This is a genomic window from Streptomyces sp. Root431, assembly GCF_001426585.1.
Classification (GTDB): Bacteria; Actinomycetota; Actinomycetes; order Streptomycetales; family Streptomycetaceae; genus Streptomyces; species Streptomyces stackebrandtii.
In genome coordinates this window covers 401,382-457,450 of record NZ_LMEI01000008.1, presented here as the reverse complement: position 1 = coordinate 457,450, position 56,069 = coordinate 401,382, and the positions used below count along the sequence as shown (strand labels likewise).

General features: G+C 73.9%; 50 protein-coding genes (2 of these 50 cut by a window edge). 27 read left to right on the top strand and 23 right to left on the bottom strand.

The window, feature by feature from the left end; genetic code table 11:
* Window positions 1–328: the start of a ZIP family metal transporter gene (locus ASC82_RS13150; protein WP_056646155.1), read on the bottom strand. The gene continues 401 nt to the left of window position 1, outside the view; only the first 328 of its 729 coding nucleotides appear in the window; the start codon lies at window positions 326–328; the stop codon falls past the left edge of the window.
* A 24-nt stretch (window positions 329–352) separates the two neighbouring features.
* On the opposite strand from ASC82_RS13150, the gene cobC reads away from it, so the two are divergent.
* Window positions 353–1,933: an Rv2231c family pyridoxal phosphate-dependent protein CobC gene (gene cobC, locus ASC82_RS13140; RefSeq protein ID WP_079039241.1), complete on the top strand. Its 1,581-nt coding sequence runs from the start codon at window positions 353–355 to the stop codon at window positions 1,931–1,933.
* A gap of 116 nt (window positions 1,934–2,049) precedes the next feature.
* Here cobC and ASC82_RS13135 read toward each other — a convergent pair whose 3' ends face one another.
* Together ASC82_RS13135 and ASC82_RS13130 are read right to left on the bottom strand one after the other, a co-directional pair.
* Complete coding sequence (locus ASC82_RS13135) at window positions 2,050–3,072, bottom strand: SCO1860 family LAETG-anchored protein (RefSeq protein ID WP_056646146.1); 1,023 nt, start codon at window positions 3,070–3,072, stop codon at window positions 2,050–2,052.
* A gap of 321 nt (window positions 3,073–3,393) precedes the next feature.
* A complete protein-coding gene (locus tag ASC82_RS13130; RefSeq protein WP_056646143.1) occupies window positions 3,394–4,113 on the bottom strand; it encodes a siderophore-interacting protein in 720 nt (239 codons plus the stop codon).
* A gap of 91 nt (window positions 4,114–4,204) precedes the next feature.
* Here ASC82_RS13130 and ASC82_RS13125 point away from each other — a divergent pair, with 91 nt between their 5' ends.
* Entirely contained in the window at window positions 4,205–6,295 is a 2,091-nt protein-coding gene (locus ASC82_RS13125) for a penicillin acylase family protein (RefSeq protein WP_056646140.1), read from the top strand.
* Window positions 6,292–6,858 (top strand): GNAT family N-acetyltransferase, encoded by a 567-nt coding sequence (locus ASC82_RS13120; RefSeq protein ID WP_056646137.1) that lies wholly within the window; start codon window positions 6,292–6,294, stop codon window positions 6,856–6,858. The genes ASC82_RS13125 and ASC82_RS13120 overlap by 4 nt, the downstream gene beginning before the upstream one ends.
* Window positions 6,859–6,918: 60 nt before the next feature.
* Here ASC82_RS13120 and ASC82_RS13115 read toward each other — a convergent pair whose 3' ends face one another.
* On the bottom strand, window positions 6,919–8,004 hold the full coding sequence (locus ASC82_RS13115) for an amidohydrolase family protein (protein WP_056646133.1): 1,086 nt from the start codon (window positions 8,002–8,004) through the stop codon (window positions 6,919–6,921).
* Between the two features lie 53 nt (window positions 8,005–8,057).
* Window positions 8,058–9,596, bottom strand: a complete 1,539-nt coding sequence (locus tag ASC82_RS13110; RefSeq protein ID WP_056646130.1) for an FG-GAP repeat protein — start codon at window positions 9,594–9,596, stop codon at window positions 8,058–8,060.
* 227 nt (window positions 9,597–9,823) lie between these two features.
* On the opposite strand from ASC82_RS13110, the gene ASC82_RS13105 reads away from it, so the two are divergent.
* A complete protein-coding gene (locus ASC82_RS13105; protein ID WP_056646431.1) occupies window positions 9,824–10,924 on the top strand; it encodes an aminotransferase class V-fold PLP-dependent enzyme in 1,101 nt (366 codons plus the stop codon).
* 74 nt (window positions 10,925–10,998) lie between these two features.
* On the opposite strand, the gene ASC82_RS13100 is transcribed toward ASC82_RS13105, so the two are convergent.
* Complete coding sequence (locus ASC82_RS13100; RefSeq protein ID WP_056646127.1) at window positions 10,999–12,066, bottom strand: alkene reductase; 1,068 nt, start codon at window positions 12,064–12,066, stop codon at window positions 10,999–11,001.
* Window positions 12,067–12,180: 114 nt separating this feature from the next.
* Between ASC82_RS13100 and ASC82_RS13095 the strand changes: the two genes are divergently transcribed.
* On the top strand, window positions 12,181–12,690 hold the full coding sequence (locus ASC82_RS13095) for a MarR family winged helix-turn-helix transcriptional regulator (RefSeq protein WP_056646125.1): 510 nt from the start codon (window positions 12,181–12,183) through the stop codon (window positions 12,688–12,690).
* Between the two features lie 25 nt (window positions 12,691–12,715).
* Here the strand turns inward: ASC82_RS13095 and ASC82_RS13090 are convergent, their stop codons facing one another.
* The 4 genes from ASC82_RS13090 to ASC82_RS13075 form a co-directional block, all read right to left on the bottom strand.
* A complete protein-coding gene (locus ASC82_RS13090; protein WP_024761140.1) occupies window positions 12,716–13,774 on the bottom strand; it encodes an aminotransferase class V-fold PLP-dependent enzyme in 1,059 nt (352 codons plus the stop codon).
* Window positions 13,775–13,895: 121 nt separating this feature from the next.
* Window positions 13,896–14,606, bottom strand: a complete 711-nt coding sequence (locus tag ASC82_RS13085; RefSeq protein ID WP_056646122.1) for a DsbA family oxidoreductase — start codon at window positions 14,604–14,606, stop codon at window positions 13,896–13,898.
* A 65-nt stretch (window positions 14,607–14,671) separates the two neighbouring features.
* Window positions 14,672–15,166 (bottom strand): GNAT family N-acetyltransferase, encoded by a 495-nt coding sequence (locus tag ASC82_RS13080; RefSeq protein WP_056646119.1) that lies wholly within the window; start codon window positions 15,164–15,166, stop codon window positions 14,672–14,674.
* A gap of 6 nt (window positions 15,167–15,172) precedes the next feature.
* Complete coding sequence (locus tag ASC82_RS13075) at window positions 15,173–16,132, bottom strand: helix-turn-helix domain-containing protein (protein WP_056646428.1); 960 nt, start codon at window positions 16,130–16,132, stop codon at window positions 15,173–15,175.
* A 193-nt stretch (window positions 16,133–16,325) separates the two neighbouring features.
* On the opposite strand from ASC82_RS13075, the gene ASC82_RS13070 reads away from it, so the two are divergent.
* Together ASC82_RS13070 and ASC82_RS13065 are read left to right on the top strand one after the other, a co-directional pair.
* On the top strand, window positions 16,326–17,720 hold the full coding sequence (locus tag ASC82_RS13070; protein WP_056646117.1) for an MFS transporter: 1,395 nt from the start codon (window positions 16,326–16,328) through the stop codon (window positions 17,718–17,720).
* Window positions 17,721–17,868: 148 nt separating this feature from the next.
* Window positions 17,869–18,522, top strand: a complete 654-nt coding sequence (locus tag ASC82_RS13065) for a hypothetical protein (protein WP_056646114.1) — start codon at window positions 17,869–17,871, stop codon at window positions 18,520–18,522.
* A 63-nt stretch (window positions 18,523–18,585) separates the two neighbouring features.
* On the opposite strand, the gene ASC82_RS13060 is transcribed toward ASC82_RS13065, so the two are convergent.
* Window positions 18,586–20,079: an aldehyde dehydrogenase (NADP(+)) gene (locus ASC82_RS13060; RefSeq protein WP_199862528.1), complete on the bottom strand. Its 1,494-nt coding sequence runs from the start codon at window positions 20,077–20,079 to the stop codon at window positions 18,586–18,588.
* Between the two features lie 204 nt (window positions 20,080–20,283).
* On the opposite strand from ASC82_RS13060, the gene ASC82_RS13055 reads away from it, so the two are divergent.
* A complete protein-coding gene (locus ASC82_RS13055) occupies window positions 20,284–21,054 on the top strand; it encodes an IclR family transcriptional regulator (RefSeq protein ID WP_024761148.1) in 771 nt (256 codons plus the stop codon).
* Between the two features lie 9 nt (window positions 21,055–21,063).
* Here ASC82_RS13055 and ASC82_RS13050 read toward each other — a convergent pair whose 3' ends face one another.
* Entirely contained in the window at window positions 21,064–21,561 is a 498-nt protein-coding gene (locus ASC82_RS13050) for a cupin domain-containing protein (protein ID WP_056646424.1), read from the bottom strand.
* A gap of 187 nt (window positions 21,562–21,748) precedes the next feature.
* Between ASC82_RS13050 and ASC82_RS13045 the strand changes: the two genes are divergently transcribed.
* The 10 genes from ASC82_RS13045 to ASC82_RS13000 all read left to right on the top strand — a co-directional run bounded on the left by ASC82_RS13045 (window position 21,749) and on the right by ASC82_RS13000 (window position 35,196).
* Complete coding sequence (locus ASC82_RS13045; protein WP_079039227.1) at window positions 21,749–22,744, top strand: hypothetical protein; 996 nt, start codon at window positions 21,749–21,751, stop codon at window positions 22,742–22,744.
* Entirely contained in the window at window positions 22,741–23,982 is a 1,242-nt protein-coding gene (locus ASC82_RS13040; protein WP_056646108.1) for a histidine kinase, read from the top strand. The genes ASC82_RS13045 and ASC82_RS13040 overlap by 4 nt, the downstream gene beginning before the upstream one ends.
* A complete protein-coding gene (locus ASC82_RS13035) occupies window positions 23,979–24,644 on the top strand; it encodes a response regulator transcription factor (RefSeq protein ID WP_277914784.1) in 666 nt (221 codons plus the stop codon). The genes ASC82_RS13040 and ASC82_RS13035 overlap by 4 nt, the downstream gene beginning before the upstream one ends.
* Window positions 24,645–24,761: 117 nt before the next feature.
* Window positions 24,762–26,210, top strand: a complete 1,449-nt coding sequence (locus ASC82_RS13030) for a penicillin-binding transpeptidase domain-containing protein (protein WP_056646105.1) — start codon at window positions 24,762–24,764, stop codon at window positions 26,208–26,210.
* Window positions 26,211–26,420: 210 nt separating this feature from the next.
* Window positions 26,421–26,846 carry a hypothetical protein gene (locus tag ASC82_RS13025; RefSeq protein ID WP_056646415.1) on the top strand — a complete coding sequence of 142 codons (426 nt, stop codon included), beginning with the start codon at window positions 26,421–26,423 and terminating at the stop codon, window positions 26,844–26,846.
* Window positions 26,847–26,934: 88 nt separating this feature from the next.
* Window positions 26,935–28,143, top strand: coding sequence for an MFS transporter (locus tag ASC82_RS13020; protein ID WP_056646102.1), 1,209 nt, complete (start codon window positions 26,935–26,937; stop codon window positions 28,141–28,143).
* Between the two features lie 120 nt (window positions 28,144–28,263).
* Complete coding sequence (locus ASC82_RS13015) at window positions 28,264–30,330, top strand: SpoIIE family protein phosphatase (protein ID WP_056646099.1); 2,067 nt, start codon at window positions 28,264–28,266, stop codon at window positions 30,328–30,330.
* Entirely contained in the window at window positions 30,327–33,113 is a 2,787-nt protein-coding gene (locus tag ASC82_RS13010; protein WP_056646096.1) for a SpoIIE family protein phosphatase/ATP-binding protein, read from the top strand. The genes ASC82_RS13015 and ASC82_RS13010 overlap by 4 nt, the downstream gene beginning before the upstream one ends.
* 114 nt (window positions 33,114–33,227) lie before the next feature.
* A complete protein-coding gene (locus ASC82_RS13005) occupies window positions 33,228–34,436 on the top strand; it encodes an amidohydrolase (protein WP_056646092.1) in 1,209 nt (402 codons plus the stop codon).
* Between the two features lie 67 nt (window positions 34,437–34,503).
* Complete coding sequence (locus ASC82_RS13000; protein ID WP_056646088.1) at window positions 34,504–35,196, top strand: GntR family transcriptional regulator; 693 nt, start codon at window positions 34,504–34,506, stop codon at window positions 35,194–35,196.
* A gap of 165 nt (window positions 35,197–35,361) precedes the next feature.
* Here the strand turns inward: ASC82_RS13000 and ASC82_RS12995 are convergent, their stop codons facing one another.
* Entirely contained in the window at window positions 35,362–36,495 is a 1,134-nt protein-coding gene (locus ASC82_RS12995) for a hypothetical protein (RefSeq protein WP_056646413.1), read from the bottom strand.
* Window positions 36,496–36,512: 17 nt separating this feature from the next.
* Entirely contained in the window at window positions 36,513–37,445 is a 933-nt protein-coding gene (locus tag ASC82_RS12990) for a 5-dehydro-4-deoxyglucarate dehydratase (RefSeq protein ID WP_056646084.1), read from the bottom strand.
* A 228-nt stretch (window positions 37,446–37,673) separates the two neighbouring features.
* On the opposite strand from ASC82_RS12990, the gene ASC82_RS12985 reads away from it, so the two are divergent.
* Together ASC82_RS12985 and ASC82_RS12980 are read left to right on the top strand one after the other, a co-directional pair.
* Window positions 37,674–38,483 (top strand): NAD(P)-dependent oxidoreductase, encoded by an 810-nt coding sequence (locus ASC82_RS12985; protein WP_056646080.1) that lies wholly within the window; start codon window positions 37,674–37,676, stop codon window positions 38,481–38,483.
* Between the two features lie 62 nt (window positions 38,484–38,545).
* Window positions 38,546–39,307, top strand: coding sequence for an SDR family oxidoreductase (locus tag ASC82_RS12980; protein WP_056646076.1), 762 nt, complete (start codon window positions 38,546–38,548; stop codon window positions 39,305–39,307).
* 171 nt (window positions 39,308–39,478) lie between these two features.
* Here the strand turns inward: ASC82_RS12980 and ASC82_RS12975 are convergent, their stop codons facing one another.
* The gene (locus ASC82_RS12975; RefSeq protein ID WP_056646074.1) at window positions 39,479–40,456 is read right to left on the bottom strand and encodes an AraC family transcriptional regulator; all 978 of its coding nucleotides are present in this window, start codon (window positions 40,454–40,456) and stop codon (window positions 39,479–39,481) included.
* Window positions 40,457–40,523: 67 nt separating this feature from the next.
* Here ASC82_RS12975 and ASC82_RS12970 point away from each other — a divergent pair, with 67 nt between their 5' ends.
* On the top strand, window positions 40,524–40,763 hold the full coding sequence (locus ASC82_RS12970; RefSeq protein ID WP_056646410.1) for a hypothetical protein: 240 nt from the start codon (window positions 40,524–40,526) through the stop codon (window positions 40,761–40,763).
* A 36-nt stretch (window positions 40,764–40,799) separates the two neighbouring features.
* Window positions 40,800–42,056: a TerD family protein gene (locus tag ASC82_RS12965; protein ID WP_199862522.1), complete on the top strand. Its 1,257-nt coding sequence runs from the start codon at window positions 40,800–40,802 to the stop codon at window positions 42,054–42,056.
* Between the two features lie 60 nt (window positions 42,057–42,116).
* On the opposite strand, the gene ASC82_RS12960 is transcribed toward ASC82_RS12965, so the two are convergent.
* From ASC82_RS12960 to ASC82_RS12945, 4 genes are all read right to left on the bottom strand, one after another.
* Window positions 42,117–43,136: a 1-aminocyclopropane-1-carboxylate deaminase gene (locus tag ASC82_RS12960; RefSeq protein ID WP_056646068.1), complete on the bottom strand. Its 1,020-nt coding sequence runs from the start codon at window positions 43,134–43,136 to the stop codon at window positions 42,117–42,119.
* Window positions 43,137–43,295: 159 nt separating this feature from the next.
* Window positions 43,296–43,991 (bottom strand): GntR family transcriptional regulator, encoded by a 696-nt coding sequence (locus tag ASC82_RS12955; RefSeq protein ID WP_056646065.1) that lies wholly within the window; start codon window positions 43,989–43,991, stop codon window positions 43,296–43,298.
* 119 nt (window positions 43,992–44,110) lie between these two features.
* Window positions 44,111–45,562 carry an alkaline phosphatase PhoX gene (locus ASC82_RS12950; RefSeq protein WP_056646062.1) on the bottom strand — a complete coding sequence of 484 codons (1,452 nt, stop codon included), beginning with the start codon at window positions 45,560–45,562 and terminating at the stop codon, window positions 44,111–44,113.
* 301 nt (window positions 45,563–45,863) lie between these two features.
* Window positions 45,864–47,384 (bottom strand): hypothetical protein, encoded by a 1,521-nt coding sequence (locus ASC82_RS12945; protein WP_056646059.1) that lies wholly within the window; start codon window positions 47,382–47,384, stop codon window positions 45,864–45,866.
* 228 nt (window positions 47,385–47,612) lie between these two features.
* On the opposite strand from ASC82_RS12945, the gene ASC82_RS12940 reads away from it, so the two are divergent.
* Window positions 47,613–49,451, top strand: a complete 1,839-nt coding sequence (locus ASC82_RS12940) for an endonuclease/exonuclease/phosphatase family protein (protein ID WP_056646056.1) — start codon at window positions 47,613–47,615, stop codon at window positions 49,449–49,451.
* 23 nt (window positions 49,452–49,474) lie between these two features.
* Here ASC82_RS12940 and ASC82_RS12935 read toward each other — a convergent pair whose 3' ends face one another.
* Window positions 49,475–50,188, bottom strand: a complete 714-nt coding sequence (locus ASC82_RS12935) for an antibiotic biosynthesis monooxygenase (RefSeq protein WP_056646053.1) — start codon at window positions 50,186–50,188, stop codon at window positions 49,475–49,477.
* Between the two features lie 110 nt (window positions 50,189–50,298).
* On the opposite strand from ASC82_RS12935, the gene ASC82_RS12930 reads away from it, so the two are divergent.
* Entirely contained in the window at window positions 50,299–50,757 is a 459-nt protein-coding gene (locus ASC82_RS12930; protein ID WP_199862521.1) for a GNAT family N-acetyltransferase, read from the top strand.
* Window positions 50,758–50,813: 56 nt separating this feature from the next.
* Here ASC82_RS12930 and ASC82_RS12925 read toward each other — a convergent pair whose 3' ends face one another.
* A complete protein-coding gene (locus tag ASC82_RS12925; RefSeq protein ID WP_056646048.1) occupies window positions 50,814–51,566 on the bottom strand; it encodes an SDR family NAD(P)-dependent oxidoreductase in 753 nt (250 codons plus the stop codon).
* A gap of 135 nt (window positions 51,567–51,701) precedes the next feature.
* On the opposite strand from ASC82_RS12925, the gene ASC82_RS12920 reads away from it, so the two are divergent.
* Window positions 51,702–52,586: a 4-hydroxy-tetrahydrodipicolinate synthase gene (locus ASC82_RS12920; RefSeq protein WP_056646042.1), complete on the top strand. Its 885-nt coding sequence runs from the start codon at window positions 51,702–51,704 to the stop codon at window positions 52,584–52,586.
* Here ASC82_RS12920 and ASC82_RS12915 read toward each other — a convergent pair.
* On the bottom strand, window positions 52,565–52,783 hold the full coding sequence (locus tag ASC82_RS12915) for a hypothetical protein (protein WP_055644201.1): 219 nt from the start codon (window positions 52,781–52,783) through the stop codon (window positions 52,565–52,567). The two genes, ASC82_RS12920 and ASC82_RS12915, sit on opposite strands and share 22 nt — an antisense overlap.
* Before the next feature lie 98 nt (window positions 52,784–52,881).
* Window positions 52,882–53,865, bottom strand: coding sequence for a 2,3,4,5-tetrahydropyridine-2,6-dicarboxylate N-succinyltransferase (gene dapD / locus ASC82_RS12910; protein WP_056646041.1), 984 nt, complete (start codon window positions 53,863–53,865; stop codon window positions 52,882–52,884).
* Between the two features lie 139 nt (window positions 53,866–54,004).
* Here dapD and ASC82_RS12905 point away from each other — a divergent pair, with 139 nt between their 5' ends.
* Both ASC82_RS12905 and ASC82_RS12900 read left to right on the top strand, forming a co-directional pair.
* Window positions 54,005–54,562, top strand: coding sequence for a TetR/AcrR family transcriptional regulator (locus ASC82_RS12905; RefSeq protein WP_056646038.1), 558 nt, complete (start codon window positions 54,005–54,007; stop codon window positions 54,560–54,562).
* Window positions 54,563–54,654: 92 nt separating this feature from the next.
* Window positions 54,655–56,069 carry the 5' portion of an alpha/beta fold hydrolase gene (locus ASC82_RS12900; protein WP_056646035.1) on the top strand. It continues 265 nt past the right edge of the window, so the window shows 1,415 of its 1,680 coding nt (coding positions 1–1,415); it begins with the start codon at window positions 54,655–54,657; its stop codon lies beyond the right edge, outside the window.

Below are 56,069 nucleotides of genomic sequence, written 5' to 3'. Positions count from 1 at the left end.
GGACCATCGCGGCGGCCGCGGTGAGGCCGACCTGCGGGACCCTCTCGTCGGCCCCGACCCCGTGTGCCGCCTGGCGGACGGCGAGGAGCCGCTCCACCACGTGGGCGAAGAGGAAGCCGCCGACGAAGAGCAGCAGGGCCTCGGGAACACCGAAGACCTTCTCCCCCGCGGCCTCCATGGCCTCCGGCAGGAGGTCGAGTCCGACGACGCCGAGCATGAGTCCGCCGGCGAGTCCGAGGACGAGGTGGCGGCGGTCGGTGACGCGCCCGGCGACCCAGCCGCCGAAGAGCGTCATGAGGAACGCGCCGAGCGCGACGACTACAGCCATGGGCCTTTGCTATCGGATGCGGCGGTGTGCGCGCACCTCGGTGTCGGGGCCCGGCCGGGCGTTCCGGTGGACGACGTGCTGGCGCTGGTCGACGCGGTGCTGCGGGAGGCGGGGCTGACGCGGGCGGCCGTGCGGTCGCTCGCGACGCTGGACGCGCGGGCCGCCGAGCCGGGCGTCGCGGGCGCGGCGGCGGAGTTGGGGGTTCCGATGCGGGGGTTCACGGCCGGGGAGCTGGCCACCGTCTCCGTACCGCATCCGTCGGCGGTGCCGCTGGCCGCGACGGGGACGTCGTCGGTGGCGGAGGCGGCGGCGCTGCTCTCGGCGGGGGTGGGGGCGTCGGCCACGGCCGGGCCCTCGCAAGCTCTGTTACTCGTGCCGAAGCGGAAATCCCGGCGCGTAACGTGCGCGATTGCCACGTGCGTCCCGGTTTGTCCGCACGAACATGCCCCAGGCGTACGGTTGTTGCCCCTGGCTCACGGGTACATCGCTGGCGAGCCTGGCTCACCCCCCACCATCCCCACCCCCCACACGACGGCGGCCATGGACACGCACACACACGCGCATACCGACGCCCACGACCTGCGCCACCACGGTGACGCCGAGGTCCGGGACGAGAAGTTGATCGATCTCGCGGTCAACGTCCGGACGAACACACCACCGGACTGGCTGCGGAAGAGAATCGCCGATTCGCTGACCGGCCTCGCGGCCTATCCCGACGGCCGTGCCGCACGGGCCGCGGTCGCCGTGCGGCACGATCTGCCTACGGGCCGGGTGCTGCTCACGGCCGGCGCGGCGGAGGCGTTCGTGCTGCTCGCGCGGGCGCTGCCGGTGCGCCGGCCCGTGGTGGTGCACCCGCAGTTCACCGAGCCCGAGGCGGCGCTGCGCGACGCCGGGCACGAGGTGGGCCGGGTGCTGTTGCGCGCGGAGGACGGCTTCCGGCTGGATCCGGCGGCGGTGCCCGAGGACGCGGACCTGGTGGTGATCGGGAACCCCACGAACCCGACCTCCGTCCTGCACCCCGCCGAGTCGATCGCCGCCCTGGCCCGGCCCGGCCGGACGCTGGTCGTCGACGAGGCGTTCATGGACGCCGTGCCGGGCGAGCGGGAGTCGCTGGCCGGGCGGACCGACGTGCCCGGGCTCGTGGTGCTGCGCAGCCTCACCAAGACCTGGGGGCTCGCGGGTCTGCGGATCGGGTACGTGCTCGCCGAGCCGGAGACGATCGCGCTGCTCGAAGGGGCGCAGCCGCTGTGGCCGGTGTCGACGCCGGCCCTGGTGGCGGCGGAGGCCTGCATGTCGCCGGCGGCGCTCGCGGAGGCCGAGCACGCGGCGCACCAGATCGCGGTGGAGCGGGCGCATCTGCTCGCCGGTCTCGCGGAGTTCGACGAGGTGCGGACGGTCGCCGGGGCGGAGGGCCCGTTCGTCCTGCTGCGGATCGACGGGGCGGACGCGATACGGGACCGGCTGCGGCTGCTCGGTTTCGCGGCCCGCCGGGGAGACACGTTCCCGGGGCTCGACCGGAACTGGCTGCGGCTCGCGGTCCGTGACCGGGCGACGACGAACCGTTTCCTCCAGGCCTTGGACCAGGCGCTCCTGCTGGGCGGCTGACGGGCGCGTACGGCAGCGGGAAGGGTGCGGGGAGGGCGACGTCGTCACCGTCGCCCTCCCCGCACCCCGCTTCCCCCTACGTCTCCGGCACCCCCCGGCGCTTCCCCCTCGGGCCGTCAGTCGCGCGAGCGGGCACGCGAGCGGGTGACCGCCAGCGCGCCGCCGCCGGCCACGAGCAGGGCGAGCGCGCCCGCCGCGATGTACGTGGTGGAGGAGCTGCCGCCGGTCTCGGCGAGGTTCTCGGTCGGGGTGGTGCCGCCGTTGTTGGTCTTCACGCCGCCGTCGGTGCCGGGCTCGACGGTGGGCCGCTGCGTGGGCTGCTCGGAGGGCCGCTCGCTGGGCTCCTGGGTGGGCTGCTCCGTGGGCTGCTCCGTGGGCTGCTCCGTGGGCTCCTTGGTGGGCTCCTGCGTCGGGGCCGGGCCCTCGGGCGTCTCGCAGGTCGCTTCGGCGAGCGTCACGGTGCCTTCGACCTTGGCCACGCCCAGCTCCAGCGGGTTGACCTTCACCTTGAGTTCGAGGGCCGTCGCCGCGGCGGTGCGGGAGGTCGTGGAGGTGCGGGAGAGGTCCAGGGTGACCTGGCCGACGCCCGGCACGGTCACCTGGGTCCGGCCGCCCGTGGAGAGGGTGGTCTTCTTGCCGAAGACGGTCACGTGCCCGAGGACGTTGGACTCGGCGACCGGCTTCTCGCCCACCTCGCACAGCGCCTTGGAGGTGACCTTCTCGACCTCGATGAGGGAGAGCAGCGGAATGCCGGGGACGTGGACCCGCGCCTTGACCAGGTTCACGTACCCCTCGGCCTTCTCCTCGTCCACGGTGGCCTTGGAGGTGGCGACGTCGGCGGCGAGGATGTCGATCGGCTTGCCGCCCTCGGCCCCCTGCACCTTGACCGTGAGCGCGGTCTCGCTCTCGGTCTCGGGCGCCTTGACCTCGTTGAGGGAGGCACGCACCGGCACCTTCACGGTCTCGCCGAGGAGGGAGACGTCGAGGCCGGCCCGCAGGACGACGGCGGTGGCACGCCCTTCGGCGCCCGTGGCGTGCGCCGCCGGGGCCGCGAGGAGCACGGGACCGACGGCCAGGGCGGCGACGGTCGCGGCAGCGGCGGTGCGGCGTACGGGTGCGCGGAAGGTGTTGCTGTTCAAGATGGTGGAACCCCCACAAGAGACATGGCGTCGCCGGCCGCTCACCACGGGGACGGTGGGTCGGCGCGGCCTCGGCGACTTGAGACACCGGAATCTTTACGCACGGAGAGTGAACCGACAGTCGCCTGGCGTGAGTTCACTCCAATGGGGGGTTTCCGTGTTCATTTTCGATTTTTCTCGACACAACCGTTCCCGCACGCCCCGCGTCTTTCGTACGAGCGGACGCGTGCGGGCGTATCCAGGGGCGCGCGGGAGAAGGTGAAAACGACCCGCCACCGCCCGGGGTAACGGATCGTCAACGTGGCACCTCGGAGCGGGCGGTCAGCTCGCCCGCCAGTACCCGAGCGCATGGACGCGCTCCTTGGGGAGGGCGAGCTCCTTGCGGGCGTACGCGGCGAGGGTGCGGGTCGTGGCCGTGTCGCAGGCGATCCAGACGTACGAGGACGCGTCCGCGAGCTCGGGAAGCTCGGCCTTCACGCAGGCGACCAGGTCGGCGCCGCCGCCCTGGCGCGGGATCCGGCGCAGCTCGTGGTGGTCGGGGTCGAGCCGGACCGGCAGCTCGTCGTCGGAGGCGTGCTGCGTCTCGAACCAGACGGTGGCGGGGACCCCGGGGAGCGCGTCGAGCAGGGAGTTGACGGCCGGCAGGGAGGCGGGGTCGCCGACCACGAGCAGCCGCGCGGGAAGCGGGTCGGGCGCCTCGAAGCCGGTGCCCTGGAGCGTGGCCTCGACGGTGTCGCCGGGGGCGCAGGAGCGGGCCCAGCGGCTGGCGATGCCGTCATGGAGGGCGAATTCGAGACTGAAGGTGCCCGCGGTCGGGTCGGGGTCGACCAGGGTGTACGCGCGCTGGTGCGGCTTGCCCGCGTCGTCGAACCAGAGGCGCACCCACATCGTCGGGTGGATCCCGGCCGCGGCGAGCAGGCCGCCGTCCGTGAAGTGCACCCTGCGGTAGTCCTCGGTGACCTGCTCAACCCCCGTCACCGTGAACGTGAAGTCCTTGCCGCGGAACAGCTTGAGGACCGCCCCCTGCCAACCATGACCCACCGTGATCTCCTCCCCTGGACTCCTGTAGATTTACTTAGGTCAGCCTAACCTAAGGTTCTGTGCAAGAGACGGACGGGAGCGGGGTTCTTTCGTGAGCATCGAGGTCTACCGGGACGCCTGGGGCGTCCCCCATCTGCGCGCCACGGACCCGGAGGAACTCGCCTTCGCCCAGGGGCGGGTCACCGCCCGCGACCGCGCCTGGCAGCTGGAGGTCGAGCGCCACCGGGCCCAGGGCACCACGGCAGCCTTCCTCGGCGCCGCCGAACTCGGCTGGGACGCCTTCGCCCGGCGCGCCCGGCTCGCCGACACCGCCCGCCGCTGCCTCGAACGGCTCGACGCCACCGACGCGCCGACGGCCGCCTGGGTCCGGGCGTACGTGGACGGGGTCAACGACGGCCTGGCGGAAGGGGCCCGGCGCGCACCCGAGTTCGCGGAGACCGGCCTCGCGCCCGGGCGGTGGGAGCCGTGGACCCCGCTCGCCGTCTGGCTCTCCACCCACATCCTCTTCGCCGGCTTCCCCACCAAGCTGTGGCGGGAGCAGGTCGCCACGCGGCTCGGCGAGGAGTGGACGGAGCTCTTCGCGACGGACGGCCCCGGCACCGCGGGATCCAACGGCTGGGTGGTGTCCGGCGAGCGGACCGCGAGCGGCGCGGCCCTGGTGGCCGGCGACCCCCACCGGTTCATCGAGGCTCCGGGCGTCTACCAGCAGATCCGGCTCGCCTGCCCCGCGTACGACGTGGTGGGACTCGCCGTCCCCGGCGTCCCCGGGCTCGCCCACTTCGGCCACACCGGCTCGGTGGCCTGGGCCATCACCAACGCCATGGCCGACTACCAGGACCTGTACCGGGAGCGGCTCCGCCGGCTCCCCAGCGGCGGCGTCGAGGCCCTCGGCCCCGACGGGTGGCGCCCGGCGGCGGCGCACACGGAGACGATCGAGCTCGCGGACGGCGAGCCCGTCGTGATCGAGGTGATCGAGACGGACCGGGGCCCCGTGATCATCGGGGCGGACGGCGAGACCGGTTCCTCCGCCTGGGAGTCGGTGAGCCTGCGCTACCCGCCCCGGGTCACCGGCGAGCTCGGCTTCGGGACCCTGCCCGGGCTGCTGCGCGCCCGGACCGTCGCCGACGTCGACGCGGCCCTCGACGGCTGGGTCGAGCCCGTGAACGTCGTCCAGGCCGCCGACACCCGCGGCGGGCTGCTGCACCGGGTCGCCGGCCACGTACCCGTACGGGATCGGGCCAACTCGCTGCGTCTCGTGCCCGCCTGGGAGCCGGCGCACGACTGGGAGCCCGCGCCCGCGCCGCTGCCCCGCGCCGAGGTCCGCGGCCACGCCGTCATGGCCAACGCCCGGGGGCTCGCCGCGCCCCTCGGCGTCGAGTTCGCCCCGCCGCACCGGGCCGCCCGCATCGACGAGCTGCTCGGCGCCTCGGCGGAGTGGACCCCGGAGACGACGACCACCGTCCACACCGACACCGACAACCCCTCGGCCGCCCGCCTCCTCGCGGCCGTCCGGCAGGCGGCCGAGGGCCTCTCCCCGGCCGCGTCCGCCGTGCGCGAGCGGCTCCTCGGCTGGGACCGGCGGATGGCGGCGGAGAGCACCGACGCGGGCCTGTACGCGGCCGTGCGCGGGGCCGTGGTGCGGCGGCTCGCCGCGCACGAGGCCTTCGCGGCCCTGCGCGAACCCGCCCCGTACCCCGAGCTGTTCCGCCCCTGGCTGGCCCTCGGGCCCCGGGTCGCCTACGCCCTGGAGACCCTCCTCACCGCCGGTCCCGTGCCGGCCGGGGACGTCGACCGGATCGTGCGCGAGGCCCTGGAGGAGGTCGGCGCCGGTGAGCCGCCCGCCGCCTGGGGCGTGACCCACCGCCTCGCGCCCTGGCAGGCGCTCCCCGACGCCGACGACGCGCAGTGGCCGGGGCTCGCCGGCGACCACGACTGCGTCCTGTCCACGTCCAGCGTGCCCGGCTGGACCGACCGCAGCGCCCGCGCCTCCGCCGCCCGCTACGTCTGGGACCTCGCCGACCGCGAACGGAGCCGCTGGATCGTGCCGTTCGGGGCGTCCGGAGTGCCCGGCGACCCGCACCACCGCGACCAGCTCCCCCTGTGGCTGCGGGGCGAGCTCGCCCCCGTCACCACCGACTGGAACCGACTCACCGCAGAAGCAGAACACGAGGAAACCCGATGACCACCGCCACCACCGTGTACGAGCAGCCCGTCGAGGGCTTCGGCACCGTCCGTGTCGCCCCCGTCGACCCCGACCGGGACGCCCCCCTCATCCACGCCTGGGTGAACGAGGAGCGCGCCCGCTTCTGGGGCATGGGCGGGACCACCGTCGAGCAGGTGCGGGAGATCTACGCGCACCTCGACTCGCTGACCACGCACCACGGTTACCTGGTCAGCCGGGACGGGGAGCCGGTCGCGCTCTTCCAGACGTACGACCCCGAGGCCGACCGGATCAGCGAGTGCTACGAGGTCCTGCCGGGCGACATCGGCGTGCACCTGATGCTCGCGCCGAGCGCCTCCCCCGAGCCCGGCTTCTCCGGCCGGCTGCTCGGCGCCCTCGTCGACTTCTCGCTGCGCGACCGCACCCGGGTGGTCGTCGAGCCGGACGCCGCCAACGAGAAGGCGATCGCCCGGATGGTCCGCGTCGGCTTCGAGCTCGGCCCGGAGGTCGTGCTGCCCGAGGTGGACCTGCCGGAGGTCTTCATCCCGGAGAAGAAGGCGCGGCTCGCGTTCCTGACCCGCTGACCGGGCCGCCGGCCGGACCGGTGACCGGACCGGTGACCGGCCGGGTGGTCAGCCGGGCGGTCAGCCCACCACCCGGCCGTTGACGACGACCCGGCGCGGCGCCGCGAGGACGCGGACGTCCGCGCGCGGGTCCTCGCCGTAGACGACGAGGTCGGCCGGGGCGCCCTCCTCCAGGGAGGGGCGGCCGAGCCAGGCCCTGGCGCCCCAGGCGGTGGCCGAGAGCGCGTCGATCGGCGGGATGCCGGCCCGGGTCAGCTCCTCGACCTCCTCGGCGACGAGACCGTGGGCGAGGGAGCCGCCCGCGTCGGTACCGACGAAGACGGGGACGCCCGCGTCGAAGGCGGCGCGGACGGTGTCGTACCGCCGCTCGTACAGCCGGCGCATGTGGGCCGACCAGCGCGGGAACTTCTCCTGGCCGCCGTCCGCGAGGTGCGGGAAGGTCGCGATGTTCACCAGGGTCGGGACGATGGCGACGCCCCGCTCCGCGAAGAGCGGGATCGTGTCCTCGGTGAGGCCGGTGGCGTGCTCGATGCAGTCGATGCCCGCCTCGACGAGGTCCCGCAGCGAGTCCTCGGCGAAGCAGTGCGCGGTGACGCGGGCGCCGAGCCGGTGCGCCTCGGCGATGGCCGCCTCGACCTCGGTCCGCGGCCAGCAGGCCGTGAGGTCGCCCGCGTCGCGGTCGATCCAGTCGCCGACGAGCTTGACCCAGCCGTCGCCGCGCCGGGCCTCCCGGCCGACGTACGCGACGAGGTCGGCGGGCTCGATCTCGTGGGCGTAGTTGCGGATGTAGCGGCGGGTGCGGGCGATGTGCCGGCCGGCGCGGATGATCTTCGGGAGGTCCTCGCGCTCGTCGATCCAGCGGGTGTCGGAGGGCGAACCGGCGTCCCGGATCAGCAGGGTGCCCGCGTCCCGGTCGGTGAGGGCCTGCTTCTCGCTGGTGGCCTCGTCGACCGGGCCGTGCCGGTCGAGCCCGACGTGGCAGTGGGCGTCGACCAGGCCGGGCAGCGCCCAGCCCTCGACGGTGACCGCCTCGGCGGCGGGCCGGTCGTAGGTGATCCGCCCGTCGACGCACCAGAGTTCGTCCCGTACGTCCTCGGGGCCGACGAGCACCCGCCCCTTCACATGCAGCACCGCGTGATCGCTCATGTGTGCACTGTACGAGGGCGGGTGCCCGGGCCGGGACCCCTGATCGGGGGGGGTCACTCGTCGATCGCGCTCCCGTAGCGGGCGTCCGCGTAGGGCCCTCCGAAGGAGGCGACGCCGAAGCTCCACGAGCCGGTCGCGGTGAGTCCTCCCGTACGCGCGGGGAAGACCCAGACGTGTCCGTCCGCGGTGTTCTCGCCGGGGGCCGCCGCGAGCAGCGAGAAGCGGCCGTCGGCGTCGGGGTCGACGAGCCGGACCTGGCCGCCGAAGCGGTCGCCCCGCTCGACGCCGCCCGGCACGGAGGGCGAGTCCTGCGTGCAGGAGGCGGCGCCCGCACCGGTCAGTCCGCGGGCGGTGCCGCGCAGGACGGTGACCATGCCCGCGTCGGCGACGGTGCCGATGTCCTCGCCGGGGGCGCCGATCGCGAGGTCGGCGTAGCCGTCGCGGTTGGTGTCGCCGAGGGAGAGGTCGGCGCCCCAGCCGTCGCCGCGCTCGGAGACGCCCGGCACCCCGGCGGAGTTCTGGGTCCACCACTGCGGCGGGGTGCCGACGCCGGTGGCTCCGGCGAGCCCGCTCCGGCCGCCCCGGTAGACGCCGACGAGGCCGCCGGTCATGGACTCGCCGCCGTCGTCGGGGCTGTGCGGCTCGCCGGTGACGAGGTCGTCGTAGCCGTCGCCGTCGATGTCGCCGGAGGCGGTGACCGGGCCGCCGCGCAGGTCGCGCAGGTGGGTGAGGTAGTCGCTGTGTCCTGCGAGGTACCAGGACCAGCCGTGGCCGGGTTCGGCGCCCGTGGTGACTCCGCCGATCACCAGGTCCGCGTAGCCGTTCTTGTCGTAGTCGCCGGTGGTGACGGACTTCGCGACGAGGTCCCGGAGCGGCGCGGCGGCGCGCCCGCCGCTGCCCGCGAGGGCGGCACGGTTCAGCGGCTCGGCGCTGTGCGCGCGGGGACCGGTGGCGGTGCGCCGCTCGCCCGGCCGGGCCGCCGCGCCGAAGAGATGGCGCTCCGCGGCCCGGCGGTCGAGCACGATGAGCTGGTCCCCGGACGTCTCGGCGGTGAACCGCGCGGCGCCGAGGGCGGAGCCGAAGCGGTTGCCCGCCACCGGGCCGAGCAGGCTGTCGACCCAGCGGCTGTCGGTGCCGACGAGCCCGTGCGGGGAGCCCCAGAGGACGATCACTCCGCCGGCGTCCGCGCGGGTGCCGATGTCCTCGCCGGGGGCGCCGATGACGGCGTCGTCGTAGCCGTCGCCGTCGAGGTCGCCGGTGGCGACGGCGGCGCCGAAGGAGTCGCCCGCCTCGGCGCCGCCGGGCACCCCGCGGGTGTCCTGGCTGACGATCGTGGCGGCGCGGGTGCCGATGCCGTTCGGCGAGCCGTACTGGACGGTGACGAGTCCGGCGCCCCGCTTGCCGCCGACGGTGGCGCCGGGGGCTCCGACGAGGACGTCGTCGAAGCCGTCGCCGTCGAAGTCGTGGTTGCGGTCGTCGGCGCGGGTGCCGCCGGACACGCCGGCCCAGGCGGCGGGAGCGGTCGCGATGCCCGCGCCGGCGAGGAGGAGGAGCGTCGCCGCGGCGAGGGCGGCGGATCGGTGCTTGCGCATGGAGCGTCTCCTGGAATGGGAGGGTTCCGGGCGGCTGCGGGGGTGTGCCGGACGGGGCCCGTGCCCGGTCCGTCGTCCTGTTGGACACCTGATATCCCTTGACGGTTGCATGGGAACGAAGATCCCTTTTGTACAGGTGGGCCAAGGAGTCGCGGGGCCGTCCGTCGGTACCCTGATCGGGAGTTCCGCCCGCACCGCACCGAGTCGAAGAAGGCACCGCCGTGACCGTGACACATCCGCTCCTGGACCTGGCCCCGCTGACCGCCGCGCATTTCGCGTCGATCGAGCGGCGGGTGGCCGCGCTGCTCTCCACCGAGCAGGACGTGGTGATCACCCAGGGCGAGGCGCTGCTCCCCCTGGAGGGGTGCATCCGCAGCGGGGCGCGGGCCGGTTCGACCGCGCTGAACGTCGTCACCGGTCCGTACGGGCAGACCTTCGGCAACTGGCTGCGGGACTGCGGGGCGACCGTGGTCGACCTGGAGGTGCCCTTCCACACGGCGGTGACGGCCGCGCAGGTGGAGCAGGCGCTCGCCGAGCACCCGGAGATCGACTTCGTGTCGCTCGTCCACGCGGAGGCGGCGACCGGGAACACCAACCCGGTCGCGGAGATCGGCGAGGTCGTCCGGGCGCACGGCGCGCTGTTCTACCTGGACGCGGTGGCGTCGATCGGCGCGGAGCCGGTGCTGCCGGACGCGTGGGGCGTGGACATGTGCATCATCGGCGCGCAGAAGGCGATGGGCGGTCCCGCGGGCGTGTCGGCGGTCTCGGTGAGCGCGCGGGCCTGGGAGCGGTTCGCCGCGAACCCGGCGGCGCCGCGCCGCTCGTACCTCTCGCTCCTGGACTGGAAGGAGCGGTGGATCGACGGCGGCCGGAAGGCGCTGCTGCACGCTCCGGCGCAGCTGGAGATGCTGGCCCTGGAGGCCTGTGTGGAGCGGATCGAGGCGGAGGGTCTGGACGCGCTGATGGCCCGGCACGCCTCGGCCGCGGCGGCGACCCGGGCGGGCGCGCTCGCCCTGGGCGGCGGGCTCGAGCCGTATGTGTACGAGGCGAAGGACGCGGCCCCGGTCGCGACGACGCTGCGCGTGCCGGAGGGCGTGGACGCCTCGGAGCTGGTGGCGAAGGCGCTGGCCGCCGACCCGTCGCTGCCGCTGATCGCGGGCGGCGGTGCGCTGGCCCAGGAGATGATCCGGGTCAACCACTACGGGGTGGACGCGACGCCGGGCGCCGTGCAGTCCTCGCTGGCGGCGCTGGGCGCGGCGCTCGGCGACACGGGCCGCGCGGTGGATCTGGAGGGCGCGCGGCGCGCGGTCACGGAGGCCTGGAAGTAGGACGTACGAGGGAGGGGCGGGGTCCGGTGCCGGACCCCGCCCCTTTCGCGTACCCCTGACAGCGCATGCGGTGCTTACAGCGCGGGGTAGTCGGTGTAGCCGCGGTGGTCGCCGCCGAAGTAGGTGGCGGTGTCCGGGGTGTTGTACGGGCCGCCGGCCTTGAGGCGCGCGGGCAGGTCGGGGTTGGCGAGGAACAGCGCCCCGTACGCGACGAGGTCGGCGGTGCCGTCCTCGATGAGGGCCAGGGCGTCGGGCCCGGTCGGTCCCTCGGTGGACGGGTTCAGGATGAAGGTGCCGGAGAAGGCCTTGCGCAGGGCGAGGGTCAGCTCGCGGACCTCGGGCACGGGCTCCGTGACGTGCAGGTAGGCGATGCCGATCGGGTCGATCGCCTCGACGAGGGCGGGGTAGATCTCGGCGGTGTCGGTCTCGGCGATGTCGTTGTAGGTGTTGGCCGGGGAGAGGCGCAGGCCGGTGCGCTCGGGCCCGATCTCGGCGGCGACGGCCTTGACGACCTCGACGGCGAAGCGGATGCGGTCCTCGACCGGGCCGCCCCACTCGTCGGTGCGCAGGTTGGAGTTGGTGGAGAGGAACTGCTGGATCAGGTAGCCGTTGGCGCCGTGGATCTCGACGCCGTCGAAGCCGGCCTCGACCGCGTTGCGGGCGGCGGTGGCGAAGCCGGCGATCGTCTCGCGTACCTCGTCGGCGGTGAGTTCGCGCGGGGCGACGAAGTCGATGAGCCCGGAGCCGGCGAAGAGCTGTCCGGCGGGGGCGACCGCGGAGGGGCCGACGGGGTGGCGGCCGTCGCCGAGGACCTCGGGGTGGCTGATCCGGCCGGCGTGCATCAGCTGGACGAAGATCCGGCCGCCGCGCTCGTGGACGCCGTCGGTGACCTCGCGCCAGGCGGCGATCTGCTCGTCACTGTGCAGGCCGGGGGTGTTGGGGTAGCCCTGGCCGATGGCGGTGGGCTGGGCGCCCTCGGTGATGATGAGGCCGGCGGAGGCGCGCTGGGCGTAGTACTCGGCGACGAGCGCGGTGGGGGTGCGGGTGTCGCCCGCGGCCCGGCTGCGGGTCATGGGGGCCATGGCGATGCGGTTGGCGAGACGGGTGCCGGCGAGGTCGACGGGGTCGAAGGCAGTGGTCATGGCGGTTCCCTCACATCATTATGTGGTCGGCCAACTAATTGGGCCGTTGTCACTGTAACCCATTCATTGGCCGACCAAGGTAATCTTGTGGGAAAGCCGTCCCGAGGAGCCTCCATGCAAGGAACCGACCCCGTCTGTACCGAGTCGGTGCCGTCCGCCGCCCGCGGTGGGCCCGTCAGCATCGCCCTGGCGCGGGTGGCCCGGATGCACCGGATCGCCGCAGGACGGCGGCTCAAGGACCTCGGCCTCTACCCGGGCCAGGAGATGATGATGATGCGGCTCTGGGACTGCGGACCGGTCCGCCAGTCCGAGCTGATCCAGTCCCTCGGCCTCGACGCCTCGACGGTGACCAAGATGCTCCAGCGCCTGGAGCAGTGCGGCCACGTCCGCCGCCGCCCGGACCCCGCCGACCGGCGCGCGGTCCTGGTCGAGCCGACGGAGGACGGGCGGGCCCTGCGCGCCGGCGTCGAGGGCGTCTGGTCGGACCTGGAGAACCTCTCCCTGAACGGGCTCGGCCCGGACGACCGGGCCGAGCTGGCCCGGCTGCTCGGTCTCGTGTCGGAGAACCTGCGCGAGGAGGCGGGCGAGGAGGGCGCCTGCCCGCCGCTGCCGGGCGGCTGCTGACACCCCCCTGGGGGACGGGTCCGGCTCAGCCCGCGAGGACGTCCAGGACGCGGTCGACGTCCGCCGCCGTGTTGTAGAGGTGGAACGACGCCCGCAGGTTGCCCGCGCGGGAGGAGAGCAGCACGTCGGCTTCGCGGAGCGCGTCCGCCCGGTCGCCGAGGCCGGGGACGGCGACGACCGTCGAGTCGTCCATGACCGGCGCGTGGCCGAGCTCGACGAGTCCGGCACGGAAGCGGGCCGCGAGCCCCTTGTTGTGCGCCTCGATGCGGTCGATGCCGATCTCTTCGAGCAGCGCGAGCGAGCGGGCCGCCCCGTGGTACGAGAAGAAGGCCACGGGCTCGTCGAAGCGGCGTGCGGAGCGGGCCAGTTCGCGGACCGGGCCGTAGCTGTTCACCCAGAGCTCCTCGCCCGTGACCCAGTTGGCGTGGATCGCGAGCAGCGAGTCCTGCGCCTCCTCGGTGACAGTGAGGAAGGACGCCCCGCGCGGGCAGAGCAGGTACTTGTAGGCGCCGGTGACCGTGTAGTCCCACTCCCCCGCGTGCAGCGGCAGCCAGCCGGCCGACTGCGTGGCGTCCAGGAGCGTGCGGGCGCCGTGGGCCGCCGCCGCGGCCCGTACCGCCGCGAAGTCGGCCGTGCGGCCGTCCGCCGACTGGACGGCCGAGAAGGCGACGAGCGCGGTCTCGGGGCGCACGGACTCGGCGAGCTGCTCCAGGGGCACGAAGCGGGTCTTGAGGTCGCCGCGGATCGTGAACGGGGTGATGACGGAGGAGAAGTCGCCCTCGGGAAAGAGGATCTCGGAGCCCGCGGGCATCGACTGGGCGATCATGCCGCAGTGCACGGCGACGGAGCTGCCGACGGAGACGCGCTCGTGCGGGACGTGGGCGAGCCGCGCGAAGGCCGCCCGGGCCTCGTCGACGATCGCGAAGCTGCCCGCGCCGTCGGAACGGCCGTCGGCGGTCTCCTCGGCGAGGAGCGTCACGGCGTCGATGGTCCGGCGGGGCAGCAACCCGCAGGCGGAGGTGTTCAGATAGGTCTTCTTGGGCGCGAACTCGGCGCCGCCGAGCGGCTGGTCCAGGGAATCCATGACCCCACCCTGGAGTCCCCGCGATCACCCGTCAATGGCGATATGACCGCGGGGAACCCCCAAGTCGCGCTTATCTTCGCAGGTCAGAGCGATTGAGACCGCTGGAGCCCGAATGCGGCCATCAGGCCTGCGGGACCTCGCAGCCGTCCGGGCCACACGCCTCGGCGTCGGCGTCGGCGCCGACCGGCTGGAGGGCGCGGCCCTGCCAGGCCTGCTCCAGCGCCTGGGTGAAGACCTCGGCGGGCTGGCCGCCGGAGACGCCGTAGCGGCGGTCGAGGACGAAGAACGGCACGCTGTTGGCGCCGAGTTCGGCGGCCTCGCGCTCGTCCTCGCGTACGGCGTCGGCGTAGGCCGACTCGTCGGCGAGGACGGCCCGGACCTCGGCCTCGTCGAGACCGGCCTCGACGCCGAGCGCCACCAGGGTCTCGGCGTCGAAGACGGAGCGCTCCTCGGCGAAGTTGGCGCGGTAGGCCAGGTCGAGCAGCTCGCTCTGGCGGCCGCGCTCCTTGGCGAGGTGGAGCAGCCGGTGGATATCGAAGGTGTTGCCGTGGTCGCGGCCGTCGACGCGGTAGCCGAGGCCCTCGGCGTGCGCGTTCGTGGCGACGTGCGCCTCCATGGCGCGGGCCTCGTCGAGGGTCCGGCCGTACTTCTTCGCCAGCATCTCCAGGACCGGGCCCGAGTCGCCCTTGGGGCGGTGCGGGTCGAGCTCGAAGGAGCGGTGCACGACCTCGACGTCATCCCGGTGGGCGAAGGCCTCGAGGCCCTTCTCGAAGCGGGCCTTTCCGACATAGCACCAGGGGCACGAGATGTCGGACCAGATTTCGACGCGCATGGGACTTCTCTCCGAGGGGTTGCCGGTGCGGGTGTTCGTCGAGGGAACGCCCCCACCGGTCCGGTTCATTCCGTTTCCGGACCGAGTGTGAGCCGGAGCACGAGGTGGTCGCCGGAGCGCGGGGAGTCCGGGTCGGGGGTCCAGCCGTGGGCCGCGTAGAAGGCCTGGGCTCGTTCGTTCTTCTCGAAGACCTCCAGGGTGGCGGTGGTCGCTCCGGCGGCCCGCCAGGCGTCGACGCAGGCCGCGTGGAGGGCGCCGCCGACGCCCTTGCGCCACAGGGCGGGGGCCACGTGCAGCTGGGTGAGGAACATGACGCCGTCGCGCTCGCCGTAGGCGGCGATCCCGGCAAGCTCACCGCCCTCGCCGCCCTCGCCGTCGATCTCGGCGCACAGCACGGCCCCGCGCTCGATCGCACCCGCCCAGCCGGTCCGGGTGCGGGCCAGCTCCTCGGGGCCCGCGTAGGCGGACTCGGGAAGGTGGCCGCGGTAGTAGGTGGCCCGGGCCTCGGCGTGGAGGGCGGTGACGGCGTCGAGATCGGCGGAGGTCGCGTATCGGATCATGAACCTTCAGGACGCGGCGGGGCGGGTCCCGGTTCCGTACGGACCCTGGCTCTGCACGGGGACGGTCAGGCGGCTGAAGGAGGACCGGTAGGCGCTCGGGGTGAGGCCGGTGCGGCGCAGGAGGTGCTGGCGGAGCGAGTCGCCCGTGCCGAGGCCGCTCGCGCGGGCCACCTGTTCCATGCCGAGCGAGGTGGTCTCCAGGAGCTCCTTGGCGCGCTCGACGCGCTGGTGGAGCAGCCATTGGAGCGGGCTGACCCCCGTTTCGGCGTGGAAGCGGCGCGAGAGGGTGCGGACGGAGGTCCCGGCGTGCCGGGCGAGGTCGGTGAGGGTGAGCGGTTCGTCGAGGTGCCCCATGGCCCACGCGCGGGTGTCGGCGAAGGAGATTCCGCGCTCGGGCGGCAGCGGGGTCTGGGTGAACTGGGTCTGGCCGCCGGGCCGTACGGGTGCGACGAGGGCGAGGCGGGCGACGGTGTTGGCGACGGCGGCGCCGTGGTCGGTGCGGATGACGTGGAGGCAGAGGTCGATGCCCGCCGCGTATCCGGAGGAGGTGAGGAGGGGGCCGTCCTGGACGAAGAGGACGTCGCCCTGGAGGTCGACGGCCGGGTGCCGGTCGGCGAGTTGTTCCCGGTACGCCCAGTAGGTCGTCGCCGCCCGGCCGTCGAGCAGCCCGGCCTCGGCGAGCGCGAACGCGCCGGTGCAGATGGAGGCGATCCGCTTGCCCGCCGCGGCGGCGCGGCGCAGCACGTCGAGGATGCGGGGGTCGGGGTCCGTGTACGAGCCGCTGCCCGCGAGGACCACGGTGTCGGCGGCGTCCACGGCGTCGAGGCCGTGCGGGACGAGCAGGTCGAGGCCGCCGGTGGTGGTGACCGGTCCGGGGTCGGGGGCGCAGATGACCGTCTCGTACCCCGGCCCGCCGTCGATCTCGACCTTCCCGAACAGCATCTCGGGGATGGCCAGGTTGAACATCGAGACGGGCGGCGCGGCGATCACGGCGACGCGCTGAACGCGCGGGGCACGGGACGGGGCCGGGGTGGCGTGCGGGGCACGGGACGGGGCCGGGGTGGCGTGCGCGTCGGGCACGATCGGCATGGCCAGAACCTCCGGGCATATGGCATTCGGGCCACTACTCTACGTCCGCGCCGGTCACGAAGGTGGGGACATGTCATCGAACGATCTCGTCGAAGTCCCCTCCGTACGGCGGGAGACGCCCTCCCGAACCCCCTCCCCGACCCCGGCCCTCGCCGCCGCGACCCTCGGTTTCGCCCTCATCACCCTCGACACCTCGGTGGTCAACGTCGCCCTCCCGGCGATCGGCGCCGACCTGGGCACGGGCATGACCGGTCTCCAGTGGGTGGTCGACGCGTACACGCTGGTCTTCGCGGCGCTCCTGCTGTCCAGCGGGGCGCTCGCCGACCGGGTCGGGGCGGGCAGGGCGTACGGGATCGGGGTCGTCGTCTTCACCCTGGCCTCGGCCGCCTGCGGTCTCGCCCCCGGCCTCCCCTCGCTGCTCGTCGCCCGGGCGGTGCAGGGCGCGGCGGCGGCCGTGATGCTGCCGGCCTCGCTCGCCCTGGTGCGCGAGGCGTACGGCGATCCGGGGCGGCGGGCCCGGGCGGTGTCGCTGTGGGCGGCGGGCGGGACGGTCGCGGTGGCGCTCGGCCCGGTCGTCGGCGGGGCGCTGACGACCGCCTGGAGCTGGCGCGGGATCTTCTTCGTCAACCTGCCGCTCGGGCTCCTCGCGCTGGCCCTGCTGACCCGGGTGGTGCGCTCGGAGCGGCGGCCCGCGCCGCTGGACCTGCCGGGGCAGCTGACGGCGATGACGGCGGTCGGCGCGCTGACCTTCGCGGCCATCGAGGGTGGCACGGAGGCCCGTTGGGCGCTGGTGGTGGCGGTCGTCGCCCTGGCCGCGTTCCTGCTGATCGAGGCGCGGCGGCGCCATCCGATGGTGCCGCTGGGGCTGTTCCGGAACAGGACGGTGGCGGTGGCGGTGACGGCGGGCGCTGCGAACAGCGTGGCCTTCTACGGGATGATCTTCGTCTTCAGCCTCTTCTTCCAGCAGGTGCTCGGTCTCTCGGCGCTGGGCGCGGGGCTGATGTTCCTGCCGATGACGGGGCTGCTCGCCGGGGTGAACCTCCTGTCGGCGAAGGCCGCCGCCCGGTACGGGGCGCGGCTGCCGATCGTGGTGGGCCAGGTGGTCGCGGTGGCCGGCCTGCTCGGCCTGCTCGCGGTGGACGCGGACACCCCACGGGTCACGCAGGCCCTGCTCCTCGTCCCGCTCGCCCTGGGCGCGGGCTTCTCGCTGCCGCCGCTGATCGCCTCGATGATGGAGGCGGTGCCGGCGGAGCGCGCGGGTACGGCGGCGGGCCTGCTCAACGCGATCCGGCAGACGGCGGGCGCGCTCGCCATCGCCGTCTTCGGCTCACTGGCTGCCCACGACACGGCCGGCATGGCGTCGGCCCTGCGGTCGAGCCTCCTGATCAGCGCGGGCCTGCTGACCCTGACGGCCCTTGCCTCACTGGGCCTGCCGGGCCGCCGGGCACCGGACGCCGGCCGATAAGAGCAGGCCCCGGCACCCGCCTCACCCCTAACCTGGGCATCCACATCGGCGTTGCCGTCGCCTGGCGATGCCTCTCCGCCTGCGGGCCGGACCACCTACGCCGGCAGAGCCGGCCGCCGCACAAACACCGCACCGCACCGGGGGAACCATGAAGCTGCCCGTCGTCGTCCACCGGGCCCGTTGGGGAGCCGACGAGTTCAGAGTCATCCGGCCCGCCCAGCCGTTGACCCGGGCCGTGCTCATCGACCACGACCGATACCTGAACGCCCACCTGGACCAGGAGGCCGCCCGCAGCATCGCCGTGCTGTGGATGCTCGCGGCACGCTCGCCCCGCTCGCTGATCCACGTGCCCATGCGGGCCAACCACCCACCGGCCCGGGACATGTCGGACCACGCGGGCGCCCTGCTCGACCTCGTACTCCTGCACCATTCCCTGCAGTTCGCCCCCTCACGCTGGAAGGAGCTGCGAGGCCGCCTCGGTCCGGGCCGCCCCCAGACGGTGAGCCTGCCCGAGGCGAAAGACGACGACCTCGCGGGGACCGACTACGCGGGACGTCACTACCGCGAGAACCGCGACCTGTTCCACCAGCACCTTCATGCCGACACCCTGTTCATGACCGGCAGCGCGAAGGTGTTCCGCGAGACCGCGCAGCACTTCCTCGATGTCGCCCGCGAGGGACCGGTTTACACCCAGGTCCACCCCCGCTACCCGCACTACTGCGCAGAGCTGCACTCGACCGACGGCACCCTCGGCAACGCCCGTGAGATGCACATCGAGTACTGCGACCAGTGGGGCTCGTGAGCTGAGAGCGCCCGGGATCGGCCGGGCCTCCGACGGCCCGGCCGGTCGCGCTCCGGAGCTGGGTCAGCGCCTCGGCACCCCCAGCGGATTGCCGTCGCGGAGCTCCGGCGGGAGCAGGTGGTCCGGGGTCGACTGGTAGGTGACCGGGCGGAGCCAGCGCTCGATCGCGGTCGCGCCGACCGAGGTGCTGGTGGAGGTGGTGGCCGGGTAGGGGCCGCCGTGGTGCTGGGCGGCGGCGACGGCGACCCCGGTGGGCCAGCCGTTGACGAGGACGCGGCCCGCCAGCGGGGTGAGTTCGGCGAGGAGCGGGGCCGCGTCGCCGTCCTCGTCCCGCTCGGCGATGTGCAGGGTGGCGGTGAGGTTGCCGGGCAGGAGGCCGAGGACCGCGGTGACCTCCTCGCGGGAGGAGTAGCGGGCGACGACGGTGACCGGTCCGAAGCACTCCTCCAGGAGGAGGTGGTGGTCGGTGGCCGCTGCCCCGGTGAGCCGGTCGGCGTCGACGGCGAGGACTCCGGCGCTGACCGTGTGCTCACCGCCCGCGCCGGGGGTGACGGGGGTCCGGACCCCGTCGAGCGCGCCGCGCTCGGCGACCCCGGTGACGAAGGCGTCCCGCATGCGGTGGTCGAGCATCACGGCCGGTTCGGTCTCGCTGACGCCGGCGGTGAGCGCGGCGAGGAAGCGGTCGCCGTCCTCGCCCCGGGGGGCCAGGACGAATCCGGGCTTGGTGCAGAACTGGCCCGCGCCGAGGGTCATGGAGCCGGCCAGGCCGGCCCCGATCTCCTCGGCGCGCTCCCCGGCGGCGGCCGGGGTGATCACGACCGGGTTGAGGGAGCCGAGTTCGCCGTGGAAGGGGATGGGTACGGCGCGGGCGGCGGCGGCGTCGAAGAGCGCGCGTCCGCCGCGTACCGAACCGGTGAAGCCCGCCGCCGCGACGAGCGGGTGGCGGACGAGCTCCACGCCCGCGTCGAAGCCGTGGACGAGGACGACGACGTCCTCGGGGAGGCCTTCCTTGGCGGCGGCCCGGCGCAGCAGGGCGGCGCAGAGCTCGGAGGTGGCGGGGTGGTCGGGGTGGGCCTTGACCACCACGGGGCAGCCGGCCGCGAGGGCGCTCGCGGTGTCGCCGCCGGGGACGGAGAAGGCGAGCGGGAAGTTGCTCGCGGCGTAGACGGCGACGACGCCGAGCGGGATCTTCCAGCGGCGCATGTCCGATCGGGGCGGGGTGGCGTCCGGGTCGGGCAGGTCGATCCGGATGTCGAGGAAGGAGCCCTCCTCGACGACCTCGGCGAAGGACCGCAACTGCGCGGTGGTCCGGGCGAGTTCGCCGGTGAGCCGGACGGGCCCGAGGGCGGTCTCGGCGTCGGCGGCCTCGATGACGTGCGCGCGCGCCTCGTCGAGGAGGTCGGCGGCGGTACGGAGGAAGGCGGCCCGCACCGTGCGGTCGGCGAGCGCGGCGCGGGCGCCGTGCGCGGCCCGGACGGCCCGGTCGACCTCCTCGGCTGTGGCCTCCACCGCAACCTGCTCGCGTGACTTCCCCGTCCGGGGGTCCACACTCCACACTGGTTCTGCCGCCACCGCCACGCCCCTGTTCGCTATTCTGAACGCCGTTCCCGTAGATGAACGCGTCTGCGAGGGACTCTATTGACGGCCCGGCCGTCTCCACAAGGGGTTCCGCCCGGCACGAGGGGCCCGCTCGGCCAGGGCGGCCGGGGCGGGCCGGGGCGGCCACCGGGACGACCGGACAACGGAAAAGGGGCGAGGGTCATGGCGACTGCCGACGCGGGTGGGGCGCAGGTGAAGTCCGCGGTGCGGACCGTGGAGCTGCTGGAGTACTTCGCCGGCCGGCCCGGCATGCACTCGCTCGCCGCCGTCCAGGAGGCCGTCGGCTACCCCAAGTCCAGCCTCTACATGCTGCTGCGCACGCTGGTCGAGCTGGGCTGGGTGGAGACGGACGCCACCGGCACGCGGTACGGCATCGGAGTGCGGGCGCTGCTCGTCGGCACCTCGTACATCGACGGCGACGAGGTCGTGGCCGCCGCCCGGCCGACGCTCGACCGGCTCTCCGACGACACCACCGAGACGATCCACCTCGCGCGGCTCGACGGCACCAACGTGGTCTATCTGGCGACCCGCCAGTCCCAGCACTACCTGCGGCCGTTCACCCGGGTCGGGCGCCGGCTGCCCGCGCACTCGACCTCGCTCGGCAAGGCGCTGCTCGCCACCCACACCGACGAGCAGGTGCGCAAGCTGCTCCCCGAGACCCTGCCGGCCCTGACCGAGCACACGATCACCGACCGCGAGAAGCTCATCGAGGAGCTGCACGTCATCCGCGAGCAGGGCTTCTCGGTGGACCGCGAGGAGAACACGCTCGGGCTGCGCTGCTTCGGGATCGCGATCCCCTACCGGACCCCGGCGCGGGACGCCATCAGCTGCTCGGTGCCGGTGGCGCGGCTCACCCCGGCCCACGAGCAGATGATCAAGGACGCGCTCTTCGACGCGCGGGACCGGCTGACGCTGGCGACCCGCCGCCTCTGAGCCCTCGGGTCACCCCCGGTCGGCGAGCGCCTTCTGCCACACCGGGCTGTCCACGTAGTGGTTGTCGTACTGCTCCGAGGACGCCTTGATCTCCTCGAAGCTCGCCTCGCCGCGCATGACGCGGCCGAGGAGGCGCAGGTAGTCGAAGCGGGCCATGCCGGGCGTGAAGACGAAGAGGACGTCGGCCTCGGCGCCGGGCGCCGCCGCGAAGGCGTGCGGGGTGTGCGGCGGGACCAGGAGGAAGTCGCCCTGCTCCAGGACGGTCAGCTCCTCGTCGACGAGGACCTGGAGCGAGCCGCCGAGGACGAAGAACATCTCCGAGGCCTTGGTGTGGAAGTGCGCCGGGGCGCCGACCGCGCCCTTCGCGAACGAGGAGCGGTAGCTCGTGAGCTGTCCGCCGGTGGTGTCGGAGTCGGCGAGGAGCGTCATCACGCTGCTCGGGTCGGCGGTGGTCTCGGCGGTGGCGGCGCGGGTCAGGAGCGGGGCGAAAGTCGCGTTCTCGTTCATGATCACTACTCTAGAGGCCCATTGACCCCGATAAAGGGGTCAATCGATCATGAGAATCATGGGTCAATTCCGGGCTCTGCCGATCCGCGGCCGGGGGCGGGTCGGAGGGGCCTCTCCCCCGCGCGGCGGAGACGGTTCACCACACGGCACGACGTGGCACCGGCGCCCCGCGCGGGAGCGTGGAGCCATGACATCGACCGCGCACTCCCTCACGCCGGCGCCCTCCGCCGCGCACCACCCCTCCCTCCTCCGCCGGGTGCTGCGCGTCCTCGCGATCGTCGCCTGCCTCCCCTACATCTCGCTCAAGGTCGTCTGGGTGGCCGGCGGCGAGATCGGCATCCCGGCCGGGAGCGCGCTCCTGGAGCACAGGACGCTGCTCGCCGTCGCCAACTCGATCTCGGTCCTCGCCGACGCCGCCGTCATCGTCCTCGCCCTGCTGCTCACACAGGCGTGGGGCCTGCGCGTACGGGCCTGGCTGCTCGCCTTCCCCATGTGGGCGGCGACCGGGCTGCTCGCCCCGATCATGGCCGGTTACCCGGCGCAGCTCGTGATCGCGCTGATCACCGGCGACGACCGGGCCGCCGCGCCCAGCGAGCCCTTCCTGGACGACTGGGTCTTCGCCGTCGTCTACGGCGGCTTCATCCTCCAGGGCCTCTCCCTCGGCGCCCTCTTCGTCCTGTACGCACGGGACCGCTGGGGCCACGTCTGGCGCGGCCGGCTCGGCGAGGTGTCGGCCCGTACGTCCGGGCCCGGCGTCCGGGCCGCCGCCCTGGCCGGCGCCGTGGCCGCGCTCGTCCCCGCGGCGGTCGAGCTGCTCTGGCTCTCCGGCTCGACCGCGGGCCTCTCCGCCCAGCGGGCCGCCGAACGGGACAGCGACTTCTACGTCCTGACCGCCATCCAGCTCGCCTTCCTCGTCGCCGCCGTCGTCGTCACCCTCTTCCTCGTGCTGCGACGGCCCGCAGGGCTGGGGGTCCGGCCGGTCCTCGCCGTGGCCTGGGTGTCCACCGGCGCGGTGGGCTGCTGGGGCGCGTACATGTCGCTCGTCTCGCTCCAGCCGGAGGCGGATGTCCTCAAGCAGGTCACGACCCTCGCACGGCTGTCCTACGCTGGCGAGATGATCACCGGGTTCCTGCTGGCCGCGTGCGTGGCCGTCTTCCTGCGGCGGCGGAGCGCCGAGGCGTGAGGCGGTGCGCGGTCGCCCTCTTCGGGCAGCGGGCCAGGCTGCGCTGGCTCCATCTGATCCTGGGCGGCGCGCTGTTCATGCCGTACTGGCTGGTCGGGACCGTCGTCCTGGCGTTCTTCGTCGACTCCGCGGGGATGTTCTCGGGCAGTCTCGCCGTGCAGCTCGGGGCGTACGCGGTGGGGCTGCCGCTCGCCGCGGTCACCGCGCTCTTCCCGCTGGCCCGGCCGATGTCGGTGGCGGTGGCGCGGGCGCTGTGCGGGGTGCCGGCGGAGGGGCTCGCGGACGGACCGGCCCGCGGCCGGGACGCGAAGGCCCGAACGGTCGGCTGGTTCACGCTGCACGTGGGCGCGGGCGCGCTGATCAGCGGGGCGTCCCTGGCCCTGCCGCCGTTCGCGGTGTCGGTGGCGGCGCTGCCGTTCTCGCCGGCCCTCCGGGAATCGGAGCTCGGCCGGTACTGGGGACTCGACGAACCCTGGCTGATCTCGGCGGCGCTCCCGGCGGGACTCCTGATGCTGCTCGCGCTCGCCGCCACCGCCGCCGCGACCGGGGCCCTGCTCGCCCACCAGGCGCCCCGGCTGCTCGGGCCGAGCCCCGCGGACCGGCTCGCGGCGGCCGAGCGGCGCGCGGCGGAGGCGGAGTCGCGCAACCGGCTCGCCCGCGAGCTGCACGACTCGGTCGGCCACGCGCTGAGCGCGGTCACCCTCCAGGCGGGCGCGGCCCGCCGGGTCCTCGACACGGGCGCCGCTGCCGACCTGGACTTCGTCAAGGAGGCGCTGACCGCGATCGAGGAGACCACCCGGCGCACGGTCGGGGAGCTGGACTGGGTCCTCGGCCTGCTGCGGCGCGGCGACGAGGTCGAGGAAGGCGTGGGCCCGGGGCTCGACGCCCTGGAGTCCCTCGTGCGGGGCGCGGGACCGCGGGTGGCGCTGACGGTGGGCGGGGACCTCGCCCCCGTACCGGAGGCGCTGTCGCGGGAGGCGTACCGGATCGTCCAGGAGGGGCTGACGAACGCGGCCCGGCACGCGGGCGGCACGCCCGTCACCGTACGGCTCGACGCCCGTACCGAGGAGTTGGAGATCGTCATGGAGAACCCCCTGCCCGAGCGGCCCCCGGTCGCCCGCCCGCACGGCGGGCGCGGCCTGCGCGGGGTCGGCGAACGGGCCCAACTGTTCGGCGGCAGCGCCGAGGCGGGCCCGGTGGACGGCCTGTGGCGCCTCGCGGTGAGGATCCCCCGGTGAGCGCGGCGAACCCTTCCGTGACCAGGGTGGTCCTCGCCGACGACGAGCGCATGGTGCGGACGGCCCTGCGGGTCATCCTGGACGCGGAGCCCGACCTGGAGGTCGTCGGCGAGGCCGCCACGGGCGCCGAGGCCGTGTCGGTGGTGCGGGCGGAGCGGCCGGACGTCGTGCTGATGGACGTCCGCATGCCCGAGATCGACGGCATCCGGGCCACCGAGCAGATCCTCGGGGGCATGGCGGAGCCGCCAAGGATCGTGGTCGTGACGACCTTCGAGAACGACTCCTATGTGTACGACGCGCTGCGCGTCGGCGCGGCGGGCTTCCTGCTGAAGCGGGCGGCGGCGGAGGAGCTGGTGGGCGCGGTCCGGCTGGTCGCGCGGAGCGACTCGCTGCTCTATCCGGCGGCGGTGCGGGGCCTGGCCGCCGAGCACGCCCGGCGCGCTCCGGCGGCGGCGCCCTGGGTGGCGCGGCTGACCGAGCGGGAGGCGGAGGTGCTGCGGCACGTGGCGACGGGCCTGACGAACGCCGAGATCGCCGAGCGGATCGGCGTCGGCCCGGCGACGGTCAAGTCGCACGTGGCGGCGGTCCTGGCGAAGCTGGGCGCCCGGGACCGGACGCAGGCGGTGATCCTCGCGTACGAGTCGGGGTTCGTGCGGACGTGATGACGGGCCGGGTCCCGGCGGGCCCGGGGAGCCCGCCGCCCGCCGGGATGAAGGTTCGCTGAGAAACCGAACACATCCGGAACGGCGTCCACCGCCCCGTTCGTCCCCCTTAGTGCGATGAACAAGACGATCAGGCACACGTCGGTCTTCGTCCTGGTCCTGGTGCTCGCCCTCCTCGGGCGGGCCACCTGGGTGCAGGCATACGAAGGCAAGGCGCTCGCGGACGACTCGAAGAACCGGCGGAAGACCATCGCGCAGTACGCGCAGCCGCTCGGCAACATCGTCGTGGCCGGTTCTCCGGTCACCGGCTCGAAGAAGACGGAGGGAGGCGATCTCGCGTACAAGCGCACCTACACGGACGGCGAGCTGTACGCGGCGGTCACCGGCTACAGCTCGCAGGCCTACGGCGCCACGCAGCTGGAGGGCATCTACAGCGACGTCCTCGACGGCACCGCCGACCGGCTGAAGAACCCGGTGGACGCCGTCACGCGCAAGCAGCAGGAGCCGGGGACGGTCGTCACCACGATCGACCCGGCCGTGCAGAAGGCCGGCTACGAGGCGCTCGGCGACACGAAGGGCGCGGCGGTCGCCGTCGACCCCGCCACCGGCCGGATCCTCGGCATGGTGTCCACCCCGTCGTACGACCCGTCGAAGATCGCCGGGACGGCGGACGGCGACGCCTGGCAGAAGCTGATGGGCGACGAGGACAAGCCGCTGGTCAACCGGGCCCTGCGCCAGCCGCTCCCGCCCGGCTCCACCTTCAAGCTGGTCGTCGCGGCGGCCGCCCTGGAGGACGGTCTGTACGGCTCGGTGGACACGGCGACGAAGAGCCCCGACCCGTACACCCTGCCGAACACCCGGACCGTGCTGAAGAACGAGAACGCCTCCGCGCCCTGCGAGAACGCCACGATCCGCACCGCGCTCCGCTACTCCTGCAACAACGTCTTCGCCAAGATGGCCGCCGACCTGGGGCAGGACAAGGTGAAGGCGATGGCGGAGAAGTTCGGCTTCAACGACGCCGAGCTGGACGTCCCGGTCCGCGCGTACGAAAGCGTGTACCCGTCGGGCATGGACTCCGCGCAGACGGCGCTGACCGGCATCGGGCAGTTCGACGTGACCGCCACCCCGCTCCAGATGGCCATGGTCTCGGCCGCGATCGCCAACGACGGCCTCCTGGCGGCCCCGCACATGGTCTCCGAGGTCGTCGACTCCGACGGCGACGCCCTGACCTCCTTCGACGACGGGGACACCACGCGGATCGTCTCCTCCTCGACGGCGGAGCAGCTGCGCAGCGCGATGCGGACGGTCGTGGAGAAGGGCACCGGCACCAACGCGGCGATCGCCGGGGCCGAGGTCGGCGGCAAGACGGGCACGGCGCAGCACGGCGAGAACAACAGCAAGACGCCGTACGCCTGGTTCACCTCCTACGCGAAGGACCCCTCGACCGGGAAGCAGGTCGCCGTCGCGGTGATGATCGAGGACTCGGGCGCGGCCCGCTCCGAGGTCAGCGGCAACGGCCTGGCGGCGCCGGTGGCGCAGAAGATGATGGCGGCGGCGCTGAAGTGAGGTGACGGGGGCCCGGTCCGGACGAAGTGGTCCCGGCCGTCGCCGGTCGGGTGCGACATCCCGCCGGGGCCGGGGCCCGATTGGCTCCCGGCCCCCGTCACGCGATATGCAGGGGCACGCTCGCGACCGAGCGCGCATTCGAATGACCGAGCCTGCATCACCTCGCGGAGGACCGCCGTGCGCCTGCCCCGTTCCCTTTCCGGCTGGACCATGGCGGTCTTCGGCGTACTCGCCGCCGCGCTCGGGGTGGTGGGCCTGATCGCCCCGGACGCCCTGCTCACGGTCATGGGCTTCGATCCGGTGCCCGAGGGCGGGCGGGCGGACGGCGACCACACCCTCGTCTTCCTCACGGCCTCCTCGATGGCCGCGCTCAACATGGGCGTCTACTACGTCCTGGCCGCGCTCGCCGACTGGAAGCCCTTCTTCCGCTGGACGGTCCCCTTCCGGCTCCTCACCTGCGCGGTCTTCACCCTCGCCGTCCTCACCGGCCGCGCCCCGGCCGGCTTCCTCGGCGTGGGCCTGTGGGAGGGGCTCGGCGCCGTGGTGACGGGGGCCGCGCTGCGGTACGAGAAGCGGGGCGGCTCCGGGGCGGTGAGCGGCTCCGGGACCGTGACCGGGCTCCGGGACACGCCCTAGACTCCGGGACGCCTCCAGGCTCCGGGGCGCCTTTCCCTAGGGCAGGTGACCGATCCCCGAGGGCCTCCTCAGAGGTCAGGATCCGGCCATGCGTTGGTATCTGACAGGCATCGTCGTGTCCGGATTCGGTACGACGGCCATGTGGCTGGTCTCCGGGATCTGGGTCAAGTCCCTCACGGGTTCGGACAGTCTGGCGGCGCTCGCCGCCTTCGCCCTGTGGGCGCCCGTCCTCCTCGGGCCGCTGCTCGGCACGCTCGCGGACCGGGTGCGGCGGCGGCCCCTCCTCGTCGTCCTGAACACCGCGATGGCGCTCCTGCTGCCCGTGCTCCTGTGGGTGGAGTCGGCGGACCGGGTCTGGCTGCTGTTCGCGGTGCTCGTGCTGTACGGCGCCCAGGGAGCCGTCCACGAGGCCGCCGAGCAGGCGCTCGTGGCAACGACGCTCGACGCGCGGCGGCTCGGCACCTTCAACGGGCTCCGGATGACCGCGAACGAGTCGATGAAGCTCATCGCCCCGCTCGTGGCCGCGGGGCTCTTCGCACGCTACGGGGGCGGCCCGGTCGCCCTCCTCGACGCGGCGAGCTTCGCGCTCGCGGCGGCGCTGTTCGCGCTGATGCCGGTCCGGGAGGAGCGCCCCGCGCGGGCATCGAAGCGGCACTGGTGGCGGGAGACGGCAGAAGGCGTACGGCTGCTGCGGTCCTCGTCCGTGCTGCGGCCGCTGGTGGCGACGGGCGGGTTCGCGATGCTGCTCGCCGGGGTGAACGGGGCGGCGATCTACGCGGTCGTGGACAGCGGGCTCGGGCGCTCCCCCGCGTACGCCGGTGTGCTGTACGCGGTCCAGGGCGCGGGCTCGGTCCTCGCGGGCCTGCTCACGGGCCCGCTGCTGCGCCGGGTCCCGGAGCGGGTGCTCGCCGCCGCCGGACTCGTGCTGTTCGCGGTGGCGGTGGGCGTGCGGGCGCTGCCGTACGGGGCGACGGCCCTGGCGGCGAGCGCGGTGATCGGCCTGGGGCTGCCGTGGGTCCTCGTCGCCACGATGACGGCGGTCCAGCGGGAGGCCCCGGCGGAGGCGGTGGGCCGGGTGGCGGCGACCGCGAACACCCTGATCTTCGCCCCGAACGCGCTGGCCATCGCGCTCGGTGCCGGCCTGGTCGCGGTGGTCGACGTCCGGGTCCTGCTGCCGGTCCTGGCGGTGGCGGGCACGGTCTGGGCCGCCGGACTCGCGCTCAGGGGCGCGGGGCGGGGCGAGGGCCGGAGCGGAGACCCGGCGGAGGCTCGGGCAGGGGCCGGGACGGAGACCTGAGCGAGGGCGTGAGCGGACAGCGGGGCGGGGGCCTCGGCGAGGACCCGGCCGGCGGGCTCGCAGTGCGGGGCGGGCAGGGGGCGGGGAGCATGGAGGGAGGCGCGGCGGGAGGAGGGCAGTGTGACGGCCGGTTCCTTCCCGGAGACGGCGGGGCGGGCGGGTGTGCCGTTCGACGGCAAGGGACTCCTCGACGTCCTCGGGGTCGCCGCCGTCGTCGTCGACGCACGCGGCCGCATCGTGCTGTGGAGCCCCCAGTCGGAGGCCCTCTTCGGCTACCGCGCGGACGAGGCCCTCGGCCGGTACGTGGCGCAGCTGATCGTCGACGCCGAGCACCGCGAGGAGGCGATGCGCCTCTTCGGCGAGGTGCTGCACGGCGGCACGACCTGGGCGGGCACCTTCCCCGTACGGCTCAAGGACGGCAGCACCCGCGCCGTCGAGTTCCGGAACATGCGGCTCACCGACGACCTGGGCGGGCTGTTCGCGCTGGGGATCGCCGCCGACCGCGCCGTCGTCGAACGGGTCGAGACCGGCCTCGCCCTCTCCGACCGGCTGGTCTCCCAGTCGCCGATCGGTCTCGCCGTCCTCGACACCGACCTGCGGTACGTCCTCGTGAACCCGGCCCTGGAGCGGATCAACGGCGTCCCGGCCGCGCTGCACATCGGCCGGCGGATCGCCGACATGCTGCCGCGGGTCGACGCGGTGGAGCTGGAGGCGGCGCTGCGCACGGTCCTCGCCACGGGCACGCCCCTGCTCGACCACCCGACGTCCGGGCGGACCCCAGCGGACCCCGAGCACGAGCACGCCTGGTCGGTGTCCTTCTACCGCCTGGACGGGCCCGAGGGCCGGGTCCTGGGGGTCGCGGCCTCGGTGATCGACGTGACCGAGCGGCACGACGCGGACGCGGAGGCGGACCGGTCGCGGCGGCGGCTCGCGCTCGTCGCGGACGCCTCGGCGCGGGTCGGCACCACCCTGGAGGTGGACCGGACGGCCGCCGAACTGGCCGGGGTCGTGGTGCCGGAGCTCGCGGACGTCGCGGCCGTCGACGTCCTCGACTCCGTCCTGGCGCTGCGCAGGCCCGGCGCTCCCGAGGCGGGCCCGGAGCTCTTCCGCGCGCTCGCGGTGAAGGCCTCGGGCCCGACGGAGGCGCTGCCGGCCGCGGACCCGCCGGGGGCGGTGGCGATGTACGGGGCGGACCGGCTCGTCACCCGCTGCGTGCACACCGGCCTTCCGGTCCTGGTCGCGCACGTCGCCCCCGGTGACCTGTCCCGGATCGCGCGGAGTCCCGAGGCGGCGGAGCAGCTCCGGCGGGCCGGGGTCCACTCCTACCTGGCGGTGCCGCTGATCGCGCGCGGGGAGGTGCTCGGCGCGCTCGACCTCAAGCGGGACCGCAATCCGCTGCCCTTCGACGGCGACGACGTGCTCCTCGCGACGGAGCTCGCGGCCCGGGCGGCGGTCAGCATCGACAACGCCCGCTGGTACCAGAGCGTGCGGAACTCGGCGGTGACGCTCCAGCGCAGCCTGCTGCCGGGCAAGCCGCCGGAGCGGGCGGGGCTGGAGGTCGCCGCCCGCTACCAGCCGGCGCAGGCGTCGAGCGAGGTCGGCGGCGACTGGTACGACGTGATCGCCCTGCCCGACGACAAGACCGCGCTCGTCGTGGGGGACGTGATGGGCAGCGGGATCGACGCGGCGGCGACGATGGGGCGGCTGCGGACGGCCACCTGCGCGTTCGCGGATCTCGACCTGTCGCCGGCGCAGGTGCTCCGGCATCTGGACCGGATCACCGCGGGTCTTGAGCACTACATCGCGACCTGTCTCTTCGCCGTGCACGACCCGCGCCTGGGCCGGATCCGGATCGCGAACGCGGGCCATCTGCCGCCCGTACGGATCCCGGCGGAGGGCCCGGCCGAGCTGGTGCGGCTCTCGACCGGCGTACCGCTGGGAGTGGGCGGCGGCACCTTCCGTACGGCCCGGGTCCCCTTCCGCCCCGGGGACGTTCTCGTGCTCTACACGGACGGGCTCGTCGAGACCCGCGACGAGGCGATCGACGACCGGCTCGCGGTGCTCGTGGGCCTGCTCGACAAGGCGCGCGGGTCCTTGGAGGAGACCTGCGACATGCTGCTGCAGGCGTTGCGGCGGCCGGGCGCACAGGACGACGTGGCGCTGCTCGTCGCCCGGAGCACGGCATGAACGCGCGGGCGGGCCGGCCGGGCCGGGAAGGCCGGGACGGTCGCAAGGACGGCAAGGACGGCCGGACGGGGCTGCGGAGCGTCGCGGGCCAGGTGTTCGCCCTGGAGGCGCTGATCGCCCTCCTGGTGATCGCGGCGGCGGTCTTCGTCATCTTCCACCAGGCGCAGCGGGACACCGAGCGGGACGCCCGGATCCGCTCGCTCGCCGTCGCGGAGGCCTTCGCGCACGCGCCGGGCGTCGACGACGCGCTGACCTCGCCGGATCCGACGGCGGCGCTCCAGAACCGGGCCGAGGCCGCCCGCCGGGCGACGGGCGTCGACTTCATCGCGGTCCTGAGCCCCGCCGGGGTGCGGTACACGGACTCGGACCCGGAGCTGATCGGCCGCAAGGCCATCGGGGACCTCTCGCGTGCCACGGTGGACGGCGATTCCTTCACGGAGCTCTTCCGGGGCGCGCCGAACGACGCGGTACGGGCCGTGGTCCCCGTGGTGGACGACCAGGGCCGGACCGTGGGCCTGGTCAGCAGCGGCATCGAGGTGGAGAGCATCACGGACGCGGTGCAGGGGCGGCTGCCGCTGCTCGCCGGCGCGGCGGTCGGCGCGCTGGCGCTCGCCGTGGGCGGGGCGGGCCTGGTGAGCAGGCGGCTGCGGCGGCAGACGCACGGCCTGGGTCCCGCCGAGATGACCCGGATGAAGGAGCACCACGAGGCGGTCCTGCACGCCGTGCGCGAAGGGGTCGTCATCGTGGGCCCCGACCACCGGCTGCTGCTCGCCAACGACGAGGCCCGCCGGCTGCTCGGCCTCACGGCGGACGCGGAGCGGCGGCACGTCTCGGAGCTCGGCCTCGATCCCCGTACGGTCGAACTCCTCACGTCCGGGCGGGCCGCCACCGACGAGGTGCACCGGGCGGGCGACCGGCTGCTCGCGGTGAGCGTGCGCCCCACCCTCACCGCCGGCGCCGAGTCCGGCAGCGTCATGACGATGCGGGACACCACCGAGCTGGCCGCCGTGACCGGCCGGGCGGCGGTGGCCCGCGGCCGGCTCCAGCTGCTGTACGAGGCGGGGGTGCGGATCGGGACGACGCTGGAGGTCGTACGGACCGCGGAGGAGCTGGCGGAGGTGGCGGTGCCGCGGTTCGCCGACTTCACGACGGTGGAGCTCCTCGAACCGGTGCTGCGCGGGGAGGAGCCCCCGGAGGACGCGGCCATGACGACGGAGATGCGGCGGACGGCGCTGAGCGGGCTGCGGCCGGACCAGCCGCTCCAGCCCGTCGGGGACACCGTCCGCTTCGACGTGCCCAGCACGCCCATGGCGAGGGCGCTGACCGCGGGGCACGCGGTGGCGCAGGCGGAGCTGGCCTCGGCGGAGGGCTGGCGGGCGCAGGACCCGGAGGGGGCCGCGCAGGCCCTCGCGTACGGGATGCACTCGCTGCTCACGGTGCCACTGCTGGCCCGTGGGGTGGTCCTCGGGATGGCCAACTTCTGGCGCGCGGACACCCCGGAGCCGTTCGGCGAGGAGGACCTGTCGTTCGCGGAGGAGCTGGCGGCGCGGGCGGCGGTGGCGATCGACAACGCCCGCCGGTTCACTCGGGAGCACGCGATGGCGGTGACGCTCCAGCGGAGTCTGCTGCCGAGGGTGCTGCCGGACCAGAGCGCGGTGGACGTGGCGTACCGCTACCTCCCGGCGAAGGCGGGGGTGGGCGGCGACTGGTTCGACGTGATCCCGCTGCCGGGGGCGCGGGTGGCGCTGGTCGTGGGGGACGTGGTGGGGCACGGGCTGCACGCGGCGGCCACGATGGGCCGGCTGCGGACGGCCGTGCACAACTTCTCGACGCTCGACGTGCCGCCGGACGAGCTCCTCGGCCATCTCGACGAGCTGACGGGCCGGATCGACCACCGGGAGAGCGAGGGCCCGGACGCCGAGGGGCGGCGGCGGGACGAGGGCATCACGGGCGCGACCTGTCTGTACGCGATCTACGACCCGGCTTCCGGGCGGTGCACGGTGGCGAGCGCGGGACATCCGGGACCGGCGCTCGTGGACCCGGACGGCCGGGTCGAGTTCCCGGAGCTGTCCCCGGGGCTGCCGCTCGGGCTCGGTCTGGGCGACGTGCCGTTCGAGACGACGGAGCTGCGGCTGCCGGAGGGGAGCAAGCTGGTGCTCTTCACCGACGGGCTCCTGGAGGACCGGGGGCGGGACCTGGACACGGGGCTCACGCTGCTGGGGTCCACGCTCGCGCGCCCGGACCGGAGCCCGGAGCAGACCTGCGCGGACGTCCTGGCGACGCTGCTCTCGCCCTCGCCGCGCGACGACATCGCGCTGCTCGTGGCGCAGACCCGGCTGCTCGCCCCGGAGCGGATCGCGGAGTGGGAGGTGGCGCGGGACCCGTCGGCGGTCTCGCCCGTACGGAACGCGGCGGCGGCGAAGCTGTCGGAGTGGGGGCTCGACGGGCTCGCGTTCACGGCGGAGCTGATCCTCAGCGAGCTGATCACGAACGCGGTGCGGTACGGCGCCGATCCGGTCCGGGTGCGGCTCCTCCACGACCGCACGCTGATCTGCGAGGTCTCGGACGGCAGCAGCACGTCGCCGCACCTGCGGCACGCGACGACGACCGACGAGGGCGGGCGCGGGCTGTATCTGGTGGCGCAGTACGCGGAGCGCTGGGGCACCAGGTACGCCCGGCGCGGCAAGACGATCTGGGCCGAGCTGCGGGCGGACGACACGGACGCGGAGCCGACGGCGGCGGTGGTGCCGGACCTGGACGCGCTGGAGGACCTGGCCTGGTGAGGGAAGGGCCTGGTGAGGAGGGGGGACCTTCCGGGGGTCCGTGGTATACCAATGACTGGTATACCAATCAGCCGCGCCCCTCGCCCCGCCCCGCCTCGCCCTCAAGGAGACCCCGTGACCCCGCCGCCGCTCCGTACCGCGACCGTGTTCCACGACGTACGGCCCTTCGGGGGCCCGGTCCGCGAGCTGATCGCCGTGGACGGGCTGCTCGTGGACGAGGTCCCGCCGGGGGCGGACGTCGAGCGGGTCGACGGGGGCGGCCGGCTGGCCCTGCCGACCCTGGTCGACGCGCACATCCACCCCGACAAGACGTCCTGGGGAGAGCCCTGGCACAGCAGGCGGCCGGCGCACGGCATCGCCGAGTACGTCACCGGGGACGTGGAACTCGCCCGCGCGCTCCCGACCCCGGTGGCCGAGCGGGCGCTGCGGCTGATGTCCCACGCGGCGGCCCACGGCACCCGGGCGATGCGCGCCCACGCGGACGTGGCCCCGGCCTACGGCCTGTCCGGGATCGAGGGGGTCGCCGAGGCGGCCCGGAAGCTGGCCGGGATCGTCGACGTGGAGCTCGTCGCCTTCCCGCAGCACGGGGTGGTCCGCACCCCGGGGGCGGCCGAGCTCCTGGCGGAGGCCGCCGCGAGCGGTCTCGTCAGCCACATCGGCGGCATCGACCCGGCCGGCTTCGACACGGAAGGGGACCGGGAGGGCGACCAGCTCGGCACGGTCTTCGCCCTCGCGGAGAAGCACGGCCTCGGGCTCGACATCCACCTCCACGACCGGGGCGAGCAGGGCCGCCTCGTCCCGCTGCGGGACATCGCCGCCCGCACCCGCGCCCTCGGCCTCCAGGGCCGGGTGAGCGTCGCGCACGCCTTCGCGGTCGCCGGCCTGACCGAGCGGGAGCTGGACGAGACGGCGGACCTGCTCGCCGAGGCGGGGATCTCCCTCACCACGGTCGCCCTGTCGGTGACGACGATCCTGCCGTTCCGGCGGCTCGCGGAGCGCGGGGTACGGGTCGGGCTCGGCTCGGACGGGGTCCGGGACAGCTGGAGCCCGTTCGGCAACGCGGACATGCTGCACCGCGCCTGGCTCGCCGCCTGGGCCCTGGACGCGCGGCTCGACGAGGAACTGGAGGCCTGCTTCCGGCTCGCGGCCGACGGGGGCGCGGAGCTCCTCGGCCTCCCGGAGGCGGACCTCCGCACGGGCTCCCCCGCCGACTTCATGCTCGTGGACGGCGAGTGCCTGCCGCAGGTGGTGGTCGACCAGCCGCGCCGCGACCTGGTGGTCCGCGCGGGCCGGGTGGTGGCGAGGGACGGACGCCTGGTCTGACGGCCCGCGAGGTCTGCGAGGTCTGCGAGGATCGAGACTCGCCCCCCCAACCCCTGGAGCCCTCCCCATGACGAGCCCCCGCCCCGCCGCCCCACCCGCCGGGGACACCCCCCGGTCCCTGCGGGAGCGGGTCTACGAGGAGCTGCGCGAGCGGATCATCGAGGCGGAGTTCCCGGCGGGGACGCGGCTCGTGGAGCGGGAGATCGCCGAGGAGCTGCGGGTCTCCCGGGTGCCGGTGCGGGAGGCGATGCAGCGCCTCGAAGCGGAGGGCTTCCTCTCGGTGCGGCCGCGCCGGGGCTCGGTGGTGACGGAGTTCGGACCGGAGGACGCCGAGCACCTCTTCGACGTACGGGAGAACCTGGAGGGCCTGGCGGCCCGCCTCGCCGCGCGGCACGCGGGCGAGCAGGAGCTCCGCGCCCTGGAGGAGCTCCTCGCCCGGGCGAGGGCGGCGGCGGAGTCCGGCCGCCTCCGTGAGGCCGTCTCGCTCAACGCCGACTTCCACCGGGCCGTCGTCGGGCTCTCCGGCAATCCGCTCCTGGTGGAGCTGATGGCCCCGCTCGACTCCCGCCTGCGCCGCCTCTTCCGGCTCACCTCGGCCGTGTCGGACGGCGAACCGATGTGCGGCGCCCACGAGCGGCTGTACGAGGCGATCCGCGACCGCGACGAGGCCGTCGCGGAGTCCCTGGCCCGCGCCCACGTCGCGGCCACCCGCGCCTCGGCCCTGCGGCTGCTGAACGACCGGCGGAACCAGGCCGGTTGACCCGGCTCGGCCGCTGTGCGCGGATGTCACCGCGAGCGGCAGCGTCTCGCGGCCGAACCCCGACCGGGTCACCTCCCTGACGCCCCTGTCGGCCCTTCCCGCACTGGTCGCGGCGTCGGCTACGCGCCGGCCCTGCGCCGCCTGCGCGCAGAACACCCGAACCCTCTAGCCCACCTTCCGCAGGGCCGTGCGAACCGCCTCCAGGTCGCCGTCCGAGGCCAGTCCCGCGTGGTAGAGCCGGAGTTCGGTGGCGCCCTCGTCGCGGGCCCGTTCGGCATCGTGGGCCAGGTGTGCGGGGGCGCCGCCCATGCCGGTGACGACGGAGAGGTTGGCCGCGAGGACGGTGCCGGGGCGGGCGTGGGCCGCGAAGGCGGCGAGCTTCGGGGGGCGGGCGACCACGCCGTCCGCGAGGGCGAGGACGTGCGCCGGGTCCGTGCCGGCGTCGGCGCCGCAGCGGTACGGGTCGGGGTCGGCGTGCAGCAGGACGCGGAAGCCGGGCGGGGCTGCGGCCCGTACGGCGGCCACGGCGGCCTCCTGGAAGGAGCGGGCGGTCGCGGCGCGCCAGGCCAGGGCGGGGGCCTCCAGGTCGCCGAGTCCGCGCGCCGGGCCGGTGCCGGACCAGACGGGTGCGAGGGCGTGGCGGACGGCGGCGGCCAGTTCGTCGGGGTCGGCGCCCCCGTTCCCGTACCCCTCGCGGCAGGAGGGGCAGAAGCAGAGGGACATCAGGAGCTGCTCGCGCTCGCCGAGCGGGACTCCGGAGGTCTTGTCGTGGGCGTGCAGATGGGCGAGGCCGTACCAGCCGCAGGACTCCAGCTCGGTGCCGGCCGCGCCGGGGCGGACGGCGGCCTCGGCCGCGAGGTCGACGAGGTGGGCGCGGACGTCGGGGCGGGCGACGCAGGGGGCCCAGGGGTAGCGGTCGCCGTAGGCGTTGACGACGGAGGTCTCGGGGTGTTCGGCGCCGAGCCGGGAGTTGTGGGCGAGGACGACCCAGCTGTGGACGTCGAGGCCGGTGCCGGCGAGGGCCTCGGCGGCCCGGCCGTAGGAGTCGCCGGGGGCCCACTCCCCCGCCGGGTACGGGCGGAGCGCGCGGCCGGCCCAGCGGTCCGGGTCCGGCGGGTAGAGCACGGCGGCGTGCTCGGCGGTGACGATCCGGTGGGCCGGGTGGCGGGGGCTGAGCGCCCGGGTGGAGTGGTAGGCGGCGGCGAGGGTGACCTGCGCGATGCCGAGCTCCGCGAGGAGTGCGGGCGCGGCGGGGTCGCCGTCGACGTCCCAGGGGTAGAGGAAGGCGCCGGCTCGCAGGCCCGTCCCCCCGGCGCTCACGCCCCGGCCTCCTTGAGGAGGGCGCGGCCGCGCTCGACGAGGCGGGCGAGTTCCGCGAGGTGTTCGGGGGCGGGCTCGCTCAGCGGCGGTCGTACCTCTCCGACGTCCAGGCCTCCCATCCGTACGGCCGCCTTGACGAGCGAGACGGCGTATCCCCGGCCCTGGGAGCGGAGTTCGACGAGGGGCCGGTAGAAGCCGTCGACGAGCAGGTTCACGGTGTCGTCGTCACCGGTGGCGAGGGCGCGGTGGAAGGCGAGGGCGAGGTCGGGGGCGAAGCAGAAAACGGCGGAGGAGTAGAGGGTGACGCCGATGCCCCGGTAGGCGGCGCAGGTGAGTTCGGCGGTCGGCAGGCCGTTGAAGTAGAGCAGGTCGAGGCCCTCGGCGCGGACGGCGCTGACGATGCGCTGCATGAGGTCGAGGTCGCCGAGGCCGTCCTTGATGCCGATGACGCCGTCGGTGCGGGCGAGGGCGACGGCGGTCGCGGGGGTGAGGATCGCGTTGTCCCGCTGGTAGACGATCACGTCGAGCGAGGTGGCGGCCGCGAGTTCGGTGTAGTGGCGCAGGAGCCCGGCCTGGTCGGCCACGACGAGGTACGGGGGCATGGCGAGGAGTCCGTCGGCGCCGGCCTCCTCGGCGAGCCGCGCGTACTGGATCGCGAGCGCGGTGCCGTAGCCGGCTCCGGCGACGACGGGGACGCGGCCGGCGGTCTCCTCGACGGCGGCGGCGACGCAGATCCGGAACTCCTCCGGGGTGAGGGCGTGGAACTCGCCCGTGCCGCAGCAGGCGAACACGGCGGCCGCGCCCGCGTCGACGCCCGCGCGGACGTGGGCGCGGAAGGCGTCGAGGTCGAGGGAGCCGTCGGGCGCGAAGGCGGTGACGGGGAAGAAGAGCAGGCCGTCGAGCCGGCCGGCGAGCGGGGCAGTGGTCACGGTCGCTCCCAGGGAAGTCCGTCGTGCACAGTTCTGACTGTCATCCATATTCTTGAACACCGACGTCCCGCACGCTAGAACAGCCCGGAAGCGCCGGTCAAGGAGAAGACGCGCCTTATCGCACCCTCTTGACGCTCCGTCGGGCGGCTCCCTAGCGTGTCCACGGTTGTGAACGACACCCAGCCCCATGGCACTCGGCGATGGCACTCGACGGAGGAGAACCACTCCATGTCCGCACCCCGCACCGTCCTCCTCACCGGCGCCGCCGGCGGCGTCGGCACGCTGATGCGGGAGCTGCTGCCCCCGTACGGCTACGAGCTCCGCCTCCTGGACGTCGTCCCCGTGCGGGGGGAGCCGAACGCGATCGTCGCCGACCTCGCGGACCGTGCGGCGCTGCGCGAGGCGGTCCGGGGCGTGGACGCGATCGTGCACCTGGCGGGCATCTCCCTGGAGGCCGACTTCGAGAAGATCGTGGCAGCCAACATCGCCGGGACGTACAACCTCTACGAGGCCGCCCGCGAGGAGGGCGTCCGACGCGTGGTGTTCGCCTCCAGCAACCACGCCGTCGGCTTCACCCGGCAGCCGCGCGAGGGCGAACCGCTGATCCCCGTCGACACCCCGCACCGCCCCGACACCTTCTACGGCCTCTCCAAGTGCTTCGGCGAGGACCTGGCCCAGCTCTACTGGGACCTGCACGGCATCGAGACGGTCTCCGTACGCATCGGCTCCTGCTTCCCCGAGCCCACCTCGGTGCGGATGCTCTCCATGTGGCTCAGCCCTGCGGACTGCGCCCGCCTCCTGCACGCCACGCTCACCGCCGAGGGCGTGGCCCACACGGTCGCCTACGGCTCCTCCGCCAACACCCGCGCCTGGTGGGACCTCTCCACGGCCCGGGCGCTCGGCTACGACCCGCAGGACGACTCGGAGGTCCACGCGGAGAAGCTGATCGCCGCCCGGGGCCTCCCCGAGAAGGGCAGCGCCGACGACCTCTACCTGGGCGGCCACTTCTGCGTAAACCCGCCGCGCTGGCCGCACTGAGCCGGTAGACATGCACCGGCAGCCCCGAGGCCGCCGCGAAACCGAACGGAAGGAGGGCCGCCGTGCCCAGCCCCCGACCCCTCGCCCTGGTGACCGGAGTCGGCCGTACCGTCGGCATCGGCGCGGGCATCGCCCACCGCCTCGCGGAGTCCGGCTGGGACCTCGCCCTCACCTACTGGACCCCCTACGACCTGCGCATGCCCTGGGGCGTCGAAGCGAAAGCCGTCGAGGCGATCACCCGGGACCTCGCCGACCGGGGCGCGACCGCCCTCGCCGTCGAGGCCGACCTCGCCGACCCCGAGGCCCCCGCGCGCGTCTTCGACGCCGCCGAGGAGGGACTCGGGCGCCCGGTCACCGCCCTCGTCATGTGCCACTGCGAGTCCGTCGACTCCGGACTGCTCGACACGACGGTGGAGAGCTTCGACCGCCACTTCGCCGTCAACACCCGCGCCTCGTGGCTGCTGATCCGGGAGTACGGCCGGCGCTTCGCCGGTCCCCCCGGCTCCGGCCGGATCGTCGCCCTGACCAGCGACCACACCGTGGGGAACCTTCCCTACGGCGCGAGCAAGGGCGCCCTGGACCGCATCACCCTGGCCGCCGCGCGCGAGCTCGCCCACCTCGGGGTCACCGCCAACGTCGTGAATCCGGGCCCCGTGGACACGGGCTGGATGACGGAGGAGCTGCGGGAGGAGATGGTCCGGCAGACCCCGCTCGGGCGCCTCGGCACCCCGCGGGACACCGCACATCTGGTGGACTTCCTCTGCTCGCCCGAGGGGCAGTGGATCAACGGCCAGTTGCTGATGAGCAACGGCGGTCTGGCCTGAGCAGGGATACGCAGGACCCGGCCGGACTTATACGGGGGAGCCGGCCGGGGCCCGGGTCACGGTGCGCGCTGGCAGACCGGACATGTCCACGTTAAGTGGCGACGAAGATCATCGCGAGCCGCGGAACGCGGCCTCTGTCCGGATTGCGCGGCCCGCTCGCCGGTCCGCCCCTCAGCCGGACGCGCGCAGGGTATGGGACGGGGACTCGCCGTACTTCTCCCGGTAGCGGGCGGCGAACCGGCCCTGGTGGGCGAAGCCCCAGCGCCAGGCCACCTCGCTCACGGTGACCTCGTCCGGCGCGGCCGCGCGCAGCTCCTCGCGGACCCGGTCGAGGCGGACCTCGCGCACGTACGCCATCGGCGACATCCCCACGTACTCCCGGAAGGACTCCTGGAGGCGGCGCACGCTCACCCGGGCCAGGGCCGCGAGTTCGGTCGTCGTGAACGGGTGCTCCGGGCGCTCCCGCACCGCGTCCATCGCGCGCTTGACGGGGGCCGGGCGGCGCGCCTCCCCCGGGTGGGCGAGCGCCTCGCGCCAGGGGTGCTCCGCGGCCAGGAGCAGGCCGTTGAGCAGCGCCTCCTGGAGCGGCCGCGCGACCAGCTCGTGCCGGGCGAGCCCCTCCCCCGCGAGCGCCTCGAAGGCGACCTGGCGGGCGAAGCGGACCCAGCTCAGGCCGGGGCCGCGCGTGATGTCCAGACGGGGCGCGAAGGCGAGCGGGCCGCTCGCGGGGCGGCCGAGCAGCCGCTCCAGGCGGTCGCGCAGCTCGGCCGCGCCGATCTTCACCGAGAGGGTCCGGCAGTCCCCGGTCCAGCGGTCGAGGAAGGTGTCCCCCGCCGGGTCGAGCAGCAGCGCCTCGGTGGCCGTCGCGACGACCGGGGGCCCGCTGCCCTGGCGCATCTCCATCCGGCCGCTGAGCGGCGCGTTCAGGTGGTACGCGCCGAGCTCCCCGAAGCTCATCCGCACGTCGGCCCCGCAGCTCAGGTCCCCTATGACCAGCGGCCCGAGCGCGACGGTGTCGAACCGCGCCGCGAAGGGCCGCCGCTCCCGGTCGACGACGTCCATCCGGTTCGCGTAGTAGCGCGCGTCGAGCTCCTCGCGCGCCTCGTCGACGTCCCCCGTGCGGAACGAACTCCCATCCACTGCACCCATGGGCCGAAAGAGTATGCAAAAGAATATTCGTATGACGGATCGGACCGGGAAAGGCAGGATGCCCGGCATGCCGAGACCCCAGGGATTCACCTACGAGCGCCGCCGCGACGGCTCCGTCGTCCTCACCCACCACGGACGCGCCGCGGGCGTGCTGCGCGGCGGGCGGGCCGAGAAGTTCCTCGCGGAGGTGGAGTCGGGTGACGCCCAGCTGGTCATGGCCCGGTGGACGGGCGCTTACCGCTTCGGCAACGAACGGCAGGCCAGGAACCATCCGCGTAACCAAGGTGGCCGAACCGGGCGAGGGTAAGGGAACGGCAAAGCCGTCCGGATCGTTACCCCTGGCATGACCGCTATGACCCCCGGCTCGAACATCCCTCTCACCGCCGCGCGCGTGGCGGTGGACGTCGCCGCCCCGGTGCGGCTCGACGTCTCGGGCCTGCTGCTCGGCGCCAACGGCAAGGTGCGCTCGGACGACGACTTCATCTTCTACAACCAGCCCGCCGGGCCCGGTGTGACCTACCGCTCCGGCGGCGGCACCGCGCCCGACGCGATCGTGGTGGACACGGGCGCGCTCCCGGCCGGCATCGAGAGGATCGTCGTCACGGCGAGCCCCGACGCCCCGGGCCAGACCTTCCAGGGCATCGAGCCCACGGCGACCGTGCGCAACGCGGACGACGGCAGCGTCCTCGCCACCTTCACCCCGCCGCAGCTCGCCACCGAGACCGCTTTGGTCGTCGTCGAGATCTACCTGCGCAACGGCGCGTGGAAGGCCCGCGCCGTGGGCCAGGGCTACGCGAACGGTCTGGCCGGCATCGCGACGGACTTCGGCGTCTCCGTGGACGACGAGCCCGCCGCCGCCGCCCCGGCCGCGGCCGCGCCGGTCGCGTCCGCCCCCGTCGCCCCGCCCGCCCCCGTCGCGCCGCCGGTGGCGCCCCCTGTCCCGCCGGCGCCGCCCGTCGCCCCGGTGGACCCCCGGATCGCGGCCACCACCCCGTCCGCTCCCCCGGCTCCCGCCCCCAGCGGCAAGATCAACCTCGACAAGGGCCGGGTGAGCCTCCAGAAGAACCAGACGGTGTCCCTGGTCAAGGGCGGTCGGCCGCTGCTCTCCCAGGTCAAGATGGGCCTGGGCTGGGAGCCCGCCTACCGCGGCAAGGACATCGACCTGGACGCCTCCGTCATCGCGTACGGGCCGCAGCGCAACCACCTGGACAGCTGCTACTTCGGCAAGCTGTCCATCCTCAACGGCTCGATCAAGCACTCCGGCGACAACCTCACGGGCGAGGGCGCGGGCGACGACGAGGTGATCGTCGTCGACCTCGGCCGGCTGCCCGCCGACGCCACCGGCCTGGTCTTCACGGTCAACTCCTTCTCCGGCCAGAAGTTCACCGAGGTCGCCAAGGCCTACTGCCGGCTGATGGACGCCGCGACCGGCGAGGAGCTGGTCCGCTTCGACCTCACCACCGCCGAGCCGCAGACCGGCGTGATGATGGCCAAGCTGATCAAGCAGTTCACCGGCGAGTGGGAGATGACGGCGATGGGCGAGTTCGTGAAGTCGCGGACGGTCCGGGGCATGGTGAAGCCCGCCGCCCAGTCGCTCTGAGCAGCGGGCTTTCCTCCCGCGCCGCTACGAGAACCCTGACGGGAACCCTTACGAGAACCCTTACGAGAACAGGGCGCTGTAGCCGTTGAGGGCGGGCTGGCCGCCGAGGTGGGCGTAGAGAACGGTCGAGTCCCGGCCGATCTCTCCCCGCTCCACCAGGTCGACCAGGCCCGCCATCGACTTCCCCTCGTACACCGGGTCGGTGATCATGCCCTCGGTGCGGGCGGCGAGCCGCATTGCGTCGAGGGTGGCCTCGTCCGGGAGGCCGTACACCCCGGCGTGGTAGCGCTCGTCCAGCTCGACGTCGGCCGCCGTCACCTCGCGCTCGACGCCGATGAGGGCGGCGGTGTCCCGGGCGATCCGGGTGATCTGCTCGTGCGTCGGGCCGGGCTTCGCCGAGGCGTCGATGCCGACGATCCGGCGGGCCGGTCCGCCCTCCTCGGCGAGCGCGGCGAAGCCGGCGACCATCCCGGCCTGGGTGGAGCCGGTCACCGAGCAGACGACCACCGTGTCGAAGAAGACGCCGAGCTCGCGCTCCTGCTCGGCCACCTCGTACGCCCAGTTCGCGAAGCCGAGACCGCCGAGCGGGTGGTCGGAGGCGCCCGCCGGGATCGCGTACGGCTTCCCGCCGCCCTCCTCGACCTCCCGCAGGGCCTGCTCCCAGCTCTCCTTGAAGCCGATGCCGAAGCCCGCCCGCACGAGGCGCACGTCGGCGCCGGCGAGGCGGCTGATCAGGATGTTGCCGACCTTGTCGTAGACGGGGTCCGGCCAGTCGACCCAGCTCTCCTGCACGAGGACGCAGCGCAGCCCGGCGCGGGCGGCGACGGCGGCGACCTGGCGGGTGTGGTTGGACTGGACCCCGCCGATGGAGACGAGGGTGTCGCAGCCCTGGGCGAGGGCGTCGGCGACCAGGTACTCCAGCTTGCGGGTCTTGTTCCCGCCGTACGCGACGCCGGAGTTGCAGTCCTCGCGCTTGGCCCAGAGGGTGGCGCCGCCGAGGTGGTGGCTGAGCCGTTCGAGGGGGTGGACCGGGGAGGGTCCGAAGAGGAGCGGGTAGCGTGCGAAATCGGTGATCGGCAAAACGGCTCCCGGTGGGTGAGGGCTGCTAGGGCGTGTTTCGAAAGTGGCGTCGKCAAGGCGGAGGGTCGCCCCGATACTGGATGTATCGGGGTGATCCCGACAACGCGGCGAGCGTGCGTGCCAGGCGTCGCCAGGCAGGCGGGACTTTCGCAACACGCCCTAGGTGTCGGCCTGGGGCGCCGGGATGCCGGTGACCTCGGCCACCTCGACGGCGTCGTCCGCGAGTTGTTCGAGGGCCGCCCAGATCTCGGTGGTGATCCGGACCGCCGCCTCCGCGTCCCCGCTCGCGCACGCGTCGATCAGCCGGGCGTGCAGCTCGGCCGATCCGCAGCTGCCGGAGTCGCCGAAGAGCCGCCGCTCGACGCGGCGGATCAGCGGGGTGTAGCGCGCGATGGTGGCGGCGGCCGCGTGGTTGCCGCTGGCGACGACGAGGACCTGGTGGAGGTCGTCGTCGGCGCGGAGGGCGGCCTCGACGTCGGAGGCGCGGACGGCCGCCGCGAACCGCTCGTTGGCCTCGCGCATGGCCCGGACACCCTCGGGGCCGAGCAGCGGTACGCCGGTGCGGGCGGCGAGTTCGTGCATCACGCGGACGACGGAGGCGGCGTCGCGGACGACCCGGCTGACCGGTCGGGTGACCCGGGTGTAGCTCTGCGGTTTGGTCTCGACGAGCCCCTCGTCGCAGAGCCGGGCCAGGGCCTCGCGCACGGGCGCGCGCGAGAGCCCGAGGAGGTCGGCGAGGTCGGCGTCCTTCAGAGGGGCGCCGGCGGCGAGGTCGCCGCGCACAATGGCCTCGCGCAGTGCCTCGTACGCCCGGTCGCGCAGAAGGGTCCGCCCCACGGGCCGCAGTACATCCATGGACTGACATGTTAGATGTCAGTCCATGGACCTGACCAGGGGTCAGAGGGGCAGACCCGGGAGGGCCTGCCGGGCACCTCGGCGGACCGGCGGGCACCCCCACCGGTCCGGCCGGTGGTTCAGCGGCGGGGCTGGCGGCGCCAGGGGCCGGTGATCGCCACCATGATGCCCGGAGTCTGGAGGTTGGCGAACAGCGTTTCGCCGTCAGGTGAGAAGCAGACCCCCGTGAACTCGCTGTCGTTGAAGTCGTTGCGGGCGATCGGGTACGTCCGGCCGGAGTCGGTGGCACCGAAGAGGTGCTGCACGCCGCGGCCGTCCTCGGCGATGACGATCCCGCCGTACGGGGAGACGGTGATGTTGTCGGGACCGTCGTAGGCGCCGTCCTCACCCGGTGTCTCGTTCACGCCGAGCAGCACCTTGAGGGTGAGGGTCCGGCGTCGGGGGTCGTAGAACCAGACCTGGCCGTCGTGCGAGGGCCCGGGGGTCCACTCCGTGCGCGCGAAGGAGGAGACGACGTACGCGCCGCCGTCGGCCCACCACATGCCCTCCAGCTTGCAGCCGCGGGTGATCCGGCCGGGGCCGAACTGCTTGCGGACGGGGACGGTGCGGGCGTCGCGGTCGGGGACGTCGACCCAGTCCACGCCGTAGACGGTGCCGATCCGGGTGGCGCGGGAGAGGTCGTCGACGAAACGGCCGCCGGAGTCCGTGCACTTGAAGGCCTGGAGCACACCGGCGTCGTCGGCGAGCGTGCGGAGCTTGCCGCGCCCGTGCTCGAAGCCCTTCGGCGGCGTCCAGCGGAAGAACAGGCCGAAGGGCAGCGCGGCGTCCTCGGTGAGGTAGGCGTGGCCGCGCTTGGGGTCGATGACGACGGCTTCGTGGTCGTAGCGGCCGAAGGCCTTGATCGGCTTCGGCGCGAGGTTGGCGCGCCGGTCGCGCGGGTCGACCTCGAAGATGTAGCCGTGGTCCTTGGTCATGCCGTTGACGCCCGCGAGGTCGGAGTTCTCCTCGCCGGTGAGCCAGGTGCCCCAGGCGGTGCTGCCGCCCGCGCAGTTGGTGGAGGTGCCGGCGAGGCCGACCCACTCGGCGACGGTGCCGTCGCGGTGCACCTCGACGACGGTGCAGCCGCCGGGGGCGGCCGGGTCGTAGACGAGGCCCTCGGTCAGCGGGACGGGGTGGGGCCAGTTCGCGCGGGGACCGTAGAGCTCGTGGTTGTTGACGAGGTACGTGGCGCCGCGCGGGCCGGCGAAGGCCGCGGTGCCGTCGTGGTTGGAGGGCGTGAACTCGCCGCTCTCCAGGCGCGTGACGCCGCTGTGCGTGACGACGCGGTACGAGAACCCGGCGGGCAGGGCGAGGATCCCCTCGGGGTCGGCGACGAGCGGCCCGTACCCGAGCGCGTGCCCGTGCTCGTGGCCCTGCCCCCGGCCCTCGCCGCGCCCGGCTCCGTACGCCTCCGGCTCGTCGGACGCGAGCGCCTCGGGCGCGGTGGCGAGGGCACCGACGACGCCGGTGAGGGCGAGCCCCGCACCGGCGACGGCGGACTGCTTGGTGAACTCCCTGCGGTTGAGCGGCATGGTGTACGGGTCTCCCTGTGACGGCCGGATCTCGCGGGTCACCCTCCCGCACCCCCGCGAACGGGGGCTGAACACGGCGGGAACGCCCACCGGTCGACATGCGGTCGGGAACCGGCCGAAGAGACCACGGGTGCGGAGTGCCGTCAAGATCCAGGGGAGATTTCCGGACAGGGGTTCGGGAGGGGGCGGAACGCCCCAGAGCGGTCCAGAGCGGCCCAGGGAGACTCAGGGCGGCTCGGAGCCGGCCCAGGACGAACTCAGAGCAGCCCAGGCCGGCTCACTCAGGACGGATCGGGGCGGCTCAGGACCCCGAGCGCGAGCGGGCCTTGAAGGCCGACTTGCGGGCCTCCTTCGCCGCCGTCTTGTCCCGGTGCAGCCGGCCCATCGCCTCCAGGACCTCCGCCGTCGCCGGGTGATCCACCCGCCACGCCGCCTCGAAGAATCCGCTGTACCGGCCGGTGAGCCCCTCGATCAGCTCCTGGAGCTCCTCCAGGTCGCCGTCCGCGTCGAGCTGCGCCGCGATCGTGTCGATCGCCAGCCAGAAGATCATCGACTCCGAGGGGGCGGGCACGTCCGCCGCGCCCCGCTCCACGAGCCAGACCCGCGCCAGGCCGCCGAGTTCCGCGTCGTCCAGGACCTCGCGGACCGCGGGCTCCGCCTCGGTGCCCACGAGCGCGAGCGCCTGCTGGCAGTGGAGCCGGCGGAGCGGCGAGCCCGCGTCGGTGCCCCGGGCCGCGTGCAGCAGCTCCCGCGCCGCGGTCACGACGTCGCGGCCGGAGAGCCACGCGGCGGTCTCGGCGCGCGCGGCGGCCTCCGGGTAGCCGGCGATCCCGCCGAGGAGCGCGTCGGCGCCCTTGTCGGCGAGGTCGCCGACGGCGGGCGCGTCCACGCCGGCGTCGAGCATCCGGGCCCGGACGCCGTAGAGCCCGAGGGTGGTGAGCCGGACCATGCCGTACCGCGAGACGTCCTCGTCGTCGAGCGGTGCTGCGGGCTCCTCGCCCTCCTCGGCCATCAGGGCCTCGTCGACGGGCTGGTACTCGACGAGCCCGATGGCCTCCAGCAGGCGGAACTGCTCGTCGAGCCGCATCATCGCGTCCGAGACCTGCTCCAGGACGTCGTCGGTCGGTTCGCCCATGTCGTCGGGGACGACCATCGACGCGGCGAGCGCGGGCAGCGGCACGGGACCGTCGCCGGGGCCGCCTTCGCTGACGGTCAGCAGGTAAAGGTTGCCGAGCACGCCCTCGAGGAACTCGCCCTCCATCTCGGGGTCCCAGTCCAGCGACTCCAGGTCGATCTCGCCGTCCTCGCCGACGAGGGTCTCCAGGTCGTCGAGGACGGGCACGACCGCGTCGGCGAAGACGGCGTCGAAGCCGTCCAGCCAGATCGCGAGGACGTCCTGGGGCGAACCGGCGGTGAGCAGCGCCAGGTTGTCGCCGGGCCCCGCCCCGCCGGGGGTCTCGTCGTCCGCGCCGTCCTCGACGGTCACGAGGCCGGTGTCGACGGCGAGCCGCCAGGCGTCGGCGGCCAGGATCTCGGCCTCCTCGACGGCTTCCTCGAAGGCCTCGGTGCCCTCGAAGGACTCGCCATCGGAGCCGCCGGCCCCGTCCGTCCCGTCGGCCGTGACGGTGAGGCCCAGGACCTCGACGGCGTCCGGGAGTTGCTCGTCGACGAGCTCGCCGCCCGCGCCGACCCGCGTGTCGGGTCCGGCCCAGCGGGCGAGCCGCACGGCGCGGGCGAGGAGGGGCGCGGCCAGGGCGTCCCGCGCCAGCTCCGCGTCCGCGGGAAGCCGAACGGGGGGAAGGGTGGGCTGCTCCGCTGACATGTGGGGTGTCTCCTCGACGCGTACGGGGGTGGGACGGGGGTGGGGGAAGTGCGGGGAAGGCGGGGAAAGAGCGGTACTCAGCGTAGACGCATCCGGGAGGACGTCCGCCGGTTCACGGATCCGTCAGCCTTCGTACACCCGTCGACTCTTGACAAGTTCGCCCCTCTCACAAGAGATTGACGCGCGTAGATCCATCTGCCGATCCTCCAAGCACCCTCCGGAGCCCTGATGCCTTCCTCCATACCGAGATACGCCGTCGTCTCCGCCGTCGTCTCCGCCGCCCTCGCCGCCGGTCTGCTCGCCGGTTCGACGAGCGCCGTGGCCGAGGACGGCGCCGCCGGCGTCCGCATCCACGACATCCAGGGCACGACCCGCGTCTCCCCGCTCGTGGGCAAGCAGGTCACCGGTGTCACGGGCATCGTCACGGGCGTCCGCACCTACGGCTCGCGCGGTTTCTGGATCCAGGACCCCGAGGCCGACGCGAACCCGGCGACCAGCGAGGGCCTGTTCGTCTTCACCAGCTCGGTCCCCACCGTCGCCGTCGGCGACGCGGTCAGCCTGAACGGCACGGTCACCGAGTACGTCCCGGGCGGCCTGAACTCCGGCAACCAGTCGCTGACGCAGCTCTCCAAGCCGGTCGTCACGGTGGTCTCGCAGGGCAACGCGCTCCCGGCCCCGGTGACGATCTCCGCCTGGTCCGTCCCGGACGAGTACGCCCCGGAGGGCGACGCGGCCGCCGCCGGCTCGATCAACGGCCTGACGCTGGACCCGGAGACGTACGCCCTGGACTACTACGAGTCCCTGGAGGGCACCAACGTCCGCATCGGCTCCTCGCGGGTGGTCGGCGCCACCGACCCGTACGCGGAGCTGTGGGTGACGGTCAAGCCGTTCGAGAACCGCAACTGGCGCGGCGGCACGGTCTACGGCTCGTACGAGTCGCAGAACACCGGCCGGCTCCAGATCCAGTCGCTGACCCCGCTCGCCCAGCAGCCCTTCCCGAAGGCGAACGTGGGCGACCGGCTGACGGGCACGACCGAGGGCCCGCTCGACTTCAACCAGTTCGGCGGCTACACGCTGACCGCGCGGACCCCGGTCACGGTCGAGGACCGCGGCCTGGAGCGCGAGTCCACGGACAAGCAGCACAAGAACGAGCTGGCCGTGGCGACGTACAACGTCGAGAACCTCGACCCGAGCGACCCGCAGGAGAAGTTCGACGCCCTCGCGAAGGCGGTCGTCGACAACCTCGCCTCGCCCGACATCCTCGCCCTGGAGGAGATCCAGGACAACAACGGCGCGAAGAACGACGGCACGGTCGCCGCCGACCAGACGGTCAAGAAGTTCACGGACGCGATCGTCGCGGCCGGCGGCCCGGCGTACGAGTGGCGCTCCGTCGACCCGGAGAACAACAAGGACGGCGGCGAGCCCGGCGGCAACATCCGTCAGGTCTTCCTCTTCAACCCCGAGCGGGTCTCCTTCACGGACCGCGCGGCGACCGACGCGACCTCCGCCACCGGCGTGACGGGCACCAAGGGCCGCGCCGCCCTGACGGTGTCCCCGGGCCGGATCGACCCGGCGAACACCGCCTGGGAGAGCAGCCGCAAGCCGCTCGCGGGCGAGTTCGTCTTCCGCGGCCGCACGGTCTTCGTGATCGCCAACCACTTCGGCTCGAAGGGCGGCGACGAGTCGATCGTCTCGCACCACCAGCCGCCGAACCGTTCCTCCGAGGCGAAGCGACTGCTCCAGGCGCAGGCCGTCAACGCCTTCGTGAAGGACATCGTCGCCGTCGAGAAGCAGGCCGACGTCCTCGTCGTCGGCGACATCAACGACTTCGAGTTCTCCGGGACCACGAACGCGCTGACGGACGGCGGCGCGCTGTACCCGGCGGTGAAGTCGCTGCCGCGCGGCGAGCGGTACTCGTACGTCTACCAGGGCAACAGCCAGGTCCTCGACCAGATCCTGACCAGCCCCGGCGTGCACCACTTCGAGTACGACAGCGTCCACATCAACGCCGAGTTCGCCGACCAGGACAGCGACCACGACCCGCAGGTCGTCCGCTTCCGCCCGTAGTCACCCGGGTCCCGGCGACCCGCTCACACGCCCGCGCTCAGGCTGAGCGCGGGCGTGTACCGCTTCACCCGGCCGCCCACGAGCCCCGGGTAGTGGCGCACCCGCGTCCAGGCCTCGCTCTGCCGGGCGTCGTCCGCCAGCCACTCCACATGGGCCTGCTCGCTCTCCCACTCGGCGTAGTTGAGGACCCGGCCGCCGTCGGTGGTCAGATGGAAGTGGGCACCGACCCCGCCGGACCCCGGCCGCATCGCCGTGTCCTCGTCCATGGCGGTGAACACGGTGTCCACCCACTCCTCCCGGCTGCCCGCTTCCGGCCCGCCGAAGTCGGCCTCGACGATCACGACGATCCCGGGCAGCTCGCCCGTGTCCCTCCCGGGGCGGACGGCGGACCGGTGGATCGGCGCGTAGCGGCGGAGCTCCACCCGCTCGATGCCGGGCACGGCGGCGTCGATCTCGGCGTTCCGGTCGTCGCGGTAGGTGCGGACGAAGTCCTCGTAGGCCTGCTCGGCGGTCCACTGCGAGTAGTGCAGCAGCGTGTCCCCGTCGGTTCCGGCGTAGACGCTGTACGAGAGCAGCCCGAGGTCGGGCCATTCCCGGCTCTCCCAGGCCTTGCGGATGGCGTCGACGGCGGCCTGCTGTCGCTCGGGGGTGCCGACCCGCCAGGTGCTGACGAGGACGGCGCCGACTCCGGGGCGGTGGAGGTCGGGGCGGGCATCGGGGTGGGCGACGGCGTTCATGAAGGTCTCCTGGTCCTCGGGGATTCCTCGGGGGGTTCCTCGGATGGCTCCACCGTCCTCCCTCAACCAAGGTTGAGGTCAACCCCCTTCCCCGTGCGAGACTTCGCGCCATGATCCTGCGCGACCTGACCCTCCGCCCCGCCACCCGTGCCGAACTCCCCGCCGTCCTCGCGCTCCTGGCCGACGAGAACACGGTCGTGGACCCGGCCTCGATCACCGTCACCGAGGCGTACGAGCGGGCCTTCGCCGACATCGAGGCCGATCCGCGCAACGAGATGCTGGTCCTGACGGACGGCGAACGGGTCCTGGGCTGCCTCCAGATCACGTACATCCCGGGGCTCGGCAAGGGAGGCGCCGAGCGGGCCCTGATCGAGGCGGTACGGATCAGGGCCGACCGGCGCGGCGGCGGCCTCGGGCGGGAGCTGATGGAGCGGGCCGTGGCGCGGGCGCGGGCGCGCGGCTGCGCGCTCGTCCAGCTGACCAGCGACAAGCAGCGGACGGAGGCCCACCGCTTCTACGCCTCGCTGGGTTTCGCGCGCAGCCACGACGGCTTCAAGCTGCCTCTGTGACGGGCCGACCAACTACCCCTGTGACGGGCCGACCACCCGTCCGTAAGACCGGCTGACTAGCCGAGCAGGTGTCCGCCGCCGTCCACCAGGAGCACCTCGCCGGTGATGTACGAGGAGTGGGCCAGGTCGTGGACGGCCCCGGCGATGTCCTCGGCCCGGCCGACCCGGCGCAGCGGGACGACGTCGGCCACATGGGCCTTGGCCGCGTCGGCGCCGTCGACCCCGTCGAACCAGGGGGTGTCGATGAGGCCGGGCGCGACCGCGTTGACGCGGACGTCGGGGCCGAGGGTCTTGGCGAGGAGCTTCGTCATGTGGTTGACGGCCGCCTTGGAGACGGCGTACGGGATGGAGCTTCCGCCCGGCCGGACGCCCGCCTGGGAGGAGACGTTCACGATGGCGCCGCGGGTCTTCCGCAGGTGCGGGACGGCGGCGGTGACGGTCTGCCAGACGCCGATGACGTTGACGTCGTAGAGGTGGCGCCAGACCTCGGGCGAGGCGGCTTCCAGGTCGTCGTGCGGGATGAAGCGGGTGGTGCCCGCGCAGTTGACGAGGAGGTCGAGGCGGCCGAGGGCCTCCACGGCCCGCTCGACGAGGTCCTTCGCCTGGCCCTCGTCGGCGACGTCGGCCTGGAGGTAGACGGCGCCGGGCAGTTCGGCGGCGAGCCGTTCGCCCGCCTCGACGGAGCGGGCGGAGTTGACGACGACCCGGTAGCCGGCCTCGGCGAGACGGCGCGCGACCGCGGCGCCGATGCCGGAGGACGAGCCGGTGACGAGTGCGACCCGCTCTTCGGTCGTGGTGTGTGAGCTCATGCTGTGGTGTTCTCCATGTCCCCCTGTCGCGCCCGCCGATCATGCCAGACCGGCACCATGCTTCAGCAGCGCTTATCACTCGAACCAAGCAGATCTAAGTAGACCTTCACGGTCCCCCGCGCACAGACTTGTCCGATGAGTACTGAACGTCCTTTCGGCCGTGCGCTCTGCGCGATGATCACGCCCTTCTCCCCCTCCGGCGCGCTCGATCTCGACCGGGCGGGCGAGCTGGCCGCCCGGCTCGTCGCGGAGGGCTGCGACGGCCTCGTCCTCAACGGCACCACGGGCGAGTCGCCGACCACCACCGACGCCGAGAAGGCCGCGCTCGTCTCCGCCGTCCGGGCGGCGATCGGCCCGGGCCCGTCCCTCCTCGCGGGCGTCGGCACGGCCGACACCGGGCACACCGCGGAGCTGGCCCGCCAGGCCGGGAAGGCGGGCGCCGACGGACTGCTCGTCGTCACCCCGTACTACAGCCGCCCCCCGCAGGCGGCCGTCGAGGCGCACTTCCTGAAGGTCGCGGACGCGACGGAGCTGCCCGTGATGGTCTACGACATCCCCGGCCGCACCGGCACGCGCGTCGAGCCGGCGACGATGCGGCGGCTCGCCGAGCACCCGCGGATCGTCGCGGTGAAGGACTGTTCGTACGACTTCCTGGCCTCGGCCCGGCTGATCGCGGAGATGGGGCTCGCGTACTACTCGGGCTGCGAGGAGCTGAACCTCCCGCTGTACGCGGTCGGCGGCGCCGGCTACGTCAGTACGGTGGCGAACGTGGCCCCCCGTCAGCTGCGCGCGGTCCTCGACGCCTTCGACGCCGGGGACACCGCCGGGGCCGCCCGCCTCAACGCCGCGACGCTGCCGCTCGCCGAGCTGATGATGGCCTCGGGACTGCCCGGCACGGTCACCGCCAAGGCGCTGCTCGGCGGACCGGTGCGGGAACCGCTGCAGCCCGCCGACCGGGAGGCGGTCGACGGGCTGCGGGGTGCGCTCGAAGCGCTGCGTCAGGCGGAGTCGGTCGTGTAGGTCCGGCCGAGGATCGCGGCGTGCTCCAGGACGTCCTCCAGCGGGTCGTCGATCTGCCCGGTGTGGAGCGAGAGGCTGGGGCCGTTCGTGACCGTCGGGCCGTTGTGCGTGTGCGTCTCGTCCGCCTGGGCCGTGCCGGCCGGCAGCAGCACCGCCACCGCCGTGAGCACTCCGGCGACCGTGGGCTTCGTCCTCATGTCGACTCCTCGCCTTGTCTGCATACAGTGACTCTGCGTTCTGTTAACGCAGAGTCACTGCATCAGTTGTGGCTACCGAGTCGGTTGCGACCGTGGAGTCAGTTGTGGCTGTGGAGGATGTCGTTCAGTCCGCCCCAGACCGCGTTGTTCGGGCGGGCCTCGACGGCGCCGGTGACCGAGTTGCGGCGGAAGAGGATGTTCGAGCCGCCGGACAGCTCGCGGGCCTTGACGATCTGGCCGTCGGGCATGGTGACCCGGGTGCCGGCCGTGACGTACAGACCGGCCTCGACGACGCACTCGTCGCCGAGGGCGATGCCGACGCCCGCCTCGGCGCCGATCAGGCAGCGCTCGCCGATCGAGATGACGACGTTGCCGCCGCCGGAGAGGGTGCCCATGGTGGAGGCGCCGCCGCCGATGTCGGAGCCGTTGCCGACGACGACACCGGCGGAGATCCGGCCCTCGACCATCGAGGTGCCGAGGGTGCCGGCGTTGAAGTTCACGAAGCCCTCGTGCATGACGGTGGTGCCGGCGGCGAGGTGGGCGCCGAGGCGCACGCGGTCGGCGTCGGCGATGCGGACCCCGGCGGGCACGACGTAGTCGGTCATGCGGGGGAACTTGTCGATGCTGGTCACGGCGAGGTGCAGGCCCTCGGCGCGGGCGTTGAGCCGCACCTTCTCGATGTCGTCCACGGCGACCGGGCCGAGCGAGGTCCAGGCCACGTTGGTGAGGAGGCCGAAGACGCCGTCCAGGCTCTGGCCGTGCGGCTTGACCAGCCGGTGGCTGAGCAGGTGCAGGCGCAGGTAGGCGTCGTGAGCGTCGAGCGGCTTGTCGTCGAGCGAGGAGATGACGGTACGGACGGCGACCACCTCGACGCCGCGGCGGGCGTCCACGCCGAGGGCCTTGGCGGCCCCGTCACCGAGGGCGTTGACGGCCTCGTCGGGGGTGAGCCGCTCGGTGCCGGCGGGGCCGGGCGCGTCGGTCAGCTCGGGGGCGGGGAACCAGGTGTCGAGAACGGAGCCGTCACCGGCGATGGTGGCGAGGCCGGCGGCGACGGCGCCGGTGGTGCGAGGAGCAGTGGTCATGACGGAAAACCTAACGGTCGGGCCCCCGCGCGGGCCAACCGGTCTCAGGTGCCGGTCGGGTCGCGGGCGGGAAAGACGGCCGGGAAGACGACCGGCACGACGGGTTGAGAAAATATATAGATCGGTCTACTTTACGGTCATGGGACAGAAGGGCGCCGAGACGCGGGACCGACTCCTCGACGCGACACAGGAATTGGTCGAGACGGCCGGATACTTCGGCACGGGGCTCAACCAGGTCATCGCGGTCAGCGGCGCCCCCCGCGGCTCGCTCTACTTCCACTTCCCCGGCGGCAAGGACCAACTGGTCGGCGAGTCCGTCCGGCGGGCGGGCCGGGCGATCGGCGACGCCTTGGGCGAGCCGGCCGACACCGACGCCTCACCGGCGGAGTTCGTCGACGGGGTACTGCGCCACCTGGGCGACCGGCTCGCGGAGTCGGACTGGCGCAAGGGATGCCCGGTGGCCACCGTGGCGCTGGAGACGGCCGCCGTCAACGACCCGCTCCAGGAGGTGTGCTCGGAGGTCTACTCCTCCTGGGAGGCCGCTCTGCGCGCCCGGCTGGCGAGCCGCCCGGACGCCGACGACCTCGCCGTCACGGTGCTGGCCCTGGTGGAGGGGGCGCTCCTGCTGGCCAGGGCGCACCGCAGCAGGGACCCGCTGGAGCGCGTCGCCCGCCAGATCCACACCCTGCTGGGCTGACCGGGGCCCGCCGATCGACGGCGGGCCTTCTTTGTGGCCAAAAAATATGTAGACCGATCTATTCAGTTTTCCTCCCTCTCTCAAGGAGTCCCATGGACGCGATCGTCTTCGGCGCGACCGGCTTCATCGGCCGTTCCCTCGTCGCCGAGCTGCTCACCCGCGGCCGGCGGGTGGCGGCGGCCGTACGCAAGGACACCCTCACCCCCTGGCTGGCTGCCCAAGGCGTGGATACCGCCAAGCTGGAGATCGTCACCGCCGACATCACCCGCCCCCTCTCGGGGCTGCCCGAGGCGCGGGACGTCTACAACGCCGCCGCCCGCTTCGCCTTCGGCCTCGGCGCGGAGGAGGCGCGGGCGACCAATGTCACCGGGGCGCTCCACGTACTCGAATGGGCCGCCGCGCAGCCCGGGCTGCGGCGCCTGGTGCACATCAGCGGCTACCGGGTGAGCGCGGCCGACGGCCCCGCCGACTACGCCGCTCTCGGCGCCTACGAGGCGTCCAAGTCCGAGGCCGACCTCGCGGTGCGCACCCGGGCCCGCAAGCTGGGGGTCCCGCTGACGATCGCCAACCCCAGCACCGTGATCGGGCCGGGCCAGTACGTCGGCCTCGCCTCCCTCGTCGAGGACCTGTGGCGCGGGCGGCTCCCCGCGCTGCCCGGCGGCCGCGACACGTTCCTGCCGATCACCACCATCGACTACTTCGCGCGGTTCCTGGCGGAGGTCCCCGCGGCGCCCGCGGGCGAGCACTACTGGGTGCTCGACGACGGCACGCCCCTCCTGCCCGACCTGATCCGGACGATCGCCGAGCACACCGGCGTCCGCGCCCCTCGCCGGACCGTCCCCGCAGGCCTGTTGCGGCGGCTGCCGGCGAAGCTGACCGGAGCCGATCCCGAAACGCTGTCGTTCCTGTCGAACGACCGCTATCCGACGGCGTCCGCCCGCGCCTTCGCCGCGAGCGCCGGCCTGGAGATGCCTCCGGCCGCCGACGCCCTGCGCGATTGGGCCGACGAGCTGGTGGCGGCGCGGTTCGGCGGGGCCTCGCCGTGGCTCCGCCCGTACGGCTTCCACGCCGTGGCGGGCAGTCGCACCTGGGTGACCGGCGAGCGGCACCGCCCCGCCCATGTCCTGCTGCACGGTCTGCCGATGAACGCCGACCTGTGGGCGCCGCTCGCCGCCCACCTACCCGGTCCGGTCCTCGCCCCCGACCTGCCGGGCCTGGGCCGTTCGGCCGCGACGGACCAACCGGTGGACGCGTGGCTGGCCGACCTGCTGAGCCCCGTGTCGACCCGCCCGGTGCTGGTCGCGCACTCCGCGGCCTGCGGGCCCGCGCTCCGCTTCGCCGTCGACCACCCGGACCGCGTCGGCGGACTCGTCCTCGTCTCCCCGGCGTTCCTCCAGGCCCCCGCCGCGCGGCTCGCCCGCTCGGGCCTGGCCGCGCCGGTGCTGCGCCGCATGTCCGCCGCCCGGCTGGCCCGGACGCTGGGCGTTCCCGAGGGGGCGGAGGTGGA

Coding starts and splice junctions, on each gene's coding strand:
- ASC82_RS13095 (WP_056646125.1), top strand. CDS start 12,181: ATGCAAGGAACCGACCCCGTCTGTACCGAGTCGGTGCCGTCCGCCGCC.
- ASC82_RS13120 (WP_056646137.1), top strand. CDS start 6,292: ATGACCACCGCCACCACCGTGTACGAGCAGCCCGTCGAGGGCTTCGGC.
- ASC82_RS12905 (WP_056646038.1), top strand. CDS start 54,005: ATGGGACAGAAGGGCGCCGAGACGCGGGACCGACTCCTCGACGCGACA.
- ASC82_RS13090 (WP_024761140.1), bottom strand. CDS start 13,774: ATGGATTCCCTGGACCAGCCGCTCGGCGGCGCCGAGTTCGCGCCCAAG.
- ASC82_RS13075 (WP_056646428.1), bottom strand. CDS start 16,132: ATGTTCAACCTGGCCATCCCCGAGATGCTGTTCGGGAAGGTCGAGATC.
- ASC82_RS13110 (WP_056646130.1), bottom strand. CDS start 9,596: ATGCGCAAGCACCGATCCGCCGCCCTCGCCGCGGCGACGCTCCTCCTC.
- ASC82_RS12915 (WP_055644201.1), bottom strand. CDS start 52,783: ATGAGGACGAAGCCCACGGTCGCCGGAGTGCTCACGGCGGTGGCGGTG.
- ASC82_RS13025 (WP_056646415.1), top strand. CDS start 26,421: ATGGCGGTCTTCGGCGTACTCGCCGCCGCGCTCGGGGTGGTGGGCCTG.
- ASC82_RS12920 (WP_056646042.1), top strand. CDS start 51,702: ATGAGTACTGAACGTCCTTTCGGCCGTGCGCTCTGCGCGATGATCACG.
- ASC82_RS12965 (WP_199862522.1), top strand. CDS start 40,800: ATGACCGCTATGACCCCCGGCTCGAACATCCCTCTCACCGCCGCGCGC.
- ASC82_RS13080 (WP_056646119.1), bottom strand. CDS start 15,166: ATGATCCGATACGCGACCTCCGCCGATCTCGACGCCGTCACCGCCCTC.
- ASC82_RS12935 (WP_056646053.1), bottom strand. CDS start 50,188: ATGAACGCCGTCGCCCACCCCGATGCCCGCCCCGACCTCCACCGCCCC.
- ASC82_RS13010 (WP_056646096.1), top strand. CDS start 30,327: ATGAACGCGCGGGCGGGCCGGCCGGGCCGGGAAGGCCGGGACGGTCGC.
- ASC82_RS12955 (WP_056646065.1), bottom strand. CDS start 43,991: ATGGATGTACTGCGGCCCGTGGGGCGGACCCTTCTGCGCGACCGGGCG.
- ASC82_RS13050 (WP_056646424.1), bottom strand. CDS start 21,561: ATGAACGAGAACGCGACTTTCGCCCCGCTCCTGACCCGCGCCGCCACC.
- ASC82_RS12925 (WP_056646048.1), bottom strand. CDS start 51,566: ATGAGCTCACACACCACGACCGAAGAGCGGGTCGCACTCGTCACCGGC.
- dapD (WP_056646041.1), bottom strand. CDS start 53,865: ATGACCACTGCTCCTCGCACCACCGGCGCCGTCGCCGCCGGCCTCGCC.
- ASC82_RS13100 (WP_056646127.1), bottom strand. CDS start 12,066: ATGACCACTGCCTTCGACCCCGTCGACCTCGCCGGCACCCGTCTCGCC.
- ASC82_RS12950 (WP_056646062.1), bottom strand. CDS start 45,562: ATGCCGCTCAACCGCAGGGAGTTCACCAAGCAGTCCGCCGTCGCCGGT.
- ASC82_RS12940 (WP_056646056.1), top strand. CDS start 47,613: ATGCCTTCCTCCATACCGAGATACGCCGTCGTCTCCGCCGTCGTCTCC.
- ASC82_RS12970 (WP_056646410.1), top strand. CDS start 40,524: ATGCCGAGACCCCAGGGATTCACCTACGAGCGCCGCCGCGACGGCTCC.
- ASC82_RS12985 (WP_056646080.1), top strand. CDS start 37,674: ATGTCCGCACCCCGCACCGTCCTCCTCACCGGCGCCGCCGGCGGCGTC.
- ASC82_RS13030 (WP_056646105.1), top strand. CDS start 24,762: ATGAACAAGACGATCAGGCACACGTCGGTCTTCGTCCTGGTCCTGGTG.
- ASC82_RS12930 (WP_199862521.1), top strand. CDS start 50,299: ATGATCCTGCGCGACCTGACCCTCCGCCCCGCCACCCGTGCCGAACTC.
- ASC82_RS13055 (WP_024761148.1), top strand. CDS start 20,284: ATGGCGACTGCCGACGCGGGTGGGGCGCAGGTGAAGTCCGCGGTGCGG.
- ASC82_RS13065 (WP_056646114.1), top strand. CDS start 17,869: ATGAAGCTGCCCGTCGTCGTCCACCGGGCCCGTTGGGGAGCCGACGAG.
- ASC82_RS13045 (WP_079039227.1), top strand. CDS start 21,749: ATGACATCGACCGCGCACTCCCTCACGCCGGCGCCCTCCGCCGCGCAC.
- ASC82_RS13000 (WP_056646088.1), top strand. CDS start 34,504: ATGACGAGCCCCCGCCCCGCCGCCCCACCCGCCGGGGACACCCCCCGG.
- ASC82_RS13115 (WP_056646133.1), bottom strand. CDS start 8,004: ATGAGCGATCACGCGGTGCTGCATGTGAAGGGGCGGGTGCTCGTCGGC.
- ASC82_RS13085 (WP_056646122.1), bottom strand. CDS start 14,606: ATGCGCGTCGAAATCTGGTCCGACATCTCGTGCCCCTGGTGCTATGTC.
- ASC82_RS13020 (WP_056646102.1), top strand. CDS start 26,935: ATGCGTTGGTATCTGACAGGCATCGTCGTGTCCGGATTCGGTACGACG.
- ASC82_RS12975 (WP_056646074.1), bottom strand. CDS start 40,456: ATGGGTGCAGTGGATGGGAGTTCGTTCCGCACGGGGGACGTCGACGAG.
- ASC82_RS13070 (WP_056646117.1), top strand. CDS start 16,326: ATGTCATCGAACGATCTCGTCGAAGTCCCCTCCGTACGGCGGGAGACG.
- ASC82_RS12945 (WP_056646059.1), bottom strand. CDS start 47,384: ATGTCAGCGGAGCAGCCCACCCTTCCCCCCGTTCGGCTTCCCGCGGAC.